The following is a 57,671-nucleotide window of genomic DNA, read 5'->3' as shown; positions in this document are numbered from 1 at the left end:
TTGCATGTTACCCCTCTCATCGTGACTGACGCGGGGTTCAAAGTGCCTTGGTACAAAGAGGTTGAGGCGCATGGTTGGTTTTGGCTAAGCCGTATTCGCGGTACAGTTCAATTTGCAGATATTGGCGCTGAAAATTGGCGTGCAGTTCGCAGTACACATGACTTGGCCAACGGTCAAGCGAAGAGCCTGGGTTGTAAGACCTTGACCAAAACTAACCCTATCAATTGCCATCTCACGCTTTATCGTAGCAAACCTAAGGGGCGTACAAATCAGCGTTCAACGAGGACTAATTGCCACCATCCATCGGCAAAAACGTACTCAACATCGGCGAAAGAGCCTTGGGTGTTAGCCAGCAATTTACCACCAGAATCTCGGAGCCCAAAGCAGCTGGTAAACCTGTACGCCAAACGTATGCAAATAGAGGAAACCTTTCGTGACCTCAAAAGCCCGGCATACGGCTTTGGCTTACGCCAAAGTCGTACCAACAGTCCAGAGCGATTCGACATCATCCTACTGATAGCGTTGATGGTTCAATGCCTGTTGTGGCTAGTTGGTTTACACGCACAGCAACAGGGCTGGGATAAGCATTTTCAGGCCAATACCATTGGGCATCGAACGGTACTCTCAACGATTCGCTTGGGATTGGAGGTGCTCAGGCGGCCTGATTATCAAATCACGGAGAAAGAATTGCTGGCGGCCTGGGTATTATTCGCCAATCAGTTGCTCAAATATGGCTATGCTATGGCTGATTTATGAGGGGATCCTTCAGTGCACAGCCTCAACCGCATTGGTCGTGTAAATCACTTTCCTGATATGTTCTGGGTACTTAAAATAATGGGACAAATTATGCCATTTGCGACGCCAAGAGTTGATTACCAGCGGATAAGCATCACCCCATTTGGCCTCCAGTTCGTCCAATGCCATCTCTGCGGCTTCTTTACTCACGGCTCGATACACAGGCTTTAAATCAGCCATAAACGCTTTCTGATTTTTTGAGGCGACATACTTCATTGAGTTGCGGATCTGGTGGATAACACATAGCTGTGTTTCCGTATGAGGGAAGATACTGGCTATGGCCTCAGGGAAACCGGTCAAACCGTCAACACAGGCGATAAGAATATCTTTTACACCACGATTATTAAGATCGGTCAGTACGGATAGCCAGTAATTAGCGCCTTCATTTTCGGACAAGTGAAGCCCTAAAATTTCCTTTTTTCCTTTCATATTAAGCGCTAACAATGTGTAAACGGCTTTACTGACGTAACGCCCATCCTCTTTGACTTTGTAATGTATCGCATCAAGCCAAACGATAGGATAATGGCTATCTAATGGGCGCTGTTGCCACGCTTTAAGTTCGGGGATGAGTTTGTCAGTGATAGCACTGACTGTTGCGTTAGACACATTGAGCCCATACATATCTTCAACATGTTGATTAATATCGCGATAGCTCATACCTATACTGAACATCGATAACACTTTACGTTCGATTTCATCGGTTAGCGTAGTTTGATTTTTCTTAATCAACTGAGGCTCAAAGGTGCCATTGCGGTCTCTAGGCGCGTCTAACTCAAAGTTACCGGACGGATACTTAATGGTCTTAGAGGTTTTGCCATTTTTACGATTAGGCTGAGGATCATGCGCTAAATGCTGCTCAAGCTCAGCCTGGAGAGCCGCTTCAGTGAGTTGCTTGATCAGTGGACCAAGAATGCTGTCTTTACCTGTGAGGCTTTTACCTGATTGCAGATCTTTAAGGGCTTGTTCGAAGTTAAAAGGTTGGGTCATGTGTCATTCCTGTTTTTGAATATTTTACTGAAATGACACAGAATTATGAACACTACCCTATTCAAGCAATAGAAGCTGCAATTCAAGGTGCTGGTATTGCTTATGTGAATCGAATTCTAGTCTCAAAAGAGTTGGCTAATGGACGTTTGATTAAGCCATTTGATATATATATGCCAAAACATAAATCTCCCGCGTATCATCTTGTCAGTACTTATGAGCATATGCAGGATGAATCAACATTTAAGCTATATCAAACCATTTTGGGTTTTGCTAAATCAGTTAAGGCTTAATGAGTTTGATGTCATAATTTTGTAGTTTTTTGAGATTAGAACGCTAAGATATTTTTATACTATTTAATGTAAGCGATGCTCATAGCATTTATGAGCTCGATTGATGTTTTTGTTAACCGAGCTCGCGGTGTTTTTATTTAGCTATTTACAACTTTAAATCCTTTAAAGCTTGATGCAGATAGAGACCCTTTCGAGGCTTCTTCTATATGTCCACTCCACCAGCTCATCATCGGGCGTCTTCTTTCCAAAAAGTCTGTCCTGTTATATGCAGTTCTAACTTGATTGGAGTCTACGTGTGCTAATGCCGATTCAATCAAATCTGGTTCAAAACCCTGTTCATTTAATGTTGTACTGGCTAGAGATCGTAAGCCATGACTGACAAGTCGGTTTGCAAACCCCATACGTTTTAATGCCATATTTGCAGTTTGGCTATTGCAGTGCTCTAGAGGATTGCGATCTGAAGGGAAAACATAAGGCCGATGTCCACTAATAGGCTTCATTGTCTCAAGAAGTGCCAACATTTGCTCTGTCAGTGGGATTGTGTGAACTCGTCTTTTTTTCATTTTCTCAGCTGGAATAGTCCAAGTTTTTTCTTCGAAATTAAACTCATCCCAACGTGTCGAGGCGGCTTCAGAAGGTCTAGTCATAGTGTGTAATTGCCATTCAATTAGGCAACGAGTTGTACGTTTGATGGAGGCATTTGCTAGGGCTAACATTAGCTCAGGTAATTCTTCAGGTTTTAGGGTTGCCATATTTTCTTTTACCGGTTTTTTGAAACCAGCTTTTACTCCAACAAGTGGATTGGCAAAAATTAGGCCGCAGTTAACAGCAAATACCATGACTTCATTTAGGCGTTGAGTGAGCCTTTTCACTGTTTCCAAACTGCCTGAAGCCTCTATAGGGCGAAAAAGCTCAATAATCATCGGTGATGTGATTTTTGATATGGGCATATCTTTGAGTTTGGGGAATACGTGACGCTCAAATGAGCGCCATATATCTGTTGCGTAATCAGTTGTTACACTGTGTTTTTTGGTCTCAATCCACTGAGATGCGACATTAAACAAGGTATGTTCGGTAATACTTTGTTCTTCTAATCGCTTTTGGCTTCGATGCTCTTTGGGATCAATTCCTTGAGCAACCAATGCTCGATTTTCGAGAGTCAATTGCCTTGCTTGAGCTAAAGATATTTCGGGGTAAGTACCCAATCCAATATTGATACGCGCTTTGGTTGTTGGATGACGATAGTTAAAGTTCCAAAGTTTAGACCCATTACATCTGACTCTGAGTTGCAGTCCATCCCCATCCGATAAGACCTTATCCTTGTCATCGGGTTTGATTGATTTGATTTCCTTATCACTAAGACGAGTCGCTCTGGCACACATAGACTATCTCCAAACCGTTTTGGTATTCCAAATAATAGCGACATTTCGCTTGGAATACCATTTGGAATACCAGAGTATATGGCAGTTAATGGACGTCTATGGATAATAATGTATTGTAAGTCATTGATTTTATATTGTTTAAGGCAAGAAAAAAGACGTCCTGAGACGTCTTCGTTCTTATATTTGGTGGAGGCGGCGGGACTTGAACCCGCGTCCAGAAAACCTACATCCAAGGCGCTACATGCTTAGTCTTTCTATTGTTTAACCGTTTGAACTCCGAAAGACAGGATCCCAAACGGTGAGTCCGGTACTGTTTCGCGGTTCACCCCCGGACAGGGTTCCCTCGCTAGCACGATGTGAGATGACCATCAAATCCACTGCCCATGTGCGAAGCGTGTGGTAGATGGCTAGCGGCATTAAGCGGCTAGAGCGTAGTTATCGTCGTTTGCAACTATAACTTTGCGGCTTTTAACGAGGCCAACCGCCCCTCGGCATGCTCCCAGGGTTTCGTGAATCCTGTCGAATCCAGAATCGCCCCCAAGAAAGTTGATTGTAACTCGTAGCGTAAAGATAACCTAGTATCATTTGCTGCAAGTTCAATCGTTTGTTCATTATCCGCGCGTTTTTTCCTTTTTCATTACGCGGGCTTTTTCGACTTCCCATTCGCGCGCTTTAGTATCTTCACGCTTGTCGTGATCTTTTTTACCTTTACCTAGGCCGATTTCCACTTTGACCCAAGCCCCTTTACGCCAGTACATTGAGATAGGGATAATCGAGTAGCCTTGGCGTTCCACTAAACCTGCTAATTTGTCCAACTCTTTACGACTTAACAGTAATTTTTTGAGTCGTATAGGGTCGCACACCACATGGGTAGAGGCGGTATTGAGCGGAATAATGGTACAGCCGTGCATAAAGGCTTCGCCATTTTTCAGGAAGACGTAGCAGTCCGATAGGTTCACTTTACCCATGCGGATAGACTTCACTTCCCATCCCATGAGGGATAGGCCGGCTTCCATTTTTTCTTCGAAACGGTATTCGAAGGTTGCGCGCTTATTACGTGCGATTGTCGCAGGCGCGGCTTTTTTTGAGTTTTTCTTTACCATAGTGGCGCCATTATACGCACGGTGAATCAATTTGAAATGGATATAAGGGTTTATTTGAGCTATTTCAAGCCTTCATTAGTTTGTTGCTGGTTTTTTATACGGTTTTGGCGGTGTCATCATAGGGATATGTGAGGGGTGCGTTTTTTAAGTATCGTGGTAGAATCCAAACCAATTTTTGTTAGCTTCCCTAGAGATTAGGGCGCGCGGAGTTCGCTTGAGACAGCGTGTTTACTTAGATTGAGAGTGCCAAGCTTTATGCCGCAAATTTCTCGAAGTGTGTTAGTTCGTTTTAGTGCGATGCAAATGTATGATTTAGTCAATGATGTTGAGTCGTACAAAGAGTTTTTACCCGGTTGTGTTGGCGGTAAAGTGCTTGAGTTTGATGGTAAAACCATGGTGGCCTCGGTCGATGTGAGTAAGGCGGGGATCCGTAAGACCTTTACCACGCGCAATCAGGTGGTGCCGGGAAAGAGTATCGAGTTAAGACTTGAAAATGGGCCTTTTAAACACTTATTCGGCCAGTGGCGTTTTACCGAGTTGACTGAAGATGCCTGTAAGGTGGAGTTCGATTTAAATTTCGAGTTTTCCAGCTCATTGGTCGATATGGCTTTTGGTAAAGTGTTTAATGATCTTATGGTGTCAATGGTGACGGCATTTACCAGCCGCGCTAAGGTAATTTACAGTGACAAATGAAGCAGATAAGTTCGTCGTCGATGTTATTTATGCGCTGCCGACTCAGCAGAAGGTGATTTCGGTTAGCGTATTGCCCGGCACGAGCGCGATTGACATAGTGCGTCAGAGCAATATGGTGAGTTTTTTCCCTGAGATTGATTTAGAAACGGTAAAGCTTGGGGTGTTTAGCAATGTGATTAAGCATGACCAAGTGATTTTACCTGGGCAGCGAGTAGAGATTTATCGCCCGTTGATTGCCGATCCTAAGGATGTGCGCCGTCGCCGTGCCGATAAGGCCAAGGATGAAGGTCGTGCCAATAAAGTGACCGGTGGACGGGTGTCTTAATCTGTCTGCAACACCAGCACACAAAAAAAGCGCCATGGGCGCTTTTTGTTTTTAAGGTAAGTGTTAAACCAGTGTACTTACTTGATTGGCTTTTGAACTTGCGCTTCGGTTTGATTTTCTTTCACTAATGGCTTTTCATCTGGGCGCTGTGCTGGCACCTGCGGCGCAGATTCTGCGGTGTTTACCATCGGCAACTTACTTTGCTCAAGCGGCGTATTAAACTCTGGGCTTAATTCATAGTCGCCCTTCACTAAGCTTAATTTGTTGCCAGTAAAGTGCAGGATCAGTTCTTTGTGGGTAATGCTCGCATCACGGCCACTCTTATAGTGGTACACATAATACCAAGTGTCATCGGCAAAGCTGTCACGCAGTACTGGGCGACCAAGAATGTATTCGGCCTGCTCTTTGGTCATGTCGATACGCAACTTTTCAACCTGTTGCGGCTCCATGTAGTTGCCTTGCGGAATATCGGGCTTATAGATCAGCCAATCAAACACGCTACAGGCACTGAGCGAAACTGAGAGCGCAATGGCACTCAGCAGGGTAAGACTTTGCTTTTTATTGATCATTGTATGCGCTACTTCTGAAAATCTGGCGGCCATCATACCCAAGCAGTCCCCCCTATGACAAGGGTAATTGGGCGTTGCGGCGCTTATCGTTGCAATTGTGTGAGTTTTCGACCTAAGCGGCTGGCTTTAGTTCGCTGTGTGTGAAGATTTTTATCATGGACACTGATTTACGGCGATTGTTACCTGTATCGCTTTTTGTTTTATATGTACCGTGTAGGGCGGTAATTAGGTCAGAAAATTTTACCAAATGCAGTATTGTGCTGTGGCATTGTTAGCTGAATGTGGGTAGAGTTGTGAAAGTTTTTTGTTTTGATGATCTTAGTGATGGTATTGGTTTTAGAGAGCGTTATTTCAGCGCTTGAATTTATGTATTAATCCGCCGAGATCGCCTTTTTAGGAGAGACCATTGGGATCACTCGTTTGTGTGGGGACGGGGTTACAGCTCGCGGGGCAAATTAGCGTATTAAGCCGCAGCTATATTGAACATGCCGATATTGTATTTTCACTCTTACCCGACGGTTTCTCGCAGCGTTGGTTGACGAAGCTCAACCCCAATGTCATCAATTTGCAGCAGTTTTATGCGCAAAATGGTGAAGTTAAAAATCGCCGAGACACCTACGAGCAAATGGTCAATGCCATTCTAGATGCGGTGAGAGCGGGTAAAAAAACTGTGTGTGCACTCTATGGTCATCCGGGCGTGTTTGCCTGTGTATCCCATATGGCGATAACTCGCGCCAAGGCCGAAGGGTTTTCGGCCAAGATGGAGCCGGGGATTTCGGCCGAAGCTTGCCTGTGGGCCGACTTAGGGATTGACCCTGGCAACTCCGGGCATCAAAGCTTTGAAGCCAGCCAGTTTATGTTTTTCAACCATGTGCCCGATCCCACCACCCACTTATTACTCTGGCAAATCGCGATTGCGGGTGAACATACTCTAACCCAATTTCATACCTCGAGTGATAGATTGCAGATCCTCGTGGAGCAGTTAAATCAATGGTACCCGCTCGAGCATGAGGTGGTCATATACGAAGCGGCCAATTTGCCAATCCAAGCCCCGCGTATCGAGCGTTTACCTTTAGCGAATTTACCCCAAGCACACTTAACACTGAAGAATCCCCTGATGATTTACAAATAAATCATCAAATTAGAGTGGAAGCGCATCTTGTTGCATGATCAAATGGTTTCGCTAAAAACTACACTTGGACAACAAGATGCGCGAAGCCAATATCCTACAACATTCTTTACACCAATACTGCCCAGAACTTCACCTAAAACGATTAAACAGCTTGATGCTGGCCTCTAAGGCGCTGATTGAATGTAAGACACTGACCTTGACTGAGTTAGGTCGAAATTTACCAACCACGGCCCGAACCAAGCACAACATCAAGCGCATTGATCGTTTGCTCGGCAACACGCATCTGCATCAAGAACGGTTAGCTGTCTACCAATGGCATGCCAGCCTCATCTGTTCTGGTAACCCTATGCCGATTGTGCTCGTCGATTGGTCAGACATCCGAGAGCATAAACGCATCATGGCTCTGCGCGCCTCAATAGCCTTCAATGGCCGCTCTATTACCCTGTATGAGAAGTCCTATCCCCTATCAGAACAATGCTCTAAGGCCTCCCACAACGGTTTTTTAGCGGACTTAGCCAAGATTTTACCTTTGCATGTTACCCCTCTCATCGTGACTGACGCGGGGTTCAAAGTGCCTTGGTACAAAGAGGTTGAGGCGCATGGTTGGTTTTGGCTAAGCCGTATTCGCGGTACAGTTCAATTTGCAGATATTGGCGCTGAAAATTGGCGTGCAGTTCGCAGTACACATGACTTGGCCAACGGTCAAGCGAAGAGCCTGGGTTGTAAGACCTTGACCAAAACTAACCCTATCAATTGCCATCTCACGCTTTATCGTAGCAAACCTAAGGGGCGTACAAATCAGCGTTCAACGAGGACTAATTGCCACCATCCATCGGCAAAAACGTACTCAACATCGGCGAAAGAGCCTTGGGTGTTAGCCAGCAATTTACCACCAGAATCTCGGAGCCCAAAGCAGCTGGTAAACCTGTACGCCAAACGTATGCAAATAGAGGAAACCTTTCGTGACCTCAAAAGCCCGGCATACGGCTTTGGCTTACGCCAAAGTCGTACCAACAGTCCAGAGCGATTCGACATCATCCTACTGATAGCGTTGATGGTTCAATGCCTGTTGTGGCTAGTTGGTTTACACGCACAGCAACAGGGCTGGGATAAGCATTTTCAGGCCAATACCATTGGGCATCGAACGGTACTCTCAACGATTCGCTTGGGATTGGAGGTACTCAGGCGGCCTGATTATCAAATCACGGAGAAAGAATTGCTGGCGGCCTGGGTATTATTCGCCAATCAGTTGCTCAAATATGGCTATGCTATGGCTGATTTATGAGGGGATCCTTCAGCACTTAACACCGATTAGTACGTTGTTAATTCCGCCAGCAAAAAAGCTGGAGTACAACTATGCTATTTTGGCTAAGTTAGGGATCGGTCCCGAAGATTTGGGCTAAATTGAAGTGTGATATTGAGTCATTATTAACAATAAGGAGAAAACATGTTTGCATTATCGGATTTTTTTACCCAGTTAGGCCAAGATGCGCAGTTAATGGAAGACTATAAGCAGAATCCCGAGGCGGTGATGCGTGCCCACGGATTAACTGATGAAGAAATTAACGCTGTAATGACTGGGGATATGGAAAAGCTCAAAACGTTAAGTGGCGACCAAGACTATCAAGCCTTCTTATTAGTGAATCATGGTAATAATTAACTTATCTTGAAACGGTTGCGTTGTGCCCTATTAGCCATCTTTGCTTTGTGTTCGACAGCGTTGATGGCTAAATCTATCGATTTTGATCAGGCACTCAATGAGCTTGATGTATTACTGCAATCTGATCTTAGCACTGCGCAGAAAAAACTGGCCGAATATGAGACCGCATTTAGCAGCTTAACCCCGACACAAAAAGGCAGACTAAGAATTGACAGAGCCATTAGCTATATTTTTGTCAGTGAATATGCCAAAGCGTTAGACGATCTGCATCAGGCCGAAACCTTAATCACAAATTCTGAGTTATTAGCATCGGTTTATAGTTATAAAGCCACGGTTTATATAGGGATGCGCGACTATGATAAAGCCTTATCGGCTGTCGCCAAAGCATTAGCCCTAGTGGTGAATATCGATGATGTTACGATTAAACGTCACTCCTATCTAAGAATTGCCAATATTTATTCCGAAATGGATGCTTATAGCGATATGGGCCTCTATGCCAATAAGGTGTTACAACTCGCTCAGGAAACCGATGTTCGCGATATTTGCCATGCCAAATTGCTGCGGGCGATTTACTTGCTCGGTGTGAAAAATCCCGACGCCTTCGATGCCTTCGAAGATAGCCGTCAATATTGTGATGCGAAGCAATTTCCACTTCTGGCGATTATTTCGATGAAAGGCAAAGGGATGGTTTTGCAGGAGCGAGGTGACTATTTAGGCGCGAGAGCGATTTTGCTATTAGCGTTAAAAGGGTATGAAGCTTTTCAATTTCAATTAGAAATCAGCCATGTGCATGCACTACTTGCAGAAAATTACTTTGCAACGGGTGAACTGGTGCAAGCAAAAAGTCACGCAGTTAAGGTGCTCACATTTCCCGATGATAATAGTTATATCGAACATAAGCATATTGCCTACAAAGTGTTTGCCGAGTTGATGGCGGCGGATAAACAATTTGAACAAGCCTATGAATACTCCAGAAAAGAGCAACATTATAATCAACTGATTTTTGATGAGTCGAGGATGAAAACCCTTGCTTATCAGGCGGCTAAGTTTAATGCCGATGAGCAGGCGCGTGAAATCAACTTGCTGAATAAAGAGCGCGAACTTTACATCGCTCAGCAAACGGTAAAAGAGCGCGAGTACACTAATATGCTGATGTTTATCACGATATTAGTGGGCGGGCTGTTTTTCCTCGCGATTTTGTTAGTCGTGGGCAATTTGCAAAAACGGCGTTTTATGCGCATGGCCAGAATGGATGCATTGACGGGCGTGCTTAACCGTGGAGCAGGGCAAGATCTGGGCGAAAATCTATTTGTGCAAGCCGCTGCCCGAGGGGGCGATTTTTGCGTGATTTTATTCGACTTAGACCATTTTAAACGGATTAATGATTCCTACGGCCATGGAACGGGTGACTGGGCGCTGAAAAAAGTCGTGGAAGTATTAAAACCCCATGTGCGCAATGGTGATGTGTTTGCCCGGATTGGCGGTGAGGAATTTGCGCTATTCTTGCCTTACGCCAGTGAATCTAAGGGGATGGAAGTTGCCGAACAATGCCGAAGCCGAATTGAAGCCATTGATACGCATCTGTCGGGGCATAAATTTACTATCACCGCGAGCTTTGGGGTCAGCGGCATGACAACAGAAGACTTAAGCCTAGACCCTCTACTACACCGTGCCGATATGGCACTGTATGCCGCAAAATCCAATGGTCGTAACAGTGTATTCTGTTATGAGGACGCTTTAGCCTCCGATAAACGCGCCACCAATATTACCAGCCAGTTGGTAAGGCCGTAGGGGGTAGAGTTGTATTGTCTGTGTAACTGACTGTTTAGGTTAATGTAACGCGTTTTTTTTCTTTCGCTGTTTCGGTTATTTCTTGCGTTTTCTCGATGATTTTTAGGTCAATTTTTCACACTTTTTCCTGCATAACTAGAGTATGATTGCCAGCGGTAGCCGAAGCTTTTTCGCTTAAGGTCATACCCCTATTTTTGCCTTTCGCTAACATTGTGGAGCCCTAATGGAAGAGTCGAGTCTGCTCACTTCTGTACTGTTATTTTTATTGGCCGCGGTGATTTTTGTACCCTTGGGCAAACGTTTTGGCGCAGGACCTATTCTGTCTTACCTCGCTGCTGGGGTGATTTTAGGGCCTGGCGGCATGGCGCTGGTGTCTGATCCCGCCGCCGTGCTGCATTTTGCCGAGCTGGGTGTGGTACTGATGCTGTTTGTGCTCGGGCTTGAACTCAATCCGAGCAAGTTATGGGAGCTGCGCAGCGCCATCTTTGGTCTCGGTAGTGGTCAGTTACTCCTTTCTTGGGCGGCAATTGGCGGTTTAGCTTGGGGATTTGGCTTATCCATTGAGGCAGCATTAGTGGTTGGCGCGGCGTTATCCTTGTCATCGACGGCTTTTGCGGTGCAGTTGATGAGCGAACATAGACTACTGACCACCCCGCTGGGCCGCGATGCCTTTGGTGTGTTGTTAATGCAAGATCTCGCCGTGATCCCCATGTTGTTATTAACCGCTTATCTTGCACCTAATTCGGCCCAGATTGAGCACCATGCGGTGCCTTGGTATTGGACCTGTGTGGCCTTAGTGGGCTTTGTGTTGGTGGGCAAATATCTGTTGCCGCGGGTACTTAAACTTGTTGCCAGTAGCGGCGTTCGTGAGGTGTTAACCGCCTTTGCATTATTGCTGGTGATGGGCAGCGCCGAATTGATGGAGTGGCTGGGGCTATCGGCGGGTATGGGGGCGTTTTTAGCCGGAATTATGCTGGCGAACTCCAGCTACCGACATCAGCTCGAAACCGATATCGAGCCTTTTAAGGGCTTACTGCTTGGGCTGTTTTTTATGGCGGTCGGCATGAGTATGGATCTCAAGCTGTTTTTAACCGATCCCTTACTTATCCTCGCGATTTTACTGGGCATGCTGCTGATTAAGACCCTAGTGCTAATGCTGCTTGGCCGTTTACGGCACCATACATGGCGCCCGAGTATTGCCCTAGGGCTTATCTTGGCAGAGGGCGGTGAGTTTGCCTTTGTGTTGTTATCGCAGGCGCAATTATCCAGCATAGTGGATGATAAAATCGCCCAAATATTAGTGCTCGCCATTGGTTTATCCATGGCAGTCACGCCGATGATTTTCACGCTTTTTAGAGCCACTAAACCTAAGGTGGTGGATACTCGTTTACCCGATACCATTAATGTGACTGAATCTGAGGTGGTGATCGCCGGATTTGGACGGGTGGGGCAGATCACTGGGCGGATTTTAGCGTCATCGGGTATTCCGTTTGTGGCCTTAGATAAGGATGCCAGCCATGTGGATGTGATCCGCAAATACGGTGGTGAGGTCTATTTTGGCGATGCCAGACGCTTAGATATGTTGATGTCGGCGGGAATTGCGCGCTCGCGCTTGTTGCTGCTGGCCGTTGATAATGTTGAGGATTCGATTGAAATTGCCCAACAGGTGAAAACCCATTTCCCCCATATCAATATTGTTGCTCGGGCGCGGGACCGTAACCATGCCTATCGATTAATGAGCCTTGGGGTGACTGATGTGTTCCGTGAAACCTTTGGTTCGGCTTTATCTGCCAGTGAGAAGATTTTGCAGGGCTTAGGTTTATCACAGGTGCAGGCCAATGAAAGGGTGAAGATTTTTGCCGAGCACGATAAAAAGCTGGTGATCGCCAGTGCTGCCCATCAACATGATTTAGCCAAGCTGATTGATTTATCCAATAAGGGGAAAGCTGAGTTGGAGTCGCTGATGCGTGGCGACCGGGAAAACGTTAGTTAAGTCTGCCAGCTAAAACAACAAGAGAGCCAATGGGCTCTCTTGTTTGTTTATGGGCTTAAGGAAAACGCTTAGAAGCTGTAGCTATATTGCAGCTTCACATTACGCTCTTCGCCCGGCATACCACCGAGGAACATCGCTTTGCTGTAATAGTCTTTATTGAATAGGTTATTGATATTCAATTGTAACTTCCAAGAGTCGGTGGCGTAGCTGATGGCAGAGTCCACTAAGGTGTAGCTCGGCACATATCCATCAGGGATGCCAAAGTCTGTTGAGTGCGTGCTTCTATCATCCACATACTTGGCGCCTAAACTCAGCTCAATAGGGCTGGATAAGGCAAACCAGTCTGCACCATAGGTCACCCAAGCACTGGCGGTCACATAGGGTACCCCTTTTTGGCGGCTGTTGTAGGTTAAACTATTTGGGTTTTGTTTATCCCTTGCATCTTGGTACATGCCATTAAAGTTAACTCGCCACTGATCATTTAGGTGGGCATTAAGATCTAACTCGACCCCTTGGGTATCTTCGCTGCCATCGTAAAAGTACACGGGTACCTCGGCACCAGATACGCCAGCGTTATAGTCTGGGTTGTTGTAAGGCACATTCGTGCGTGAGCTTTTAAAGAACACCAGCGATGCTAGCATCTGATCATCAAAGGCTTTAAAGCGCATACCAAGATCGTTACTGACGGATTCTGAGTCTTCGCGGTCGGTATTTTCCCCAGTGATTGAGCCTAAGATGCTATAGGCGGTGCGGCCCTTTGAGTGATTGACGAAAAATGATAAATCATCAATGGGCATATAGGTTAAGCCCAAGTTGTAGGTGACACCATTATCTTTGCTATCTTCCTCAGGGGTAGGGCTCGCTTGACTCGCGCTGTAGCGCTCATCCACACCTAAGTGCTCATAGCTCTGTTTGATTTCGTTAAAGGCCACGCCAACACGGGAGGTAAAGCCATAACCTAAATAACCCACATGTTGCACGCCTAAGCCCCAAGCGCTGACTTTTTTGTTGTAGTTGGCGGTTTTGAGTGGATCGTAGTCGGCAAATTTACCCGTTCCCCAATTTGGATTGCGAATATCGTAAATGTACGGTAGCGAACCACGGTAAATCACTTCGCCTTGTTTGTTTTTAATGACTTGATCTGCATCGTAAATTGAGAATTGCTCGAGGCGAATATCGCGGTCTTCGTAGTTAGCGTTCACCAGTAATTCGTTGTCGATATTGCCGATTTGGAAGTCGTAACGTAGATCAGCAAAATACTGCCATGAGGTTTCTTCGGCATCGAGTTGGCGGTATTCCTGACGTCTGGCGGCAAAGGGATAGAGCACGCCATTTTCAACCAGTGGCGCGCGGGGATCCTGGTTAATCACATCAGTCGATACGCCACCAATCTTGATGTTTCGCTTCCAGTACACATAGTTGTAAGCCCCTGTTTGACGGGCAAAACCTGTGGTGTAGTCGCGATATTGCAACTGCTGATTGAGGAACAGATTATCGGTAAAGTAGATATTGTGGGTTAGCTTGAATCTTAATTCTTCACCTTCATTATCCTTTGCCATGGGAGAAATTAATCCCGCGTCACCAAAGGAATAGGGAGTTAAGCCATCACCACTTGCGAGTGATGCCGCCAATTGCTGACGCTGCTCGTCGGTTAGTTGTATGCCCAGCCCTTTAGGATCGTTTATCAAATCTTGCCAAGTGACTTCGCCAGCGGTTTTGCCACCGACAGAATCGGCATTGTAGATACGGATTGGATGGCCGATGGAGTCAACGGCAATGGCGTCTTTGATATACGCGCCGGATAGCATCAGATCTTGGCTATCACTTAATACCCATTTGAGTGAGCCGAACACTTCATCACGGTCGGCGCCTAAATCACGGTAGCCTTCACTGCGGGCGGTTTTGGCGACTAAGCGGTACGCAAGATCATCGGTAATTCCACCCGTGCTGTCGATGGCGAGCGAGTAGGTATCCCACTGGCCAACTTCTGTGGTGATTTTGTGTTTGGATTCAAATTGCGGTTTCTTTTCAATCAGGTTGATCACGCCGCCCGCGCTACCCATGCCATAGAGTCCAGTCGCTGGCCCTTTTAAAACCTCAACCGATTCCACATTGGTTAGGGAGCGAGTGGGGTTAAAGGTATTGCCAAGGCCGGCACCGCCATACATGCCGTCATAGGTGTAGTTTGCGCCTAGGCCGCGAATCACTAAGTTATCCCCAATGCCGTAGTTATTGCCCGCTTGAGTCACCCCGCTGATATTGCGAATTAAGTCCTGCAGATTGTCGACTCCTTGGCTGTTAATCAGCTCCTGGTCAACGATAACAACCGCCGCAGGGGTTTCCATCAAGGACATATCTGACTTAGTCGCAAGTCCTGAGTTTTTCACAACGGAGTTTTGTCTGCCGTATACCGTTATACGTTCGATGTTTTCATCGCGAGCAGAAGGTGTGTCATCGGCAAAAGCGGTATGTGGTAAAGCACTGAGGCAGGCGAGTGCAATAAGTGATAAACGAAATATAGGTGGTGATACTGACATATAAATTTCCCCCAAACAGAATGGTCGCGAATGATAATGATTTTCATAACCATTGCAACCTTTGATTGATAGGTCTTGGGAGTTAAATGTTTGTCATCTTTACGTATGATTAACGGTTTGTGGATTAATCCTGTGGTGAGTTTTGCCGCCACTAGGCGCGTAACTTGAAGCAACTCTTAGCCAGATTTCTAATTTGTTTCATTTTTTTTATAAAAAAGTGATTTATTTTTTGGGTTAACCACATCGACTCGGCTTTTTGATCGAGAAACATAACCCGTGATCCCTATCACTCTCACCCTATCCTAATGACTGTTTACGTAAACGTAATATTTAAACGAGTGTTTAAATTTATGTGGTGTTTCAATTTTGTTAACTTGTTATTTTTATTAGTTTTACTCGCTTTCCTTAAGGTGGAGTTCAAAACGCTGTCTGTTTTCTACTTAGGTCGAATAAGGTAAAAGTGGTGTATATATTAATTTTCATTATGTAATTTAATTACGTATAAAATTACAATGCGCTTAAAGTGGTAAAGTTGTCAGACAAATTTCACCACTACCAAAATAGTAATTATCGCTTTAATGTAAAGTAATTTTAAATCATATGTTTATACTTTAAAAGTCACTTTGGTCAGACCAATTTTGTCACGGTTTTTGGTCAAATTTTTTAGCTGTCATGACACTTTTGGATAGTTGCAAATACAAATGTTTGTCTGTAAGTTTTGGTTCTAAACGAACATTTGAATGTTTTGCGGTGAATGTTTGTACATGTTACCCATGTCTTTACTGGTAATGAGTCGTAAACGAGCAAGAGTTTTGCCTCTTGGGAGGGTGAGAAGATGACGGAACAAACTTTAAGTGAGCAGCAATTGAATTCGGCACAGAATAAGACCACTGCGAATGGCACGCTGACCATAGTGGGAAATACTATCCCTGGCCAAGAAGTGATTTTTACCGAAGGTGCGCTGGCGTTGCTTGAGTCACTTTGCCGTGAATTTGCGGCTGAAGTGCCCACCTTACTCGCCAAACGTAAAGACAGACAGATGCGTATCGATAAAGGGGCTTTGCCAGACTTTTTACCTGAGACTCGCGCTATTCGTGACGGCGCATGGAAGATCCGCGGTATTCCGAACGACCTACTTGACCGCCGTGTCGAAATCACCGGTCCCGTCGAACGTAAGATGGTGATCAATGCACTTAATGCCAATGCCAAAGTGTTTATGGCGGATTTTGAAGACTCTTTAGCACCGAGCTGGCAAAAAGTCGTGGAAGGTCAGATTAACCTGCGTGATGCGGTGCGCGGTGAGATTGAATACACAGCGCCTGAAACCGGTAAACACTACAAGTTAGGCCCAAATCCTGCGGTATTAATTTGCCGTGTGCGTGGCCTGCACTTAAAAGAGAAGCACGTTGAATTTAACCAGCAGTCCATTCCCGGCGCGTTATTCGACTTTGCAATGTACTTTTACCATAACTATCGCCAATTGCTGGCGAAAGGCAGTGGTCCTTACTTCTATATTCCTAAACTCGAGAGCCATATCGAAGCGCGTTGGTGGGCAAAAGTGTTTGCTTTTGTTGAGGAAAGATTCTGCCTGCAGCCTGGCACAATCAAATGTACTTGTTTGATTGAGACCTTACCCGCGGTGTTTGAAATGGACGAAATTCTCTATGAATTACGTTCAAACATCGTCGCACTAAACTGTGGTCGTTGGGACTATATCTTTAGTTATATCAAAACATTAAAGCGCCATAGCGACCGCGTGTTACCGGATCGCCAAGCGGTGACCATGGATACGCCTTTCTTAAGTGCCTATTCAAGACTGCTGATCAAAACCTGCCATAAACGTGGCGCACTGGCGATGGGAGGTATGGCGGCCTTTATTCCGGCGAAGGATCCTGTACAGAACGAAGCCGTGTTGCAACGGGTGCGTAAGGACAAAGAGCTTGAGGCTCGCAATGGACACGATGGTACTTGGGTCGCTCACCCTGGTCTTGCGGATACGGCGATGGGGATTTTTAACGAATATATCGGCCAAGATCATCAAAACCAATTGCATATCACCCGTGATGTGGATGCACCGATCCTGGCCGCTGAGTTATTAAAGCCCTGTGATGGGGAGCGCACTGAGCAAGGGATGCGCCTGAATATTCGTATTGCACTGCAATACCTTGAAGCGTGGATCAGTGGCAACGGTTGTGTGCCGATTTATGGATTAATGGAAGATGCGGCAACCGCTGAAATCTCCCGCGCCTCGATTTGGCAATGGATCCAACATGGTAAGTCACTCTCCAACGGCAAACCCGTCACGAAACAATTGTTTAAAGACATGCTGGTGGAAGAGTTAGCAAACGTGAAAAAAGAAGTGGGCAGTGACAGATTCACCCACGGCAAATTTACCCAAGCGGCGGTATTGCTTGAGGATATTACCACTTCGGATGAGTTGGTCGACTTCTTAACCTTACCCGGTTACGAGATGCTAACTGCTTAATTATAAATGCGTTAACACTTAATGCGTCCTATGGAATGCGTTATGGCGGTGAAACCGTCAATTAAATCAATGGGCAGGGTGACGCGGTGGGGCAGCGTCACTTGCTACAACATCATACAGAAAGGAGTGACACTATGACTAAGGCAACACAGACTTCACGTCAGGCGCAGATTGACGCGATCAAAAAAGATTGGGCAGAGAATCCACGTTGGAAAAATGTTCGTCGCCCATACACTGCAGAAGAAGTCGTGGCACTTCGTGGTTCAATTGTTCCAGAAAACACCATTGCCAAGCGTGGTGCAGCTAAATTGTGGGATCTCGTCAACGGTGGCGCAAAAAAAGGTTATGTGAACTCGTTAGGCGCACTGACTGGCGGCCAAGCGGTACAACAGGCTAAAGCGGGTATCGAAGCGATTTATCTGTCTGGTTGGCAAGTGGCTGCCGACGCTAACTTAGCGGGCACTATGTACCCAGATCAATCCTTATACCCAGCTAACTCAGTGCCTGCGGTCGTTTCACGCATTAATAACTCCTTCCGCCGTGCTGACCAAATCCAGTGGAGCAACGGGGTTAATCCGGAAGATGAAAACTTTGTCGATTATTTCCTACCCATTATTGCCGATGCTGAAGCCGGTTTTGGTGGCGTACTGAATGCGTTCGAGTTGATGAAGTCAATGATCGACGCAGGCGCCGCCGGTGTGCACTTTGAAGACCAATTAGCGTCAGTGAAAAAGTGCGGCCACATGGGCGGTAAAGTATTAGTGCCAACCCAAGAAGCTGTACAAAAACTGGTTGCAGCACGTCTGGCTGCCGACGTAAGCGGTGTTGAAACCTTAGTTATCGCTCGTACCGATGCGAACGCGGCGGATTTATTGACCTCTGATTGCGATCCGTACGATCGTGACTTTGTGACTGGCGAGCGTACCAATGAAGGTTTCTACCGCGTAAAAGCGGGTCTGGACCAAGCGATTTCTCGCGGTCTAGCCTACGCACCTTATGCGGATTTAATTTGGTGTGAAACCGCTAAGCCTGACTTAGAAGAAGCACGCCGCTTTGCTGAGGCAATCCATGCTCAGTACCCAGACCAATTGCTGGCCTACAACTGTTCACCTTCGTTCAACTGGAAGAAAAATCTGGACGATGCAACGATTGCCCGTTTCCAACAAGCACTATCAGACATGGGCTACAAGTACCAATTCATCACTTTAGCGGGTATCCACAACATGTGGTACAACATGTTTGACCTAGCTTACGATTACGCTCGTGGTGAAGGTATGAAGCATTATGTTGAGAAAGTTCAAGAAGTTGAGTTTGCGGCAGCGAAGAAAGGTTACACCTTCGTGGCGCATCAACAGGAAGTGGGCACAGGTTATTTCGACCAAGTGACTACGGTTATCCAAGGTGGTCATTCATCGGTGACTGCGTTGACTGGCTCGACTGAAGAAGAGCAGTTTTAAGCGAAGTCTGTTGTATCGCGAATAGGTTCTACCCGTAAGATGTTGTACCCGTAAACCCTGTGTTTAGCTGCATTGCAGCTGTTGTCTCCCGTGCAGTTCGCCTACATGTGCTGCACGGGTTTTTAAGTCAACTCTTGTGACTTAACTTCCCACCCAGTCAATACTTTGCTTGCCTGTGCTTGGCGACTCTCTGAGTCGCTATTTTTTTATCTAATTGATTATTCTGGTGCAACTCTGACTCGAGTTGGTGCAATTTTTTAACCGTTTTACAAAGACTTAATACTATCTCATTGTTATTCAATGGCTATTTATCTTGGCCTAAATAATGCTGTGAATTGGCCGTAAAACTTAGCATTCACAGTGAGGTCACCGTCATGAAATATTACAGTCGTCGTTTAGTCAAACCTGAACATTTAAATCCTGCAAATACCCTATTTGGCGGCCAGTTATTGAGTTGGATTGACGAGGAGGCGGCTATCTTTGCTGCATGCCAGATGAAAAGCACCAGCCATGTGACTAAGCTGATTTCTGAAATCAATTTTATGACGCCGGCGCGCCAAGGGGATGTGTTGGAATTTGGCTTGGAGCTTGTCAGCCTCGGGCACAGTTCCATTACGGTCAGTTGCCAAGTGCGTAATAAGATGACGCAGGCGCCTGTGGTGAGTATCGATAAGATGGTGTTTGTAAATGTGAATGCGCAGGGATTACCGGTTCCCCATGGTATTCGTGCTAATGCGGCCTAAGGATTGAGCCCCGATAAAGCAGAGTGACGCACGGGCGTCACTCTGAGTCTTTAGTAAGATCTTCTTTGACCGATTTCACTGCATCTCTTGAAGCATGACCAATGGCTTTGGTGGTGTCGCGGGTGGCATGACCAATCTCTTTAGTGACATCCTTAGTGGTGGTGCCGATAGCACGCCCCGCATCCTTTAAATCGGCGCAGGCCGTGGTGACAAGTAGCAATGGCAGTATGAGGAGTGTAGCTTTTTTCATGGTTATTCATCCTGAAAACTAACGGTTGCCTCGCAAGATACCAAATAGTTACGCAAAACGCCTTAATAATCTTGCTAATGCAATTTGAGATGGGGATGAATAATGCGACTAATACCTTTAGCAAACATTAAAAGGCTGCCTTTTACCACACCGTGCAGTTCAATTAAATGTCGCCGATAGAGAGAAGTGTAAACAAAGCGAGCGATTTTACCTTCGACCATCACTCCACCGCCGATAAATGACAGCAAGTTGCCCACAGTATGAAACTTCGACAAGTTAACAAGCGACCCAAGATCTTTATAAACATACTGATGACGGGCGTCTTGTCCTGCAAGCAGTAGCATAATATTGTCGGCCGTCATGAGTGCCATTTGTCGTGCAGATTGCCCCCTTGGTGGAACAAAAGTACCGTTGGGTTGTGGGCAAGCAGCACAGTCACCAATTGCAAAAATATGCGGATCGCGGCTGGTTTGCATATTCTGTTTTACCACCAACTGGTTAATATGGTTGGTTTCTAGTCCACCAATTTCCTTCAGAAAATCCGGTGCCTTTACCCCTGTAGACCAGATCACTAAATCGGCGGGGATCATTTGCCCATCTGTTGTGGTCAACCCCGTTTCATCCACCTGATTAATGCGTGTTTCAGTCATGACCTTAACGCCGAGCGCGGCTAATTCTTTGGTCACTGAATCTGAAATTTCGCGCTTTTCTACTTTAGGTAAAATCCGTTTATCAGCTTCAATGAGGGTGACCTCCAAAAGACGTGAATCGATGTTATAGCCAAACCCGCGCAGCTGATCCACGGCATGGTGCATTTCCGCAGACATTTCTACTCCAGTGGCCCCTGCACCTACAACAGCAATTTTAATTTTATCGGCCAGCAGGCTATGGCTGGCATAACGGAGAAACTTATTCAGCAAAATTTTGCGGATTGCCATTGCTTGCTCTGTATTATCAAGAAATTGGCAATGTTCACGTACGCCTGGAATGTTAAAGTCATTAGCGATGCTGCCAATGGCGACCACTAAATAGTCATAATCAATATGACGAGATGGGAGTAGTACATCACCTTTATCATCACAAATCGCAGACAGCACTACTTGTTTGTTTTGTCTATCGATATCCGTCATAGCGCCCTGCTGAAAATGGTAACCATGGGCGGCTGCATGGCTTCGATAGCTTAAAGCGTCGATACCGACATCGAGTGCGCCAGTCGCAACCTCATGCAGTAGTGGCTTCCAAATATGGCTTTCAGCACAATCGATTAACGTTATCTTTGCTTTTCCTTTGCGCCCCAGTTTGTGGCCTAATTTAGTCGCAATCTCCATCCCGCCAGCACCACCACCCACGATAACAATGTTTGCTATAGCCATGCCGCTTATTCCTATTCGTTGTGTCGTTAGATTGTGCAGAGGGTAAGGTTGTGAAACAAAATATTAACCTTAGCTTTATGTCTCAAGCAATGAGGCCATATGTTGGGAAGTGAGTCAGGAATAATGATTATTTATTGATTTTATTAGTCTTATTTTTTTATGGGGGTTGAGTGTATGATTATGCTGATCGCAAATTGTGATGTGTGTCGTGTCACTTTTTGGTGAAATGTGCGCTGGCTCACCTGCTTGTGTCGGGAGAGTTCTTTGAACTGAAACGCTTTATGCCGCTTGTGAGCACCATCGTCATCAGTTAACTAAATCCTAGGGCGCATTGATGTATCGAGATTACATTTCATTCCGACAAGCTAGTGCTCGCGAAACGAAGAATAATGCGTAGTTATTCTACTCAAATGACATGCGGCTCTTAATGACAGAAAGTAAGAGCATGTGCTTGTCTGCTGCGTTATTCTCCGTTTATGTAGGATGACTACAAGCACGGATTTTGCCTTGTATAAACACTGGCCAAATTGCTCCAAAAACTGAAACGTCAACACGCGCTAGGCATGAGATCACAATTGCTTGCTGCAGCTTTGACTAAAGTACTTAACAAAAAGGCCAAACGTTGGTTTGGCCTTTGGGATAATTGGGCATTTGACGCTATATGCCCACGGCGAATGGTGTTCTATGCCTGTTCTAGCTTGGCTAAACGTTGCTGATAGTCTTGGATTAGGTGCTGCATAATTTCTTCTGGTGCGGCCTTGTCGCAACAGGTATCGAGGAAAATTTTAAAGGTGACGAGCGCATGACCATCATTTTTAAGTCTATCGCTTTGCATCGAAAAATAGGCTTCTTCATTTTCGGCTTTGCGGACGACAAACTTACTGGTTTCAAAGGATTTAGTGCCTGAGAGTTCATGCCATTTGGTGATACGGTTTAATGCAATTTCACTCGATTGGTTTAATTCAATGTGGTTTAACCAACTTGCGGTATGTTCGGGATCTTTGTAATGCGGACATCTAACTGTGTAGTTATATACATGAGTAATTGCTGTCATAGCGTACCTACCTGTAGAGGATGTTGCTGCCATCATAGGCATCGTTTTTGAATTCGGTCAATCATTAATTACGCTGATACCGTCCTAGATAAATCACCGTTTTTACAAGTGTTTTTATATAAAAATGAGCGAGTTAATTTATTTGCCATAGCTGTTATTTAGCATGAGTTTTTAACGAATAACTTTGGGCTATCTCTCAGTTTTGCACTCAAATTCGTTTTTGCTTAACTACTGCGCAATAAAGCACCAATTAATGATAGGTATAAAAATGTTTTGATGAGTATGCTATTTAACATTAGCAAAATATGAGGGAAGTGCATGGTTGATGAGGGCTTGAATGGACAGAGGCCCGTTCCTTAAAACGGGCCTCTCAGCTGGCTTCATCTTTTGCAGGGAAAAAGCGAACTGGAACCAGTCTAGCGGATTTGTAACAGCATGTAACCCACCAAGATCACGTTTTTGCGCTATTTGATGGAATTTTCGATCTGCGCGATCTCAATTGCCGAAGATTAAGGCGTTACGGCGGTTTTTGCTGTGATGATGTGGTGTTAAAGGTGTCTTTGATGCATAAAAAGAAAGGCCCAAACAAGGGAACTTGTTTGGGCCGATTCTATGTCGTTAGCTTGCGCTAGCCGAACAACATCCTGTCAATTGGCGCGCTGATAGGCGTTAGAGCTTGTATGACTTATAACGCATTCGTGAAGATCTGGCAGATCTCTTCATGGGTTGCCTGTTTAGGGTTAGTGAAACCACAGGCATCCTTCAAGGCGTTTTCAGCCAGCGTTGGAATATCTTCCGCTTTAACCCCGAGTAACGTCAGGTTTTCTGGAATATTTACCGCAACGGATAGGGCTTTAATCGCGGTGATTGCAGCCGCAGCACCTTGCTCATCCGTCATATTGGCAACATCGACACCCATCGCTTTGGCGATATCTTTTAAGCGATGCGGTACCACTTTAGCGTTGTATTCTTGCACATGGGGTAATAAGAGGGCGTTACACACACCGTGGGGCAGATCGTAGAAACCGCCTAATTGGTGCGCCATGGCATGCACATAACCTAAGCTGGCGTTGTTAAAGGCCATACCCGCTAAGAATTGCGCATAGGCCATCTGCTCACGGGCTTCAATATCTTGGCCTTGTTTTACCGCATTCACTAAGTTGCCTTGGATAAGCTCAATGGCTTTAATGGCGCAAGCATCGGTAATGGGGTTCGCAGCGATAGACACATAGGCTTCAACCGCGTGGGTCAGCGCGTCCATGCCCGTTGCAGCAGTGAGGCTTGCTGGTTTTTTCAGCATCAGCTCTGGGTCATTCACAGACAGTAATGGGGTGGTGTGTTTATCGACAATTGCCATTTTGATATGGCGAGCTTCGTCAGTGATGATACAAAAACGGGTCATCTCGCTGGCGGTGCCGGCGGTGGTGTTAATGGCTACTAATGGCAGTTGTGGCTTAGCGGATTGGTCTAAGCCTTCGTAGTCTTTGATGCTGCCGCCGTTGGTTGCCACAAGAGCGATACCTTTAGCGCAATCGTGTGGTGAGCCGCCACCGAGTGAAATCACAAAATCGCATTGATTGGCTTTTAACAGTGCCAGACCGGCTTCAACGTTCCCGACGGTTGGGTTAGGTTGTACGCCATCAAACACGGTTGAGGTAATACCATTTTGGCCGAGTTTTTCGACCACTTCACCGACTAGACCAATATTGACTAAAGGTTTATCCGTCACAATTAGCGCGTGTTTAAAGCCTAAGGTTTTGATATCACCAATAGCATCATCTACTGCGCCTTTGCCTAATACGTTGACGGAAGGAATAAAAAATTTAGCAGCCATATATCCACCTATTTGCTTGTATATTAAATTTGTTTCTTTCTGGTGACCAAACTACCAATTAAGGGGTGGCCAAGTTGTGATCTAGATCGGTTTAGATAGATTCCTGAGGTGAAATTCGCACTAAAGTTGGAACTAGATAACTAAATAATGAATTTTTATGACAGAGATTAAGGGCTGCATACGCTATGTTTTTTAACGTTTTTTTCAGCTTTTGCTTGTTTAGTTAAACTCAGATTATTACGCGATAAAATTGCCCGCCAAGGTGAGTTGTGGTTGAGTTTCTGGTAAGGTGCGGCCGTTGAGTTGATGAGGAGTATGTGAAGTACGATGGAAAAATATGAACAACTGCTGATTTCACTGCGCCGCGTGATCCGCGCTATCGACATTCATTCGCGGCAACTCAATAAGCATTCCGGCTTGACGGGACCACAGTTGATGGTGATGCAGAAGATTGCCCAACTCGGCGCTCCCTTAGCCAAGCAGGTGGCCGAAGAAATCACCCTCAGCCCAGCCACTGTGACAACGATTATTGATAGGCTCGAAGGGCGGGGATTAGTGATCCGCAAACGCAGCGAGTCCGATAAGCGTAAAGTCCATTTGTATTTAAGTGATGCGGGGCGCGCACTTTTAGAGGCGTCTCCTAAACCACTTCAGGAACACTTTATTAAGCAATATCAAAATCTTGAAGAGTGGGAGCAGAGTCAGCTACTCTCATCGGTGGAGCGAATTGCGGCCATGATGGACGCCGATAAAATCGACGCAGCACCTATGTTGTTAGTGGGTAAAATTCAAGGGGATGAATAATCTCCTTGGGCCGAGAATAATAAAAAGCACTGATAAATCAGTGCTTTTTATTTAACCCCGAGTATTTATCAAGCTTTGGGGCAGTTGGTTTCTGTCACACTATTAATCAAAATCTCAGTCACTGGTGTGTCGTTAAAACCGTTGCTGGTTTTGGTCGGCACAATGCTTATCTGATCGACCACATCCATCCCTTCGATGACTTTACCAAACACAGCATAACCATAGCTGCTCGCCGAAGCATCGAGCTGGGGATTATCCAACACATTGATAAAGAACTGTGATGTTGCTGAGTCTGACACTGTGGTACGCGCCATCGCGATAGTGCCCCGTTTGTTACTGATGCCGACCGCGGCCTCGTTTTTAATCGGAGAGCTCGTTGGCTTGCTCTGTAATCCCGTGGTGAAACCGCCGCCTTGGATCATAAAATTATTAATGGTTCTGTGGAATAAGGTGCCGTTATAGAAGGACTTATCGACATATTGTTTAAAGTTCTTACCCGTGATCGGCATATGGGTGAGGTCGATGGCTAAGGTTACATCCCCCTTTGTGGTGCTCATTAAATAACAGACATCGGCGCTTAAGCTCGGTGGAGTTGGGTCGGGTTTGGGGATATTGGGAGTGAGATCATCTTCGCCACCGCCGCAGGCACTGAGGACCATGCTCAAACTGCTGGCGAGTAAAAGTCCCGTGATTCTTTTCATATCAATTTCCTTATTTTTGCGTTGTTCGCCACGCCTTTGCCTGCTTGGATAATGTAAGCGGGCATGGGTAAATGTTGCGATTAAGTGTTGTTTTTGTTTTGTGCGCGCATAGTGACAGAGCGATGAAGGGGATTTCAAGATGAAAAATGTAATTGATACAAAGTGTTGCAGCTAGTTGCCACTCTAATCTCCCCTGTGCCAGAGAGGCATTCAACCTAAGAGATAAATCTCACTAATGTACTCAAAGATAAGATGTTGTTTTGCTTGCGCCATTTAAGCGCGTTGCACCTTTTTTAATCACTCCCTGCTTCAAACTAGTGCGTTTGCGAGATGGCTCGGTGGGCAAAGGCTTGGGTGATAAAGGCACGTATTTTATTCAAGATGCTGATTTATAAGTTTTCTTTGTTGTCACTTGGCTGACACAAATCTGTCTTCATGCTGTTATTTTGCGCTGGCATGGTTACTGCCTATCTAAGACTATGGATGAGCAGTCGCGGGGGCGACAAATATGGGGCTGGAGAAGTTGCTGTATTTGCGGGGCGTGGGGGCAGACTTTACCGACTGCTTTGGCCAGTACATCCGCATTCCCGAGGCTGACAGGCAAGGGATTTTGACCTGTATGTTGCAGGAAAAAAATACTCAGTCCTGCGAGGCAAAGGATGAACCGTTAACGAGTTTACCCAGTGGCGACGAGCTTGACGCTCAGGTGTATCAACTCGATGCACACCATTGGACACAAGTGTTGCCAGCGTTTCATTGGTGTTATGTCGATGAACCTTGGGTCTGCCTGTATTTACCTCAATCTTACCGTGGCGATCTGCTACTCACCTTTACCTGTGAGCAAGGGGAGAGGGTTATTCTTGAGGTGCCATTTTTGGCGCTAAAACCGATTGGGGATTATCGTATTCAGGCGCAGGAGTTGGCGCAGTTTGGCACCAGCTCCTTTGCCAATGAGTGTCAGTTCCTGCAATACCGCCTCGACCTCTTAGGTCATGAGTTTCATTGCCGTGATGCGGGCGATGCCGCTGAGCAAGATAGCAGCGCTGAGCCGCGCCGTTCATGGGAAAATGTCAGCGCCGCGCCAAACGCATCTAGCAATAAAGACAACTTAAGTGATTTATCTTGCCTCGGGCTGGGCTACCACACTCTGAGCGTCAGTTTGCTTGGGCTGGCAGATGTTCAGCACGGCCTAGCATCGGCAAGCACCTCATCAGCAAGCATTTCTGTAGCATGCAAGGCGACTGAGTTCCATGGCACTTTTATGGTGGCACCGAGAACCGCCTATCAAGGGGTGATGAGCGCTGTGGCGCAAGGAAAGCGCCATAAACCCTGGGGAGTGAGTCTTCAGCTTTATAGTCTGCGCAGCGAAAGCCAATGGGGTATCGGCGACTTTGGCGATTTAGAGCAACTGATTGGTTTAGTGGCCGAATATGGCGCCGATTTTATTCAACTTAATCCATTGCATGCCTTAGATATTGCCGCGCCGGAACATCCGAGTCCCTATAGTCCCTGCGATCGTCGAAGGCTGAATCCGCTGTATATTCATTTACCTAGTGTGCCTGAATTTGAGCCATTAAAGACGGAGTTTGCGGCGAAGGAATGGCAAGAAGCCATTGCCCTACTCAATGCGGAGAACTGGCTCGATTATCCCAAGGTGAGTGAGCTTAAGTACCGCGCCTTTGCACGTTTATACACTGTCTTTTGCGAACACCATTTACAGCCAAACACACCAAGGGCGCAGCGATTTGAGGATTTTGTAGCACAGCAAGGCGCGCCGCTCAGGGAATTTGCCCAAGCCGAATCGCTACGCAGCCCAAGGGCCATAGCGCAGGATGAAGGCTTTTATTTATACCTGCAGTTTGTGGCCGAAGATCAACTGCAACTATGCCAACTCAAAGCCAAAGAAGCGGGAATGGGCATAGGGCTTATCCGCGATTTGGCCGTAGGCGCCGCGTTGCAAGGCGTTGAGGTTCAAGCCAATTCGCAGCAGTTCTGCTTAAACTCCAGCATAGGTGCACCGCCAGATCCCTTCGCGCCGCAGGGACAAAACTGGGGCCTTACGCCCCTCGACCCCGTCAAGCTAAAACAGCATCAATATCGTCATTTTATTGAGCTTATCCGCGCCAACATGACCCACTGCGGTGCGCTGCGAATCGACCATGTGATGGGGCTGCTGCGGCTCTGGTGGTGGCCACTAGATAAGCGCCTCGGCCATGGCGCCTATGTGTATTACCCGGTCGAAACTCTGTTGGCGATTCTCTGCCTTGAGAGTCAACGTGCCCGCTGTGTGGTGATTGGGGAGGATTTGGGCCTAGTGCCGCCCGATATTATTCATCGCCTGTATCAGGCGGGGGTTTACTCCAACGAGTTGTTCTACTTCTGCAAAGACCATCAAGGCTTTAAGCCGCCGAGCCAGTATAAGTTCCAGAGTTTGATGATGCTGGCAAACCACGATGTGCCGACGTTAGTCGCTTGGTGGACGGGCAGCGATTTGCACCTGAGGCGACAACTCGAACTACTCAAGACTGATGATGAACTGTGGGAAGCGCTCGCCGGACGTGAGCAGGAAAAACACCAGCTCGCGCAGTGCTTAATCTCCCAGGGCTTATTAGCCGAGACAGATATTCAACAGATTGATATTGAAGATTTATTAACGGCGTGGATGCCATTTTGCGCCTCGGGCAATAGCGCACTTTACAGCGTGCAGTGGTGCGATCTGCTAGGGGACCGCCATGCGGTGAATATTCCCGGCACTTGGCTCGAGTACCCGAATTGGCAGCGGCGATTGCCCATCAGCCTAAGTGAGGCAGCGGTTAAACCTACGCTGGATGAACGTTTGCAACGCATTGCTGCGGCAAGACATTTGCCAGAAACGGCTGCGCATACAGATACCCTTTGACTAAAAATGGAAGCCAAATGATGACTCAAGCCCAGACTTACTTCTATGACGGTAGCGATGTCGCGCTGTTAAACGGTCAATATACGGATGTGTTTTCCCTGCTCGGTATGCACAGCATCAACGAGGGCAAGGCCCTAGTCGTGCGCTGTTTTTTACGCAACGCCCAAAAGGTTGATGTGATAAGTCTTAAGGATGGCCGTAAGGTGGCGAGCCTTGAGCGCGTCAATGAGGCGGGACTATTTGCGGGCACGCTTGGCAGACGGGTTAAGCCCTTTTTGTATGCGCTACGGGTGACTTATCCCCTCTGTGAGTTGGATATTATCGATCCTTATCAGTTTGGTTCACTCCTCGATAGTCAGGACTTATACCTCTTCGGCGAGGGAAGTTCTGAGCAGGCCTATCGCTTTTTAGGTGCGAACTGGCACCAAGTCGATAGCGTAGAAGGAGTCCATTTTTGCGTATGGGCACCCAATGCTAAACGAGTCTCTGTGGTGGGGGATTTTAACCACTGGGACGATACTCGCCATGTGATGCGCCAGCATCTGGCCAACGGCTTGTGGGAGATTTTCCTGCCTGATGTTGCCGAAGGCGCGCACTATAAGTTTGATCTGATTTATCAAAATGGCGAGCGTCACGCTAAATCTGACCCTATGGCGACCCAAATGGAATGTGCGCCGCACAATGCCTCCATAGTGCCGAAAAAACATCAACACCCTTGGGCAGATACACAATGGATGGACAAACGGGCGAGCACGGCTTGGCATCGCGCCGCTATGTCTATCTACGAAGTGCAGTTAGGCTCTTGGCGCCGAAAAGGCGAGTTTGGTGAGCAATATTTTGATTATCAAGACTTAATCGAGCAGTTGATCCCCTATGTGAAAGAGCAAGGCTTTACCCATATCGAGTTGATGCCGATCAGTGAATATCCCTTCGATGGCTCTTGGGGGTATCAACCCGTTGGCCTGTATGCGCCGACCCATCGTTTTGGTGATGCTAATGGCTTAAAGGCCTTTATCGATGCTTGCCATCAGGCCGACATTGGCGTGTTACTCGATTGGGTCGCGGCGCATTTCCCTAAGGATCCCCACGGCCTTGTGCGTTTCGATGGCACTTGCCTCTATGAACATGAAGATCCGCGCAAAGGCACGCACCCCGATTGGGATACGCTGATCTATAACTACGACCGCGGAGAGGTGCGTAGTTTTCTGCTCAGCAATGCCTGCTATTGGCTGCGGGAGTTTCACCTTGATGGGTTAAGGCTCGATGCGGTGTCATCCATGTTGTACCTCGACTACAGCCGCGAACCCGGACAATGGCTGCCCAATGCCTATGGCGGACGGGAGAATTTAGAGGCGATTCATTTTCTGCAAATGTTGAATCAACGTTTGTATCAAGCCTTCCCCGGCATTTGCATGATAGCCGAAGAGTCAACTGCCTTTGCAGGCGTGACTAAGCCGACGGATAGCGGCGGGTTGGGGTTTGGTTTTAAATGGAATATGGGTTGGATGAACGACAGCTTAAGCTACTTAGGCCGCGATCCTATTTATCGCCAGTATCACCACAACCAGCTGACCTTTAGCCTGATGTATGCCTATTCGGAGCAATTTATGCTGTCGATAAGCCACGATGAAGTAGTGCACGGCAAGGGCTCTTTGCTGCATAAAATCCCCGGCGATGATTGGCAAAAATTCGCTACCCTCAGGGCCTATTACGGCTTTATGTGGGGGCATCCAGGCAAAAAATTACTGTTTATGGGCAGCGAGTTTGCCCAGCGTGACGAATGGAACCATAACCATAGCCTCGATTGGCATTTGCTTGCTTTTGAGCCCCACCAAGGCGTGCAGCGCTGGCTTCGGGATCTGAATCAGCTTTATCGCCAATTCCCCGCCTTATCCGTGCTCGACTATGACTCGCAGGGTTTTCGCTGGCTCGATTGTGACAATGGCCGCGACAGTATTTTTAGCTTTGTTCGCTATGGCGAGGGCAGTGATGTGCCCTTAGTGTTTGTGGTGAATATGACACCAACCCTGCACCAAGGATTTCGTATTGGCTTGCCCCAAGGCGGGGATTTCTGTGAGTACCTCAATAGCGACAGCCATCTCTATGGCGGCAGTAATCAGGGTAATGCGGGCAAGGTGATTGCCGAAGATTTACCTTGGCAGGGTATGGCGTCGAGCGCGTTGATCACTGTGCCGCCCCTGGGTTGCTTAATCCTCGGGCCAGCGATGGATGCGCCCGATAGAGATGTTAGCCTATGACGAATCCTGTGCCTGTAAATGCTGATGGCTCAACCGCCTTTAACCTAAGTGCGGGGCAGCCTTTTCCCTTAGGGGCGACGGTCGATGATGGCGGGGTGAATTTCGCCCTGTTTTCGGCCCATGCCACAGGGGTGGAGTTATGTCTGTTTGATGCCCAAGGCGAGGTGGAAATTCAGCGCATCCCCTTGACGGAGCAGACCCAGCAGATCTGGCATTTGTATGTGCATGGGCTCAGTGCCGGCCAGCTTTATGGTTACCGTGTTTATGGTCCCTACGAGCCGCAATTAGGCCACAGATTTAATCCGCATAAGTTGCTGTTAGACCCTTACGCGCGCCAGCTCGTGGGACGCTATCACCACCATATCGCCAACTTTGGTTATGAGATTGATAACCCTAATGAAGACTTATCTTTCAGCACCTTAGATAACGCGGATTTTGTACCTAAGTGCAAAGTGGTCGATACTCGGCCTCTTTTTAATGCCGCTAAGGCGCATACTATTCGGCCTCTTACAAGTAAGCGTGAGCCACTACCGCTTGAGCAGTGCATTATCTATGAGATGCACTTAAAGGGATTTACCGCGCTGCACCCTGAGATAGATGCGCCGCTGCGTGGTACCTTTGCCGGGCTGGCATCGAATGCTGCGATAGATTACTTAGTTAATCTCGGCGTGAATTGTGTCGAGTTACTGCCGGTACAGGCATTCTTCTCCGAGCCCTTTCTGCTTGAAAAACAGCTATCTAACTATTGGGGTTATAACAGTATAGGCTTTTTTGCGCCTGAGCCGAGTTATCTCTCGAGTGAGGATATTGGCGAGTTTCGCACTATGGTGGATGCGCTACACAGCGCGGGTATCGAAGTCATTCTCGATGTGGTCTATAACCACAGCGCCGAGGGTAGTCGCCTCGGGCCGACCTTTAGCTTTCGCGGTATCGACAATCTGAGTTATTACCGCCTGCATCCAAATGATAAACGCTTTTATATCAATGATACTGGCTGCGGTAATACCTTAAACCTCAATCACACGCGCATGTTGCAGTTGGTGTTAGATTCGCTGCGTTACTGGGTCGAAGTGATGGGCGTCGATGGTTTTCGTTTCGATTTAGCCGCCTGCCTTGGCCGTGAAGCCTATGGATTTGACCCCGGAAGTGGTTTTTTCGATGCGCTGCTGCAAGACCCTGTGTTGTGCCGGGTGAAGCTGATTGCCGAGCCTTGGGATATTGGCCCTGGTGGGTATCAGCTGGGTAATTTCCCTGTGGCTTTTAGCGAGTGGAATGACAGATACCGCGACACCATGCGGCGTTTTTGGCGCGGCGATCACGGCATGTTGCCCGAGTTTGCGCGGCGGTTTCATGGCTCGGGGGATTTCTTTGAGCATAGCGGCCGGCCTCCTGCCGCCAGTATCAACTTTTTAACCAGTCACGATGGTTTTACCCTCAAAGATTTAGTGAGTTATTGCGAGCGGCACAATTGGGCCAACGGTGAAGAAAACCGCGACGGCCACCATGAGAACTTCAGCTATCACTATGGGGTAGAAGGCGAAACTGACGACGCCACCATTCTTGCGCTGCGCGCCCGCCAGCAACGCAATCTATTGACCACATTATTCTTATCCCAAGGGGTGCCTATGTTACTCAGTGGTGATGAGGCGGGCCGCACCCAAGGCGGGAATAATAACGCCTATTGCCAAGATAACCCCTTGAATTGGTTCGATTGGTCAGCGGATGGCATGGATAGCTCATTGCTGAGTTTCACCTCACAGCTGATTGCCTTGCGTAAACGCTTCCCGCTGCTGTGCGCCAAACGTTTTATCCATGAGCAGCTAGTGGCCAATGCCTTCAATTGGTCACCTGAGGCATCTGCAATCCAAGCTGCAAGCCCTGTCTCAACCCGTGCGGGGGTGAGGCTGGATTGGTTTAGCCGTCAAGGTGAACCTATGAGCAAAAGCCTGTGGAGCGAGTCCATTGGGCGCAGTCTTAGTGTGGTGTTATCAGGCAATTTAACTGCCACTCAGCCGCAGACTCAGGGTGACAACCTTCAAGCACTGCTGTTGATGGTTAATGCTGATGAGCACCCTTTGGCCTTTACCCTGCCGGTTTTTGACGGTTTAGGACCGTGGCAATGCCTGCTGCATACCCAAACGGACCCACAATTTTTAACTCCCACTGAGCCGCTGGATGCTCAGTCCTCACCGACGCGGTACTTGCTACAGGATCGCAGTCTTATGCTGTTTCATGCTGATTTTATAAGGAATTAACTATGAGTCATAACAGTGAGCTGAGCCCAAATACCAGCGGCGTTACTCCCAAAAAACGTTCAACAAAGACGGTTGAAAGTAAGAGCAAAACAGCACCCGAACCCTGCGAGCCCTGTGATGCCTTACCCGCTTCTTTTACTCGCCATGTTCGCTATGGATTAAGCCGCGGCGAAGGGGCGCGTGGTGAATTATTTCAAGCGCTGGCTCTCAGCGTAAAAGAGCAAATGCTGGATGATTGGCGTGAGACGCGCATCAAAGATAGCTGTTACGACAACAAACAAGTGGCCTATTTGTCACTCGAGTTTTTAATGGGCAGGACACTGGGTAATGCCTTGTTAAACTTAGAGTTAGAGCAAGATAGCCGCGAGGCGTTAAGCCATTACTCTGTTTCACTCGAGGAGATAGAAGAGGCCGAACATGACGCGGGCTTAGGCAATGGTGGCCTTGGGCGGCTTGCAGCTTGTTTTCTCGATAGTTGCGCCAGCATGGACTTATCCGTGACTGGGTATGGCATTCGTTACGAATACGGCATGTTCGCCCAAAAGATAGTTGATGGTTATCAGGTTGAGCGCCCTGATCGCTGGTTACGTGAGGGCAACCCTTGGGAGGTGCGTGTTCCGCACCATAATGTGACGGTAAAGTTCTTTGGTCACACCGAATCCTATGTCGATAAACAAGGGCGCAGGCACATGATTTGGGTCGATACCCAAGATGTGCTCGCTGTTGCCTACGATATGCCTGTTCCTGGCTATCGCAATGGTCGCGTGAATAGCTTAAGACTTTGGAAGGCTGAAGCCACCGATGATTTTGACTTAGCAGAATTTAACCAAGGCGATTACACAGAGGCCGTGGCGCGTAAAAACCTCGCCGAGCAGATCACTATGGTGCTTTACCCCAACGATGCCAGCGAAAACGGTAAGGAGCTGCGGCTGCGTCAGCAATATTTTTTGTCTTCCGCTAGCTTACAGGCAATTTTAAAACGTTGGGTACATCACCATGGCAATGATTTCACTCATTTTGCTGAAAAAAATGTGATGCAATTGAATGACACTCATCCCAGTATTGCGGTCCCCGAGTTAATGCGGCTGCTGGTGGATGAATATGGTCTCGAATGGGATGCCGCTTGGTCGATCACCAGTCAAACCATTGCTTATACCAATCATACGCTGCTACCCGAGGCATTAGAGCGCTGGCCTGTGCGTATGATGGCATTGATGCTGCCGCGTATTTTAGAAATCATCTATGAAATCAACGCCAGATACCTCGATTTAGTTGCCCACCACTGGCCGGGGGATGGTGCCAAACTGGCCAGCATGTCGATCATTCAAGATGGCCCCGATCCACACGTCCGCATGGCCTATTTAGCCATAGTGGCCAGTTTTTCGGTGAACGGTGTCGCTGGATTACATACCCAATTGTTAAAGTCGGGCCTGTTTAAGGATTTTTATAGCCTGTGGCCGCAGAAGTTTAACAATCGCACTAACGGGGTGACGCCAAGGCGTTGGTTAGCCCACTGCAATCCTTCACTCGCCAAACTGTTAACCAACCATTTAGGCAAAGGTTGGGTGACGGACTTAAGCCAACTGACGGCACTCAATGCCTTAACCCAGGACGCCAGCTTTATTCAAAAGTGGCGTGAAGTGAAACAAGCCAACAAGGCGGTGCTGGCCAAGATGATTGCTAAGGAATGTGGCGTCGAGTTTGACCCTTCAATGCTGTTTGATGTGCAGGTCAAGCGGATCCACGAGTACAAGCGTCAGCTACTCAATATTCTGCATGTTATTCATCTTTACCATCAAATCCAGCAGGGGCATACAGAGCATCTGGTACCACGCTGTGTGCTGATCGGCGGTAAAGCGGCGCCCGGTTACTTTATGGCGAAGCTCATCATCAAACTCGCCAGCAATGTTGCCCATATGGTCAACTGCGATCCTGTGGTGGCGCCTTATCTGCGCTTTGCGTTTCTGCCCAATTACAACGTCAGTGCGATGGAAAAAATCTGCCCCGGCACCGATGTCTCCGAACAAATCTCCACCGCGGGTAAGGAGGCCTCTGGCACGGGCAATATGAAGTTTATGATGAACGGGGCACTCACCATAGGCACCTTAGATGGCGCCAATATCGAGATGCTCGAAGAGGTAGGCGAGGATAACTTCTTCCTCTTTGGCCTCAACGCCGATCAAGTGGCCCAAATGCGCTGTGATTACCAACCTCAGCGCATTATCGCCGAGTCCCACGCCTTATCCGAAGTCATGGCCTTACTGAAGAGCGGCCATTTTAACCTACTGGAACCGGGAATTTTCGACCCGATTATCGCCTCGATTGAAAGCGCGGACGACCAGTGGATGACGGCGGCGGATTTCGATAGTTATCGCCTCGCCCAAGAGGCTGTGGCTAAGGCTTATAAAGATCCGAAAAAGTGGACGCAAATGAGCATTCGCAACACGGCGGCCAGTGGTCGCTTCTCCAGTGATGTGACGATTGCAGGCTATCGGGATGAAATTTGGAAACTGTAAGGGAGTCGTTAATGAGCGAAGGAATACGCAGTTGTATGCAATGCTGCGGCCTTAGGGCGGCAGGGAAGAGTGGTTGTGAAGCAATCGGCACTGATGTGCTATTTGGGGAGTAGAGCCTATGTCTAATGTACGTTATATCAGTAATTTAACTCGTGAAACCTATGCATTGATTCTGGCTGGTGGCCGAGGCTCGCGTTTACATGAACTCACCGACTGGCGCGCTAAACCCGCGCTGTATTTCGGTGGCAAGTTTAGGATCATCGATTTTCCGCTGTCGAATTGCATTAACTCGGGGATCCGCCGCGTTGGGGTGGTGACCCAATATAAGTCGCACTCGTTAATTCGCCACGTGATGCGCGGTTGGGGCCACTTTAAAAAGGAATTAGGTGAGTCGGTGGAAATTCTGCCCGCCTCACAACGTTACTCTGAGAATTGGTATCAAGGCACGGCTGATGCGGTATTCCAAAATATCGACATCATCCGCCATGAGCTGCCCAAGTACGTGATGGTGCTCTCGGGTGACCATGTGTATCGCATGGATTATGCTGGCTTACTGGCCGCCCATGCCGAATCTGGCGCCGATATGACAGTCTCCTGCCTTGAGGTGCCCGTGGCCGAAGCGGCGGGCGCATTTGGGGTGATGGAAGTCGATGACGAGATGCGCATCCTAGGATTTGAAGAAAAACCTAAATACCCTAAACATTCCCCAGGCAATCCAGAGAAGTGCCTCGCCTCGATGGGCAACTATGTGTTTAACACTGAGTTTTTGTTCGAACAGTTGAAGAAAGACGCGCAAAACGCCAATTCCGATAGGGATTTTGGCAAAGATATTATTCCCTCGATCATCGAAAAACATAAAGTGTTTGCCTATCCCTTTAAGAGTGCTTTCCCCAACGAGCAAGCCTACTGGCGCGATGTGGGCACCTTGGATTCCTTCTGGCAGGCCAATATGGAATTGCTATCGCCCACGCCGGCCTTAAACCTCTACGATGCCAAATGGCCGATTTGGACTTATCAGGAGCAATTACCTCCCGCTAAATTTGTGTTTGACGATGACGATAGACGCGGCATGGCGGTGGATTCGATTATTTCTGGCGGCTGTATTATCTCGGGCGCGACCGTGCGCCGCAGCGTGCTGTTTAACGAGGTGCGGGTTTGTTCTTACTCCGTGGTTGAGGATTCAGTCGTGCTGCCCGATGTGGTGGTGCTGCGCCACTGCAAGATTAAAAACGCCATCATCGATAGAGGTTGTATTATCCCCGAAGGCACAGTGATCGGTTATAACCACGACCATGATAGGGCAAAAGGCTTTAGGGTGTCCGAGAAAGGCATTACCTTAGTCACCCGCGATATGTTAGGACTGCCGGTGGGCTACGAGTAAGGCCAACCCATTAATTAGCTTGAAAATTAACCCTGTTGGAGTATGAAGTTAGGTGAAACGCATATTAATGGTCGCGGCCGAAAATGGAGCGCTGAAAGGGGCGAAAGTGGGCGGTATGGCGGATGTGATCCGTGACTTGCCCCAAGCGCTGGCGGGTGTTGAGATCCAAGCTGATGTCATTATGCCCAGCTACGGATTTTTAACAGGCTTTGACGCCAAACTTATCCATGAGTTTGAGGTGAGTTTTGCCGGGCGACAGGAGCCGATTAAGTTGTATTGGCTGGCGCACCCCAAGGTGCAGGGCGCCAATATTTACTTGCTCGAGCATGGGCTGTGGCAATCGAGCCCCGGGCAGATTTATAGCCAAGGCACAAGTGATCGCCCCTTTGCCGATGATGCGACTAAGTTTGCGCTGTTGTGTGCAAGCGTAGCCAAGGCCTTAGTGGCAGGGCTTGTGCCTATGCCTGAGCTTTTACATCTGCATGACTGGCACACGGGATGTTTAGCCATGCTGCGAGCGCTGGCGCCTGAGTATCAAGCGTTAAAAAGCATAGCATGTGTGTTTTCGATTCATAACCTTGCGCTGCAGGGCATTAGGCCGCTGAGCCATGATTCGTCAAGCTTTGCGGCTTGGTTTTCTCACTTATTTGCCCAGTTGGATGAGGGCCAACGCGCCCAGATTATCGACCCCCGTTATCCCCATTGCATTAATCCGATGCGGATGGGGATTACGCTGGCGGATAAGGTGCATCTCGTCTCACCCACCTACGCCAAGGAGGTGTTGCTTCCCTCTCGCCCAGAGTTGGGCTTTTTCGGTGGCGAAGGGCTTGAGGCCGATTTGCAACATAAAGCTGATCAAGGTCGAGTACTGGGGATTTTAAACGGTTGCGAATACCCAGAGGCTTTAGCTCAAACCTCCCTCGAACGTATGGAATTAACGGATTTTACGAAGCTACTGAGTTGCATCGAGTCAGCTTTAGCCCAGTGGCAGGGTGGGCGAACTCAGGTGAGTGGCGTCGATATGATTGCTTTTACGCGGCTGCAAGCCCTGTGGCGCCAAGCCTCTGCGGGAGAGTTCCCGAACTTTCTGTTGACGTCTGTTGGTCGGCTTACCGATCAAAAAGTACTGATCCTTCGCCATATTTTACCTTCTGGCTTATCGGTATTAGAGACGTTACTGCAACAGTTACAGCAGACGCAGCCCAAGGCGCTATTTGTGCTGCTTGGCAGCGGCGACCCAGAGATAGGGCTGTTTTTTCAAACCCTTGCGGCTAAGTATGCCCATTTTGTATTTCTGCAAGGATACCATGAGGAACTCTCCCAGTGTCTTTATCAAGTGGGTGATTTGTTCCTGATGCCGAGTTCTTTTGAGCCCTGTGGTATTAGCCAAATGCTCGCCATGCGTAGCGGTCAGCCTTGTTTAGTGCATGGTGTGGGCGGATTACAAGATACGGTCGAGGACAATGTCGATGGTTTTGTGTTTTATGGCGAAGATATCAAAAGCCAGGGCGAGGCTATGCTGGCAAAGCTGGCTGAAGCACTCGATAAATTTAATACGCGTGATTGGACGCAATTAAAACGCAAGGCGAAAGCGCGGCGCTTTGATTGGCATAGCATCGCCCTTGATTACAAGAAACAACTTTACAACATTTTGTGAATTACCCCATGTAATTAGATCATGATTTGTAAGCAATTCTGCTACACTTTTGGGGGAGAGTTTTCGTAAGATAGACCATTTCCTCATTTTTGGAGTTGCTTCCACATCCATGGATAAAAGCATTTTCTTACCCTTAGTACAAAATGCAGCGTTACTGCTCGCCTTAGTGTTTTTGTACGATGCGATTCCTAAAAAGCATCAGCGGCAGTATTTTTTACTATGGCGGCTGGGGATTGGCTTATTTATCGGTGGCATTGGTGTCGCGATTATGAGCACCCCATGGATGTACGAACCCGGTATTATCTTCGATACCCGCTCTGTACTCTTGTGTGTTTCGGGCCTGTTTTTTGGTGGCTTACCGACGGTGATTGCCGTTGTTATCACTTCGCTGTACCGACTCAGTATTGGCGGTGTCGCCATGTGGGTTGGCGTTGGCGTAATTATCAGTTCCGGTCTTATCGGTGTGATATGGCGGCATTATCGTAAGTCCTATCTTGCCAATATTTCGGGTAAAGAAGTCTTTGGTTTTGCTTTTTTAGTGCATTTAGTGATGTTGTCATGGTTTTTTCTGCTGCCTAACCAGCTTGCATTGCCCGTATTGTCGAAAATCGCCTTACCAATATTATTGATTTATCCCCTTGCTACCTGGCTGCTAAGTCGTTTGCTATCTCGCCGTTTTGAGCTAGAGCGGGACGAGCAAATTCGCCTGCAAGATGATTTTTTATTCCGCAGCCAATTTAACGTCGGCAATATTGGGATTGCCATTACTGGCGTCGATCAAAAGTGGATCAAGGTGAATCCAAGGTTATGCCAGATGCTTAAATACTCAGAGGATGAGTTGCTGCATATGACTTGGAAGCAGCTCACTCACCCCGATGATGTTGAAGCTGATCTATTAAAGTTTGAGCTAATGCTTGAAGGCAAAATCGATAATTACGAATTAGATAAACGCTTTATTGCCAAGGATAACTCGATTGTTTACACCCATATGACAGTGGCCTGTAAGCGCGCAAATCATCAGGTATTATTAGTGATTGCAGGCTTTTTGGATGTCACGGCGCAAACATTAGCTGACATGGAGGTGCTCGCCAGTCGTGAACAACTTGAGTTGGTACTGAGCAGTAGCGATCTTGGGGTATGGGACTGGGATATTCGTAATGACCATATCGAGCGAAACGCCCGCAGTGCCGATATTTTAGGCTGCGATATCGATATGCTCAATGCCAATAGTCGCCAATGGATGGACTCGATAGTGGCTGAGGATAGGCCCAAAGTATTGCATTCTATCGAGGCCCATATTCGTGGCGAAACGCCGCAACATAAGATGGAATATCGCTTAAAAACCCTTAACCGCGACATCCGCTGGATTTTAGATACCGGTAAAGTGGTGAGCCGTGATGCCAATAACAATGCGCTCAGAATGTGCGGTACTTATACCGATATCACCGATGCAAAGTTGATTGAAGAGTCTTTAAAACTCTCTGCGTTAGTTTATAACAATAGCTCCGAAGCCATGAGTGTACTCGATGAAAACGGAGTGATTATTACCGTAAACGCCGCATTTACCGATATCACTGGCTATAGCGAGTCTGAAATTCGTGGACAGCATATTCGTATGATGTATTGCGACCTTAATGGTCACGATTTTTATCAGCGCATGAATAATGACATTCGCGAAAAAGGCGAGTGGCAGGGTGAAATGCGCCAACGGCGTAAGAATAATGAAGAGTATGTCATTTGGCTAACCATTAATACGATTAATAATGCCGAGGGTTTGCCTTATCGTCGTGTTGCGCTTTTTTCTGATATTACCGATAAAAAACAAAGTGAACATTTAATCTGGAAACAAGCCAACTACGATACCTTGACTGGCCTGCCTAATCGACGCATGTTGCTCGAATATTTAAGTGCCGAAATCAAGAATGCTGACCGTAATCGCAATCACTTTGCGCTGATGTTCCTCGATCTCGATTACTTTAAAGAGGTTAACGATACCTTAGGTCACGCCATGGGGGATCAATTACTGATCGAAACCGCCAGTCGCTTAAAATCCTGTGTGCGGGATGCCGATGTGGTGGCGCGACTTGGCGGTGATGAGTTTACCGTAGTATTAAGTGCTATGGCTGATCATAAGGGGATTGAGCGAGTTGCCGAACATATTTTAAGGCGTATTGCCGAGCCCTATCTGCTCGGTGAAGAAACTGCTTATATTAGCGCCAGTATTGGTATCACGCTTTACCCCGATGATTCGACTAGTATTGAAGGTTTACTTAAACATGCGGATCAGGCTATGTATGCGGCAAAAGATCAAGGCCGCAATCGGTTTAACTATTTCACCCCTTCGATGCAGGAATACGCTAAATACCGCATGCGATTAATTCACGATCTCCGTCAAGCCGTGCTGAATAAAGAATTTGAACTGCATTATCAACCGATAGTAGCGATGGAGACAGGGGAAGTGGCTAAGGCAGAAGCCTTATTGCGCTGGTTCCATCCTGAGCGGGGCTCTGTATCGCCAGCAGAATTTATTCCTGTTGCTGAAGATACAGGGCTGATTGTTGAAATCGGTAACTGGGTATTTGAACAAGCAGCACGCCAAAGCGCCCAGTGGCGCAAGACGTTGGGCGTGGAAATTCAGATCAGTGTTAACAAATCGCCTATACAGTTCCGTGATGAGGGCACACTGTTACACAATTGGCTTGAATTACTGCAGCAGTTAGATGTCACTGGTTCTGGCGTTTGTGTGGAAATTACCGAGGGGCTATTGCTTGATGCTAGCATGGGCGTGACTGAAAAATTGTTAGCCTATCGGGATGCGGGCGTGCAAGTTTCCTTAGACGACTTTGGTACTGGTTATTCGTCCTTAGCGTATTTGAAGAAGTTTGATATCGATTACTTAAAAATCGACCAATCCTTTACCCGCAATATCGATACGGATGAAAATGACCACACCTTGTGTGAAGCCATCATTGTGATGGCCCATAAATTGGGCATGAAAGTCATCGCCGAAGGGGTTGAAACCGAGGCGCAGCGGCAGGTGTTGCTCAATGCAGGCTGCGACTATGGCCAAGGTTATTTATTCTCTAAACCCGTCAGTGCCAGTGAGTTTGCCAGCAAGTATTTGCTGACATAAACACCTAGGCGAGAAAGGTTTATCAGGCGTGCGACGTTTTGCCTATAAATCAGCCGCGAATTTTGCTAGACTCCGCGGCCCCATTTAAGGGCATGATGCAGAAAATTAATAATGTTGAAGAGTACAATAAGTCATCTCTTCGATTCGTCTCTTTTTTGCTGCGCATTGAGCAATTCCACCGACTAACACCTAAGAGTTCCTATGAAATTTGACACACTCGGCTTATCTTCACCTATTTTGAATGCGATAACTGAGTGTGGCTATCAGCAACTCACTCAAGTGCAACAACAGGTTATTCCTCTCGCCTTAACGGGGAAGGATATTATGGCCTGTGCTCAGACTGGAACAGGTAAAACCGCTTCCTTCGCCTTGCCCGTGCTTGAGCAACTTGCTGCCCAGCCTGCCGATAAACCCTTGCTGCGCGCCTTAGTGATGACGCCAACCCGTGAGTTGGCAATTCAAGTTTGTGCGAATATTCAAAAATATAGCCAGTTTTTGCCCCTTAAAACCTTAGCGGTTTATGGCGGTGCGAATATGAATCCGCAGCGTAAAGGAGTCGAGCAGGGCGTCGATATCCTCGTCGCAACGCCAGGGCGACTATTCGATATTATTGGCCAGTTCAATTTAGACCTGTCCAGTGTAACGACCTTAGTGATCGACGAAGCGGATCGTATGCTCGATTTAGGCTTTGTACGCGACATTGAAAAGGTGAAGCGCCTTATTGCCCCTGTACATCAAACGATGTTGTTTTCAGCCACCTATAGCGATGCGGTGAAGCAACTCTCCCATAAGATGCTCAATCAACCTGAATGGGTTAATGTTGCCGAAAATACCACGGCATCGACCGTAGAACAGCTAGTGTATCGGGTCGATAAACGTCGCAAAGCAGAGTTATTATCTGAGCTGGTGGGGCGCAATAATTGGCGCCAAGTGCTGGTGTTCGCCAGTACTAAGGAATGCGCTGAGCATTTATTGCAGGAGTTAACACTCGATGGGATCAGCGCGGGCGTTTTTCATGGGGATAAAACCCAAGGGGCGCGTAATCGTGTGCTCGATGATTTTAAAGCCGGAAAACTGCGCGTGTTGGTGGCAACCGATGTGGCGGCCCGCGGGCTTGATATTCAGGCGCTTCCCTTAGTGATAAACCTAGAGTTGCCTTTCCTCGCGGAAGATTATGTCCATCGTATTGGCCGCACTGGCCGTGCGGGCCTGTCAGGTCGAGCTATTTCATTTGTCAGCCCAGCAGATGATGAAATGCTCGCAGAAATAGAAGCTTTAATTGGCCAGCAACTCCCTGTCACTGTGCAGCCTGGTTACGAGGAGGGCACGCCACTGCCTGCACGTTACCGCGATGCTCCCGCGGCAACCACTAAAACTAAATGGAGTTATAAAGCACCAAAAGATCGCACTATTGGCAAAGTCAGTGCTGCCGGGAAGTCGAGTGAGAGCCAAGCTAGATCAAGAAAATCTCCTACCCGCGAGGGTAAGTATTCAAAAGATAAGGCGAAATTTAGCCCATTTCAAACTCAGCGTTCTGGTGGTAAGCCGCAGGGCGGCAATAAAGTAAAATAGTGCAGTACGCAGCGCGCCCAAGGCGCGCTTTTTGTTGAGCTTTAACTAGAATATCCCTACACTCGAATGCCCCTAAACGTTGCCCGTTACCCTGCGAGTGTTGTCCATGATCGTCAAAGCCATTCCCACCAATATCATCACAGGTTTTTTAGGTGTCGGTAAAACAACGCTTATAAAACAACTTTTGAAGACTAAACCTGAGGGCGAAACTTGGGCGATATTAGTCAATGAATTTGGTGAAGTCGGTATCGATGCGGGCCTCTTAGAGGCAAACAACAGTGGGGTGCAGATTCGTGAAGTTGCCGGGGGCTGCATGTGCTGCGCGGCGGGCGTACCCACGCAAGTGGCAATCAATCAACTGATCGCCCGTGCTAAGCCTGATCGCTTGCTGATTGAACCTACGGGACTTGGGCATCCTAATGAAATTATTAAAGTCCTCAGTGCGCCCCATTATCAACATGTTATCCGCCTTCAAAGCACTTTATGCCTAATTGATGCCCGTAAATTAATGGATGAACGCTACCGCGGACATGATAATTTTGTGCAGCAGTTGCAAGTAGCCGATGTGATCGTTGCGACCAAAACCGATTTATATCCTGAGTTTGAGGCATTGCAGGGCAGGCAATTAGCTAAGGAATTAACTCATTATCTCAATGCTTTACAACTTGATGATACGCCAGTGGTGGAGCATAGTTCGCCTCAAGGCTTATCGGCTCAATTACTTGAGCTCCTTAAGCAACCACGCCGTGATTTACCTAAACCGGCCATTAACCTAGCCGCTAGCATTAACGCATTGAGCCAATCTCGCAGTGTGTTGCGTAACACTGCCGACACTTTGGGTTTGCAGGGGCTGTTTACCGAGGAGGCAAGCGAGCAGGTCTACCAGTTTGATGCGCGTGGCATAGTACGTAAGCAAAATCAGGGGGAGGGCTGTTTTAGCTGCGGCTGGGTATTTGAACCTATGCAAGAGTTTGATTTTGATAGATTAATGCAATTTATTACCCTCCAGACCCAAACAAATCCTACTTTACTGCGGTTAAAGGCTGTAATGATTACCAGCGATGGTATTGCGGGGATCAATTGGAGCAGTGGGGATATGACTGTCACTGAACTTGATGATTGTGTTGATTCTCGGCTCGAAATGATTGCAACCCAAGAGCTGGATTGGGACCACATTGAACTGGCCTTAATGGAATGTTTAGCTGGTTAATTGAAGGGGATTAATCGGTGAGCATTGAGGTGGGAATGGTAACGCCACGTTTTTTTGCCAGTGTAGCCAATTCGCCTGTCTCAACCATATGTTGCATAAATAGATCGAAACGTTGTTGAAGTGGTTGAAATTTTACGTCTTTTGGAAAGGCCATAAAGCCATCTTGGATATCAATTCTTGGCATTATAGGGGTGATTGCCTGTGGAATTTTGATTTGCGCGAGCATTGCTTGAGTATTGCGTATGTTGGTGGCAAGCAAATCGAGATCGCCACGGGATAAGCGTTCAATACCACTTTTGAGATCTGCAAATTCATTAATTGTGAGCGTTTTGGTGCGTTCGTTAAACAAATAGCCGTAACTCCAGCCTTGCATTTTGCCAATTCTTAATCCATGGATACTGGCATAACTACCATCCCAAGGCGTGGGGTGATTGACTCTGGCGTAAAAAACGATTTCATCGCGATAAAAGGGTTGGGCCGAGAAGGCTAAGTGCTTTTGCCGTTCTTCCGAAAAATAGGGACCAATTAAAATATCTGCTTGGCCGCGCTCGACCATAGATTGCGCTCGGCGCCAAGGCGCTATTTGATAATGAATGGTCACTTTTTGTTGCTGGGCAAAACGATTGAGTATATCTACCCCTAAACCGATGTATTCGCCGTTCGGTTTTTGTTCAAAAATTTGGCTAAAACGAGTCCCCACCGCAAAGAGCTCCTCTGCTTTTATAGGGGCGACTAAGCAAATGAGGGTGAGCAAAACTAACCTTCGCAAGGTGTTCTTTAATGCCATTTCATTCCTGTGATGGTTGCTTCATTCCAAGTGGAATGTGGTGCAAGTAAGGGGAGTTTGTTAAATAAATCGTTACGTACTTTGAATATCAGCAAATTGTACACTGATTTAGATCCCTATCTGCACGTACCTGTCATCAATGCGGATAACCGTGCCTCAATAACCGGAAGATAACTAAATAAAAAGATTGGTAATTTTATAATATAAATCCTTAATCATATTTGTTTCAAATTGTATCCTTTGTGGTTGGTTTGATGGCGGAAGACTTATATTATTCAGGCAAGCTCAAGCAAACTGGGTTATGCTGCGCCGCCAATGCGTATTTTGATTAAAAGAGAACCCATGAAGTTACAGCAAATTGATAAATCCCTTTATCGTAGCAATATGAACCTGTTTATGGTGGCCTTAGTGTTGGCCTTGATCGTTTGCTCCCTTGGCTTTGGGGCTGGATTAATTGCGCTCTTTGGCGTTGAGGCTTTACCCGGTGAGCCTACAGGAAATTTCCACTGGAATTTACTCGGGGTGATTTTGGCGGTATTACTTTGTAGTGCCATTGTCTATCAGCTAAAAACTCAGCCCTTTTTTAAAGAGATTTATTATGTGTGGCAGTTAAAGCAACTGCAAAATCGCATTTATCGCAAGCTGGCTAAAGTCCAAGCAGCTGCGGCGGACAATGATGTAAATGCGTTGATTACATTGCTATTTTACTTCACCAGTTTACGCCAGGTGTATTTGCTGGATGATAATACCTTGACCTTATCAGCGGTTGATAAGGAGCTTGCACAGTTACAGGCACAATGCGACGTTTTAGGATTAGCGCTATCGGCTGAACAATTTGAGGTCGAACTGTTAGCGGGTTTTTAATTCTAGATTTAATGATTTAGTCGCGTATCAAGACCGTTAAATAAAAAGTGAGTGCATGCACACTCACTTTTTAATTGGAATCGATTAGCGGCTTCGATAACGCGGTTAAGGTATTAGTTCGCTGCCTGCTGCGCACGTTGCAGCGTCAGTAACCACTTACCATAGAAATAAATACCCACCGCCGAAATAGTACCAATCGCCGCAATTATATACCAAGCCATACCAATGTTGTGGCTGTGGTAGAGCAGCTGAGTCAGATCATGGGCGTTTTCGCCGGTAAAGCTGACTAAGGTGGTAAAGGCTTCACCCTGCGGAATGGCACTCACATCCGTTGCGCTCATGCCGCGCTCGAGTAATAAGTCGCGTGAGAACAACTCTTTCGAGGCGAAAATTTCATAGAGTTTTGGGCCAAAATAACCTTCTAAGCCCCAGCCAATCCCTTGAGGTAGCATGACAAAGCCAAGGTACATGGCTTTTTTACCTTCGGGGGCAATGTTACCCATAAATTCGTTTTTCTTTGGGCTAATCATCATTTCGCCAATCGAGAACATCGCGATGGCGAGCACAATAAACCAAGCCGCATGGAAGGCGCCGATAAACACAAAGGCCAAGATACTGAGTAAACAGCCAATCAGCATCGCCGTGGTGATGCGGTATTTGGCGGTCAGCGCGGCAATTAAAAAGCAGCTGGTCATAATCAGGCCGGCGTTGAGATTAAGCATGCCCTCAGGCATCACTTTCGTGCCTTCGTTATTTAACCCGAGCCAGAACTGTAAAATGCCGTTGCTGGTGCCTTCGCTACCAAACAAACTGGTGACAATTACGCTGGTATCGACCCACTCGGAAATATGAATCGGTAGTACATCAAACAGCGCATTAAACAAGAACCAAAAACCTGAAAATACCAGCATGTAATAGATCACAATTGGCTTTTTAAGCTCATGCCAAGCGTCGCGCCATAGGGACTCTTGTTTGACTTCACCTGATTTAATTTGCTGATTACGGATGAGGCGCTCGGCTTTTCCTGGCTCGGTATATGTCAATAAAAACAGGAAGTTTAGTGAGATAATCGCAGCGCATGCATAAAACACATTATCCCAAGAAAGTTGACGCATATGCACGGCAACCAATGGGCCTAAGAAGCCACCGATATTCACGACTTGGTAAAATATCCCCCAAGCCATGGAGGTATTATTACGATTGGTGGAGAGCACTAAGGTGCCTTGAATACCGGGTTTAAAGATACCCGTGCCGATGGCGAGTAGCAGTGCCCCCGATAAAAAGCCCCAAAAGGTAGGGAAGAACGCCATAGTCAGGTAGCCCATGATTTTAATCACGGTCGAGCCGAAAATGGTTTCCTTGTAGCCGACTCGGTCGGAAATCCCACCAGTAAACACGGGTACAAATGTCTGCATAATCGCCCAGAGCGAAATAATAATGCCATAGTCGCTGAGGCTGATCCCCAGACCTCCAGCCGATTCTGGCGCTTTGGCGTATAAGCCAGCACTGGCTTTTACGCCGTAATAGGCGATTCGCTCGACCAACTCCATGCCGCCCACTAACCAAAAAATATAACTTAGGCTAGTGATGGAGGCCCACATACCTAATTGTTTGACTTCGCGCAGATCATTCTCTGCATTTGGACTATTGTGACTCATGTCCTTCCCTTTATTATTGTTATTGACTTTAATTTCACTAATTCATTATTAATTAAATGGTTAGCTAAATTGCAGAGACAAATAATGCCTCGATAATTAACTCATTTCGGGCAATATAAACCTACACTTTACCTAATTAAGGGGTAAATACCAAAAAAGTAGTGAAAAATGATGAGTTTCGCCACATCTGTTATTGAGTAGTGTTTTATTTGTCGTGATGGGTTGGTAAAAGTGTGCCATCAGTAAGATATTGTGTAGATTAGTTTTTGTTATAAATTTATCCTGCTAATCGGGTTTGGTATTAAAGTAAAATTTAGGTACAATCCATTGCCGCATTTTTGTTCATCATTCTATTTATCTAAGTGAATACCGCTAGAACAATCTGAGTGCGCACCCTGCCTTTATTTTGTGAGATTTGGTTATGACTGCTGTTTCCCATAGCGCAACGGATCAACGCCTGCTGCAAGAGCCGATTTCGAAGCTTTTCTGGCGCTATACCATTCCAACAATCGCCTCCATGCTGGTGACTGGGGTATATGTCACCATTGATGGTATCTTCGTCGGACATTATCTCGGTGAAACCGGGCTTGCTGGCATGATGCTGGCTTATCCCGTGGGCGCGATTCTCTACGCCGTCGGTGCCATGATTGGCATGGGCAGCGCCGCGTTAGTCTCGATTAACTTGGGGCAAGGCAATATAGCCAAGGCGCGTAAATTGCTCGGTAATGCCTTTAGTTTATGTTTACTCGCGGGGGCATTTTTTGCCTTAATCGGCGGGATTTTTTCGCGAGATATTTTAATTGCCCTCGGCGCTGAGGGGGAAATACTCGAAAATGCTAATGAATACCTGTTCTGGTATTTTGCCTTATGTCATTTCCCTATTATCTCAATGGCATTTACCACCTTGCTGCGTAACGATGGTCGCCCCTCCATGGTGACCTTTGTGCTGATCTTAGGTGGCGTGCTGAACACCTTTTTAGATTGGCTGTTTATTGTGGTGTTTCCCTTCGGTTTAGCGGGGGCGGCGATTGCCACTATGTTGTCCCAGGCCGTGACTGGTTTACTCTGCCTGCAGCATTTCTTTGGGGCGCGCACACAGCTCAAAATCAATCTTGAGCAGATGAAGCTAAAGCTTGATAACTGCATCAACATCGCCCGTGTTGGTTTGCCAAGCTTTTTAATGAATCTGTATCTGTCGATTGTATTGACTCTGCATAACACCGCATTTTTATGGGTTGGTGGCCCTTTGCATGTGGCAGCATACGGGGTGGTCAGTTATACCGAAGCGTTTTTCTACCTGATTTTTGAGGGGATTGCCCTCGGTACCCAGCCAATTTATAGCTTTAATGCGGGAGCAGGGCGCTTCGATAGGGTTAAACAGGCACGCAATATTGCCTTTGGCATGACCTTACTCACCGCCGCACTTGGCTTACTGTTGATTTATTCCCGCCCTGAATGGTTGGTGTACCTGTTTGCCGGTGATAACCCAAGCCTTACGCCCGTCGCGATTGAAGGCATGCGTTGGTATTTCTGGGGCTTGCCGATGGAAGGCCTCATTTTAGTGGGGGCGAGCTTTTTCCAAGCGATTAATTGTTCGAAACAAGCATCGATTCTAACTGGCGCAAAACTCATACTGATTGCTGCGATTATCTACTGTTTTGCTTGGGCTTTTGGCGTGATCGGTGTGTGGATATCGCTCGCGACCTGTAGCACGCTATTGGTCATTTGGATGTTCATTGCCATGCAGCGGCTTAAGATTAAAGCCTAATTTTTGTTTAGTTATTATCTTAGTCTTGAAACCGACTTAATACTGGCGTGTCGGCATGCGCTCTGATACATTTCGCTGGTTTAAACCCTGCTTAAAATGAGCTCAGTCTGTAGTATGAGTGTTGTCGATAAAATACCGTTACCGACTGACAGTAATGCAGGTGGATAGGATAAATTCTGGGCCACTTTGTCTGGCTTTTCGTTTGTTATTTAAGTTTTATGAGGCTCTTATGCGCACCGCTGCAGTCATCTCTATGCTGTTGTTTGGCGTGTTAACCAGTGTTAACGCCAGCGCCAAGGATAATGAGTTAGTGTTTGCTAGCGATTTTGAGGGTAACCGCTTATCACAACCTTGGTCTTGGATCATGGGGTGCCAATTTGAGGGTGCTGAGCCCCATAGTGGCGAGAGTGCGTTGTTATGTGCAGAAGGCAATAGCAGTATTGTCAGTAAATACCCTGTATCGGAAGCGGGTCTATTAGAGTTTTGGGTAAAAACTCAAAATATCCAAACCCAATATCGGATTAATGTGCTCACATCGCCCGTATTAAAACTGGATGCCCAGTGGCAGCATGTGGCGCTTATCGATGTTACTCCTGGCACAAATGAATATTTAGCCCATCGGGTGTCGATTGACGATCCGAGTCGTCAATATGTTCGCCTCGATATTGAAGCGATTAATGGCCCTATCAGTTTGGATGATTTAACCCTCGATAAAATTCGCTTAGATATTGCCCTGCAAAAAAACGAGCAAAAAATTATCGGCGGCATTTTAGATAAACTTAAAGAAGACAAAAACTACGAGGTTCAGGCCGAATCCTTTAGAACGCTGGGGAAAAACTACGCCGCCCAGCTCGAAAGCCAAAGACAATACCTTGAGTATTCGAACGCGATTTATTCCAGTATCACCTTTGTACTGGCGACCTCTGAGCGCAATAAAATGTCTAACCCTTTGGGTTATAACACCTTTAGGTCGGTGTTAACTGACGCTAAGCGGATTGCGTCGCCGATTCAACAGGCGCGTTTAGGCTCTATGGTTAAGCCCTTTGGCGACTTAGCAACCGCCACCTTAAATGTAGTGAGTGCTGGCGCCTACTCAGCCTTTGCTGAACCTTTTAAATCCTTCCTTGCGGCCACCTTTGACCGCTCAAACTATGACAACAGCGACTTAAGTCGCAGTGATAAAAAGTTTGCCGAGGAAAACGGCCTTAAGATTTACCAGCAGGCCGAGCGCTTTATGTCTGAAATCGAAAAAGAGTTGCAACAGGTGACCGCACTCGATAATGATTTAGTCAGTATGCAGAAGAACTTAGATAATTTCCGCAAGGATTTAGACAAACATCTGCGTAGCTATCTGCAACACGCCAGCATTGCCCGTACGCCCGAAAATTACAGTAAGGTGATGAGTAAAGATGAGCAGACTCGGGCGCAAATCATGGCTGAAGTGAATGCCAATATCAGCGCCAAAGCCGAAGCCTTACTTGCCTCTAATAGTAATGCTGAACTGGTACAGTACATGATTAAAACGACTGAAAAAATGGATGAGTTTCAGGAGTTTAAAGAACGTTTTAATCAAATTACTTCAGCGATGTTAACCTTCTATGACCGCTTTGAGCGCTCGATTGCCGCCGAGCAAAATCCCTTTACCGATCCAAGCGATAGGGCGGTATGGGAACAACATGCTCAAAGTGCACGCAATTATATTCGCCAGTCGAAGGAAGCCTTTACGAAAGCCTTTATGTAGTGATGTGTTGTAGAAAGGTTTACTGGGCTTGTTCATCAAAATGGCAGCGAAGGTTTTGCGCTGCCATTTTATGTTATCCATAGTGTTGTTCGTAAACTCAAAGTGCCTCAAAGCAAGATAGCTTGATCATTAGGTGTACTGAGTGAATTGTCATTGTTTCCCCAGTGACACGCCGTGAATATGTCCTTATAGGCTCGACGGCGACATCCATGTCGCCAACGGTCACTGGTGCAACAATGCCAATCTTCACGACCCCTCTGGCAGTTCGTTCAGCTAAAAGTTATTGCCCCAAAGTGTGTTTCAAAGTTAAAAATTCAAGTAGGGTGAATAAAGCAGTGGCTATAGAAAAGCTAATGTGATGAGGTTACTTTAAACCTAGAAGTCATGCCCGTCCGATATTTTAAAGCCAGCTAGTACTCCAGCTAGGATAGCCACGCCCTCAAGATGAAGCGGAATGGCTGACAGTGAAAAGTAGTCAAACTTATAGGCGCAAGCCTGTGAGGGGGGGGGCGGTACGAGCATCAGCCTGAATGTGAGGTCAGAATGCTGTCAACCAAGGTCAAAAACCAGTCGACAGTGAGCGTAAAAGAATGAGAAAGCTAAAACGATATCAAGTAATTACCCATCAAACTGTATAAAAAACCGCTACCGCAAAAAAGCAAATTCCTATAGCATCATTTATACCAATTGGCACGGATGTAGCAACGGCCATATTTAAGATTGAGTCAACAAGCGATTTATGCCCTGCAAACAGCGCAGCGCATAAATACTAAGACGTTAAATTTCTCAGAGAGATTCGTGCGATGAACGAGAAGAAATTCCCGAATAAAGAAAGTCTAAAAAAATGGTTAATTTCTGCAACTGGCATTGTACTTACATCTGTTTCTATGATGAGCGATGTTCAAGATTTGGAGTTTCAATTTTCAAATCCAAAGGCTCTGGTTACGGTGATGGAAGGAGCTCCTACTTATTTTCCTGATGGGCAATACATCATTACCTATTCCAACAGTTCAGATCTGGATTCTGATGATCTCGATTATTCAAAAATGGCAATGGTAATATCCCTTGAAGCAAAGTTGGCTAAATCGGATACATTAATTGGTGGTTTAAGACCACTACTTACTGCACTAGCCGACTTTGAATATTGCTGTACTATAGATCGAACCAATCCAGCTTACGTGACCGCAGGCATCTGGATAGTAGAGCCGAGTAATCCCGCTGAACTTGAGAATTTGAAACAAGTTTTGCACGAAAATTCTGTATTTTATGCTTTTAATGATGGTTCTGGCTTTGTCACACTCAACAACGCAAGGATGGGTAATGGTGTGCAGAAGCTGGTCAAAATTTAACAAGCAAAGGCAGGGCGACGCCAAAACGCGGCGCGCCTGCTTTGAGCTTTATGAATTATGGATGAATTGTGGAGTATTATTTAAAAAAGTATGGGGATTGGGCGTTTCTTGTATATATCTTAGTTGGAGTCGCTCCAACATTTATGTACGACACAATCCTAAATGAATCATACGATTGGGCATTTAAGTTCTTATCTCTTCCTATCGGCGCGCTTTGTTTTTATGTGTACCTTTTTAAAGTTCCAAAATATCGAAGGAAAGCAGGAAAAGTAAAAGGTTTTCTGTGGACTTCAATGATTGCAGCAATGCTTATTTTTATAAGTGGTGGCTATGTTATGGGACTAAACGCAATGGTTGGGGAACAGCAACAAGTTCAACTAACGGGTGAAATTGTCGAGCTAGACACATATGAAAGTACTAAGGGTGGTATGAGTTACTATGTTTATATTCAAACTACTCATACCAACGAGCCAACTAAACTTGATGTTTCAAAGAGGCATTTTGAATCACTAAAAGTTGGTGACTACTTTTCAGAGAGTTGGTCAAAAGGCTCATTTGGTCTGCTTTATAAGCGGAGATAATGCATAACAAAGCAATTATGAATGGGACGTCTAAAGCTTGGCTGGCGCTCATTCTTCGCTAATTTTAGCCAAGCTTAATACGCCCCATATTGCAGCGTCTATGCAAATACAGGAGGAACAATTGACTATTGCAGATACTGCACGTGATTATTTTCACATCAATAGAGCTGCTCCTTGGTCTCCATTTGAAATGTGGAGAGAAGGACAGGAAATAGATATTGGTGGAGAGAGTAATCCATATTTCAAGTTTTTTGAGACTCAACGAAAAGAGTATTCAGTAAACACCGAATCAGGTTCTATCATGGTACCAGCTGCAAAGTTTGTTGGGAGTGTCGCTAGAGGTGAGATCAATTCTCCTCATGTGGCTGATATTGCTAGTGAGGTTATTAGGCATTTTGTTGCTTATGTTAGAGAGTTGATTTGGGAAGATATAAGAAAGCAAGAGTTTCCTCATTTGCCATCAAGGCAGCGGTGCATCTGGTTAATCCTAGAACGGGAAGGTGTCAGGTTCTGGCTTGAGCGTTTAGGGCTCGAGGGACAAAGTTTTCAAATAGCGCGGGTTAGATTGCAAGGTCGTCTGCACACTGGTAGTGATGAGCACCTTTTAGGTGATAGCGAGCCAATGGAGATGACACTAAAACGTGCAAGACAATATTGGTTAGGAATCCATAATGATTCAGCGACTCAGGAAATCCTTTTTGAAGGACGCCTTCGAGTTATGGAGTTTCTGAGCCCTGAAGAATTTGCATAACAAATAAGGATAGGCCGCGCGTAGCCGCGACCCATTCTCAAAAGGCATGGCAAGTGTTGAACAAGTCCGATGTTGGTTATTGACACTTTATTATGCAAATAGCTGATTGAGAATTTGAAGGTGCTAAGGTCGTATTTTGAAAGAGACTTTTGTGCAGATATGACCTGCCCTTAGAGAACAATTGGTAGAAGAGGATACTGGGCGAATCATTCGCAATGATAAACGTGGCGCCATCAGTGAAACTAGCACTAAGTTACTGACAAGATTAAATATCCTCATGAAAACTGGCTCAAGCCCACTACTGAGTTTGGCAAGTTAAAGGGCCTGAGGAAAGTTAACTCAGACCCTATAAGTACTCGGTTAAAGCGCTGGCCAAATAGAGTTGACCATTGAATGAGTCCATTTAGGAGGAAGAGGGTTACACTGGCTTACAACACACTCCATATCTTAAGCTCGCTCTGCGATGGAGTTCATAGACTTCACAACCTAACAATGGCTCAGTTCTATTCAGTACTGCGCCAAAACGCTCAAAGTAGTCCTCATTAACTTGCTTTGCACTGATAAGCGGCACTTCAATACTGACATCTACACGACCTTTACGTATCAACGCAGGGTCAAGATGATCGAGATGATTTGTGGTCATTATGACAAGGCAGTCATCAAGAGGAATGACGCCGTCTAACGCGTTGAGTACGCCACCTAAAGTGAGTGGTGGGTTGTCTACGTTGCTTTCAGCTGTACGTGATACCGTAGCCTTTACACAATCACAGTCCTCTATTAACAACATCGCTCCGGGCGCTACCTTTCTAATCGCCTTATGAATAGTGGCATCATTGACAGTCGATAGATTCAATATGTATAGATCGCGATGATACTCAACCGCTAAGGCCCTCGCGATACCCGTCTTACCCGTGCCCGTTTTTCCATGTAGCAGTATGGTTAGCTTACTTACAACCGATTTTCCCCGACTTGCAAAGTTATCAACTTCCCTCATCAAGTCCTGCTTAAACCCTTCATCTAGCACTAAGTCACTAAAACCCGATGATTTCAATGTACCGTAGCGACACCATTCGGTTTCTTCGAAAATATTCACTTTCGGCTCAGTAGGAATGTCTCCACGAGTATCTTCTAAAAAACGATATAGTTTATCTTTTGCCCACCATGGTGCTCTTACAGTAATAGAATCGTATGCCATCGAACTATCGACCTTAGTACGGGTTGCCAACATAAAACAACCACCGTATTTAAACAGATGCATACCATAGCCGATAGACTTAACACTGACACGCCCGTCGTAATTCACACCATAGTCAAAGTACACAGCCTCAGAGATAGAACGTGAAAAAAACGGAATGGTAGTATTACTGATCAAAAAGGACAGCTTATTGAATATCTCTGTGCGTGCCTGATGGCTATCGTCTATAGTGAGCCGCACAAATAGCAGGCTACTGAGCCAACTTAACAGTTTCGCGGGGACATCTTTTAGCATGTAGCCTACGAGTCCAATTAACGTAAATGTTAATACTCCAACAATGACAGCCGTCAACAAAGGATCACTATTGGTGAGCGCCTTTATTTGTAGTAATACCTCGTTCATTTACTCACCTTTACTATAAATGCCTAATAGATATAGTCGAGAATACGACCTGCCGCGTCGAGGATACTCGTAAGGTATCTTCAGTATTGCGCTATCGCATCTGGTTAAAGCGACTTGATAAAGATCCTTTACTTATCACTAGTTATTGCTTTAGGCTGCGGCGCTCATCAAAGAGCAGTACGGCGCGGCCTTGCATCCACTGATTGACTTGCACTACATCCGTGTTTAACAGCCCGTTCGCCATCTTATAGGTAGGACGCCTGAATGTCGTGCAATGCAGGGATACGTGAGAACGACCATGGCTCTCGTTCATAAGCTTAGAAATCCTAGATTTCTCTATTCACCGAGTCGGCGGCGAATGCCATGGCAAGCCTGTACCTGTAGGCGAATAACCCTTATAAATCAAATGTTTCAAATATTGTTATGCTAAATTTTAAATAAGAAAGCCGCCAATAAAGGTCGGCTTTCATGTTTCGATTGTCCCGTAACCTTTGCGTTTCTTGGTTACATTAAATCTTGAGGCATTACAGCAAATACACGTTCGAGCTGCAGGCGCCGTGAGCACCGACGACGAGGGCTTGTTCGATATCGGCGGTTTTTGAGGGACCGGCGATAAACACCCCAAACTCACCTGAGGCTAGCGTGATTTCTTTTGCCGCTTGATGCATGTTTGGCACAATCTTATTGGCTGGCAGGGCTAAGATCAGGTTTTCACAGATAAAAGGCGTTACTCTGTGGCCTAAGTTCTTATTGTTTACCCAAATGGCACCATTTTCGGCAACACCAATATCCCCAGGTATCACCGCATAATCGATATCCCTGAGCTCGTGAGCCGTTGGTGGCACATCACGGTTTGCTGTGATGCCCTCAACGAGGGAGATAACCTGTAAGCCTTGGGCGACAAGCTCATCCACTTTGGCTTGCAGTGCCGCGAGGCCGCCTTCACGGTGAAGTGTACCCGCAACGGTTTTCAGATTGGTTTCAAACTGGCCAACCAGATCTTCAACCCTTGGGGCGACATCGATGCTCGGCATAGGATGGTTTGTTAAAGCCGACAGTTTGAGCGCATTGAGAATTTCGTGCTTACTAGACATCTTATAGGCTCCTGTGTTTCTTAAACCAAGCTTCGAAGCTGGAGTTGGGGGCGACTGGCAGTTCACGGTATTTACCCCAGGCACCGCTAAAGGGCTTGAGCAGACTACCCGGCAGAATGCGCAGTGCAGTTCGGGCCGCGCCCATTGAGCAATTGAGCAGAGTCGTGCTTGCCATAAATTTACCCACTAATGGCATATAGCCGTTTTTGCCGTAGGGGAGTTGTCCGGCTTCGGCCTTAAGGCGTCTGTGGTGGTGAATAATCTTATCGAGCGGCACCTTGGTCGGGCAGACATAGGTACAGCTACCACACAGAGTACAAGCCCAAGCGATGGAGTTGGTATCGTCATGCTTGGCACCCACCGCAATCCCAATCGGGCCGGGAATGGTGTAGTTGTAGCTGTAACCACCAGAGCGGCGATACACAGGACAAGTATTTAAACAACCGCCGCAACGAATACATTTCAATGATTCGGCAAGGATTTTATCCTTCATCATCTCGGTACGGCCGTTATCGACGATGATCACATGCATCTCTCCATCGACCTGTGGTCCACGGTAGAAGGCGCTATAAGTAGTGACGGGTTGGCCAGTTGCGTTGCGTGCGAGGGTGCGTAGTAACACGGCGGCGCTGTCGATATCGG

At 46.8% G+C, this 57,671-nt stretch carries 41 protein-coding genes, 1 other RNA gene and 3 pseudogenes (2 of these 45 cut by a window edge); 29 read left to right on the top strand and 16 right to left on the bottom strand.

Annotated features, from left to right (window positions below; translation table 11 throughout):
• Positions 1–756 carry the 3' portion of an IS4-like element IS10A family transposase gene (locus CEQ32_RS08805; protein ID WP_001206290.1) on the top strand. The gene continues 453 nt to the left of window position 1, outside the view, so the window shows 756 of its 1,209 coding nt (coding positions 454–1,209); its start codon lies beyond the left edge, outside the window; the stop codon is at positions 754–756.
• Positions 757–768: 12 nt separating this feature from the next.
• On the opposite strand, the pseudogene CEQ32_RS08800 reads toward CEQ32_RS08805, so the two are convergent.
• Positions 769–1,782: pseudogene (locus tag CEQ32_RS08800) on the bottom strand (IS256-like element ISSod4 family transposase); the annotation flags it as partial.
• Between the two features lie 32 nt (positions 1,783–1,814).
• Here CEQ32_RS08800 and CEQ32_RS08795 point away from each other — a divergent pair.
• A complete protein-coding gene (locus CEQ32_RS08795) occupies positions 1,815–2,072 on the top strand; it encodes a hypothetical protein (RefSeq protein WP_181159895.1) in 258 nt (85 codons plus the stop codon).
• A gap of 137 nt (positions 2,073–2,209) precedes the next feature.
• Here the strand turns inward: CEQ32_RS08795 and CEQ32_RS08790 are convergent, their stop codons facing one another.
• The 3 genes from CEQ32_RS08790 to smpB all read right to left on the bottom strand — a co-directional run bounded on the left by CEQ32_RS08790 (position 2,210) and on the right by smpB (position 4,557).
• Positions 2,210–3,454, bottom strand: coding sequence for an integrase domain-containing protein (locus CEQ32_RS08790; RefSeq protein ID WP_088585866.1), 1,245 nt, complete (start codon positions 3,452–3,454; stop codon positions 2,210–2,212).
• 184 nt (positions 3,455–3,638) lie between these two features.
• Positions 3,639–3,993, bottom strand: a transfer-messenger RNA (tmRNA) gene (gene ssrA, locus CEQ32_RS08785).
• Between the two features lie 72 nt (positions 3,994–4,065).
• The gene (gene smpB / locus CEQ32_RS08780; RefSeq protein WP_011071661.1) at positions 4,066–4,557 is read right to left on the bottom strand and encodes an SsrA-binding protein SmpB; all 492 of its coding nucleotides are present in this window, start codon (positions 4,555–4,557) and stop codon (positions 4,066–4,068) included.
• A 255-nt stretch (positions 4,558–4,812) separates the two neighbouring features.
• Between smpB and CEQ32_RS08775 the strand changes: the two genes are divergently transcribed.
• Positions 4,813–5,250: a type II toxin-antitoxin system RatA family toxin gene (locus CEQ32_RS08775; RefSeq protein ID WP_011623526.1), complete on the top strand. Its 438-nt coding sequence runs from the start codon at positions 4,813–4,815 to the stop codon at positions 5,248–5,250.
• Positions 5,240–5,575, top strand: a complete 336-nt coding sequence (locus tag CEQ32_RS08770) for an RnfH family protein (RefSeq protein ID WP_037415988.1) — start codon at positions 5,240–5,242, stop codon at positions 5,573–5,575. Before CEQ32_RS08775 ends, CEQ32_RS08770 begins: the two co-directional genes overlap by 11 nt.
• Positions 5,576–5,652: 77 nt before the next feature.
• Here the strand turns inward: CEQ32_RS08770 and CEQ32_RS08765 are convergent, their stop codons facing one another.
• Positions 5,653–6,144, bottom strand: coding sequence for an outer membrane protein assembly factor BamE (locus CEQ32_RS08765; RefSeq protein ID WP_037416135.1), 492 nt, complete (start codon positions 6,142–6,144; stop codon positions 5,653–5,655).
• A 406-nt stretch (positions 6,145–6,550) separates the two neighbouring features.
• Between CEQ32_RS08765 and CEQ32_RS08760 the strand changes: the two are divergent.
• The 5 genes and pseudogenes from CEQ32_RS08760 to CEQ32_RS08740 all read left to right on the top strand — a co-directional run.
• Positions 6,551–7,267, top strand: a pseudogene (locus CEQ32_RS08760) (SAM-dependent methyltransferase); the annotation flags it as partial.
• Positions 7,268–7,352: 85 nt separating this feature from the next.
• Entirely contained in the window at positions 7,353–8,561 is a 1,209-nt protein-coding gene (locus tag CEQ32_RS08755) for an IS4-like element IS10A family transposase (protein ID WP_001206290.1), read from the top strand.
• Positions 8,562–8,723: 162 nt separating this feature from the next.
• Positions 8,724–8,936: a hypothetical protein gene (locus CEQ32_RS08750; protein WP_047538087.1), complete on the top strand. Its 213-nt coding sequence runs from the start codon at positions 8,724–8,726 to the stop codon at positions 8,934–8,936.
• 63 nt (positions 8,937–8,999) lie between these two features.
• Complete coding sequence (locus tag CEQ32_RS08745; protein WP_088585865.1) at positions 9,000–10,727, top strand: GGDEF domain-containing protein; 1,728 nt, start codon at positions 9,000–9,002, stop codon at positions 10,725–10,727.
• A gap of 223 nt (positions 10,728–10,950) precedes the next feature.
• Positions 10,951–12,720, top strand: a complete 1,770-nt coding sequence (locus CEQ32_RS08740) for a monovalent cation:proton antiporter-2 (CPA2) family protein (protein ID WP_037425544.1) — start codon at positions 10,951–10,953, stop codon at positions 12,718–12,720.
• 68 nt (positions 12,721–12,788) lie between these two features.
• Here the strand turns inward: CEQ32_RS08740 and CEQ32_RS08735 are convergent, their stop codons facing one another.
• Positions 12,789–15,257 (bottom strand): TonB-dependent receptor, encoded by a 2,469-nt coding sequence (locus CEQ32_RS08735; protein ID WP_088585864.1) that lies wholly within the window; start codon positions 15,255–15,257, stop codon positions 12,789–12,791.
• 835 nt (positions 15,258–16,092) lie between these two features.
• Between CEQ32_RS08735 and aceB the strand changes: the two genes are divergently transcribed.
• The 3 genes from aceB to CEQ32_RS08720 all read left to right on the top strand — a co-directional run bounded on the left by aceB (position 16,093) and on the right by CEQ32_RS08720 (position 19,942).
• A complete protein-coding gene (gene aceB, locus CEQ32_RS08730) occupies positions 16,093–17,742 on the top strand; it encodes a malate synthase A (RefSeq protein ID WP_088585863.1) in 1,650 nt (549 codons plus the stop codon).
• Positions 17,743–17,876: 134 nt separating this feature from the next.
• Entirely contained in the window at positions 17,877–19,199 is a 1,323-nt protein-coding gene (gene aceA, locus CEQ32_RS08725; RefSeq protein ID WP_037425548.1) for an isocitrate lyase, read from the top strand.
• 374 nt (positions 19,200–19,573) lie between these two features.
• The gene (locus CEQ32_RS08720) at positions 19,574–19,942 is read left to right on the top strand and encodes an acyl-CoA thioesterase (protein ID WP_007646510.1); all 369 of its coding nucleotides are present in this window, start codon (positions 19,574–19,576) and stop codon (positions 19,940–19,942) included.
• A 37-nt stretch (positions 19,943–19,979) separates the two neighbouring features.
• Here the strand turns inward: CEQ32_RS08720 and CEQ32_RS08715 are convergent, their stop codons facing one another.
• The 4 genes from CEQ32_RS08715 to yiaY all read right to left on the bottom strand — a co-directional run bounded on the left by CEQ32_RS08715 (position 19,980) and on the right by yiaY (position 24,453).
• Positions 19,980–20,192: a hypothetical protein gene (locus CEQ32_RS08715; RefSeq protein WP_037425550.1), complete on the bottom strand. Its 213-nt coding sequence runs from the start codon at positions 20,190–20,192 to the stop codon at positions 19,980–19,982.
• Between the two features lie 74 nt (positions 20,193–20,266).
• Complete coding sequence (locus CEQ32_RS08710; RefSeq protein ID WP_037416017.1) at positions 20,267–21,565, bottom strand: NAD(P)/FAD-dependent oxidoreductase; 1,299 nt, start codon at positions 21,563–21,565, stop codon at positions 20,267–20,269.
• Positions 21,566–22,247: 682 nt separating this feature from the next.
• On the bottom strand, positions 22,248–22,619 hold the full coding sequence (locus CEQ32_RS08705; protein ID WP_037416019.1) for a hypothetical protein: 372 nt from the start codon (positions 22,617–22,619) through the stop codon (positions 22,248–22,250).
• Between the two features lie 685 nt (positions 22,620–23,304).
• Positions 23,305–24,453 (bottom strand): L-threonine dehydrogenase, encoded by a 1,149-nt coding sequence (gene yiaY, locus CEQ32_RS08700; RefSeq protein ID WP_037416021.1) that lies wholly within the window; start codon positions 24,451–24,453, stop codon positions 23,305–23,307.
• Positions 24,454–24,780: 327 nt separating this feature from the next.
• Here yiaY and CEQ32_RS08695 point away from each other — a divergent pair, with 327 nt between their 5' ends.
• A complete protein-coding gene (locus CEQ32_RS08695; protein ID WP_037416024.1) occupies positions 24,781–25,257 on the top strand; it encodes a MarR family winged helix-turn-helix transcriptional regulator in 477 nt (158 codons plus the stop codon).
• Positions 25,258–25,325: 68 nt separating this feature from the next.
• On the opposite strand, the gene CEQ32_RS08690 is transcribed toward CEQ32_RS08695, so the two are convergent.
• Positions 25,326–25,958, bottom strand: coding sequence for a peptidylprolyl isomerase (locus tag CEQ32_RS08690; protein WP_088585862.1), 633 nt, complete (start codon positions 25,956–25,958; stop codon positions 25,326–25,328).
• 508 nt (positions 25,959–26,466) lie between these two features.
• On the opposite strand from CEQ32_RS08690, the gene malQ reads away from it, so the two are divergent.
• The 9 genes from malQ to CEQ32_RS08645 all read left to right on the top strand — a co-directional run bounded on the left by malQ (position 26,467) and on the right by CEQ32_RS08645 (position 44,839).
• On the top strand, positions 26,467–28,857 hold the full coding sequence (malQ, locus tag CEQ32_RS08685) for a 4-alpha-glucanotransferase (protein ID WP_088585861.1): 2,391 nt from the start codon (positions 26,467–26,469) through the stop codon (positions 28,855–28,857).
• Between the two features lie 17 nt (positions 28,858–28,874).
• On the top strand, positions 28,875–31,115 hold the full coding sequence (gene glgB / locus CEQ32_RS08680; protein WP_181159875.1) for a 1,4-alpha-glucan branching protein GlgB: 2,241 nt from the start codon (positions 28,875–28,877) through the stop codon (positions 31,113–31,115).
• Complete coding sequence (gene glgX, locus CEQ32_RS08675; protein ID WP_088585860.1) at positions 31,112–33,370, top strand: glycogen debranching protein GlgX; 2,259 nt, start codon at positions 31,112–31,114, stop codon at positions 33,368–33,370. Before glgB ends, glgX begins: the two co-directional genes overlap by 4 nt.
• Before the next feature lie 2 nt (positions 33,371–33,372).
• The gene (locus CEQ32_RS08670) at positions 33,373–35,886 is read left to right on the top strand and encodes a glycogen/starch/alpha-glucan phosphorylase (RefSeq protein ID WP_088585859.1); all 2,514 of its coding nucleotides are present in this window, start codon (positions 33,373–33,375) and stop codon (positions 35,884–35,886) included.
• Between the two features lie 118 nt (positions 35,887–36,004).
• A complete protein-coding gene (gene glgC / locus CEQ32_RS08665) occupies positions 36,005–37,267 on the top strand; it encodes a glucose-1-phosphate adenylyltransferase (protein ID WP_047535906.1) in 1,263 nt (420 codons plus the stop codon).
• Positions 37,268–37,334: 67 nt separating this feature from the next.
• Positions 37,335–38,924: a glycogen/starch synthase gene (locus CEQ32_RS08660; protein WP_181159876.1), complete on the top strand. Its 1,590-nt coding sequence runs from the start codon at positions 37,335–37,337 to the stop codon at positions 38,922–38,924.
• 109 nt (positions 38,925–39,033) lie between these two features.
• The gene (locus tag CEQ32_RS08655) at positions 39,034–42,057 is read left to right on the top strand and encodes an EAL domain-containing protein (RefSeq protein ID WP_088585857.1); all 3,024 of its coding nucleotides are present in this window, start codon (positions 39,034–39,036) and stop codon (positions 42,055–42,057) included.
• A 201-nt stretch (positions 42,058–42,258) separates the two neighbouring features.
• The gene (locus CEQ32_RS08650; RefSeq protein WP_088585856.1) at positions 42,259–43,629 is read left to right on the top strand and encodes a DEAD/DEAH box helicase; all 1,371 of its coding nucleotides are present in this window, start codon (positions 42,259–42,261) and stop codon (positions 43,627–43,629) included.
• Between the two features lie 106 nt (positions 43,630–43,735).
• A complete protein-coding gene (locus CEQ32_RS08645) occupies positions 43,736–44,839 on the top strand; it encodes a CobW family GTP-binding protein (RefSeq protein ID WP_088585855.1) in 1,104 nt (367 codons plus the stop codon).
• Positions 44,840–44,849: 10 nt separating this feature from the next.
• Here CEQ32_RS08645 and CEQ32_RS08640 read toward each other — a convergent pair whose 3' ends face one another.
• Complete coding sequence (locus tag CEQ32_RS08640; RefSeq protein WP_037425870.1) at positions 44,850–45,626, bottom strand: substrate-binding periplasmic protein; 777 nt, start codon at positions 45,624–45,626, stop codon at positions 44,850–44,852.
• A 342-nt stretch (positions 45,627–45,968) separates the two neighbouring features.
• On the opposite strand from CEQ32_RS08640, the gene CEQ32_RS08635 reads away from it, so the two are divergent.
• Positions 45,969–46,490, top strand: coding sequence for a DUF3087 domain-containing protein (locus tag CEQ32_RS08635; protein ID WP_069454559.1), 522 nt, complete (start codon positions 45,969–45,971; stop codon positions 46,488–46,490).
• Positions 46,491–46,603: 113 nt separating this feature from the next.
• Here CEQ32_RS08635 and CEQ32_RS08630 read toward each other — a convergent pair whose 3' ends face one another.
• Positions 46,604–48,148 (bottom strand): MFS transporter, encoded by a 1,545-nt coding sequence (locus CEQ32_RS08630; protein WP_037416046.1) that lies wholly within the window; start codon positions 48,146–48,148, stop codon positions 46,604–46,606.
• Positions 48,149–48,569: 421 nt separating this feature from the next.
• Between CEQ32_RS08630 and CEQ32_RS08625 the strand changes: the two genes are divergently transcribed.
• From CEQ32_RS08625 to CEQ32_RS23070, 6 genes and pseudogenes are all read left to right on the top strand, one after another.
• A complete protein-coding gene (locus CEQ32_RS08625) occupies positions 48,570–49,916 on the top strand; it encodes an MATE family efflux transporter (RefSeq protein ID WP_088585854.1) in 1,347 nt (448 codons plus the stop codon).
• 229 nt (positions 49,917–50,145) lie between these two features.
• Positions 50,146–51,657 (top strand): hypothetical protein, encoded by a 1,512-nt coding sequence (locus CEQ32_RS08620; RefSeq protein WP_037416051.1) that lies wholly within the window; start codon positions 50,146–50,148, stop codon positions 51,655–51,657.
• An 803-nt stretch (positions 51,658–52,460) separates the two neighbouring features.
• The gene (locus CEQ32_RS08610; protein WP_197278440.1) at positions 52,461–53,006 is read left to right on the top strand and encodes a hypothetical protein; all 546 of its coding nucleotides are present in this window, start codon (positions 52,461–52,463) and stop codon (positions 53,004–53,006) included.
• Positions 53,007–53,074: 68 nt separating this feature from the next.
• Entirely contained in the window at positions 53,075–53,587 is a 513-nt protein-coding gene (locus CEQ32_RS08605) for a hypothetical protein (RefSeq protein WP_037425858.1), read from the top strand.
• 121 nt (positions 53,588–53,708) lie between these two features.
• Positions 53,709–54,338 carry a DUF2441 domain-containing protein gene (locus tag CEQ32_RS08600; protein ID WP_157173863.1) on the top strand — a complete coding sequence of 210 codons (630 nt, stop codon included), beginning with the start codon at positions 53,709–53,711 and terminating at the stop codon, positions 54,336–54,338.
• Positions 54,339–54,528: 190 nt separating this feature from the next.
• Positions 54,529–54,656 (top strand): annotated as a pseudogene (locus CEQ32_RS23070) (transposase); the annotation flags it as partial.
• 100 nt (positions 54,657–54,756) lie between these two features.
• Here CEQ32_RS23070 and CEQ32_RS08590 read toward each other — a convergent pair.
• The 3 genes from CEQ32_RS08590 to CEQ32_RS08580 all read right to left on the bottom strand — a co-directional run.
• A complete protein-coding gene (locus CEQ32_RS08590) occupies positions 54,757–55,935 on the bottom strand; it encodes an AAA family ATPase (protein ID WP_037425855.1) in 1,179 nt (392 codons plus the stop codon).
• Between the two features lie 524 nt (positions 55,936–56,459).
• A complete protein-coding gene (locus tag CEQ32_RS08585; RefSeq protein ID WP_037425853.1) occupies positions 56,460–57,029 on the bottom strand; it encodes a LutC/YkgG family protein in 570 nt (189 codons plus the stop codon).
• A 1-nt stretch (position 57,030) separates the two neighbouring features.
• Positions 57,031–57,671 carry the final stretch of a lactate utilization protein B gene (locus CEQ32_RS08580; RefSeq protein ID WP_055648002.1) on the bottom strand. It continues 754 nt past the right edge of the window, so 641 of the gene's 1,395 nt are visible here — the last part of the coding sequence; its start codon lies beyond the right edge, outside the window; it ends in the stop codon at positions 57,031–57,033.

Source organism: Shewanella sp. FDAARGOS_354, assembly GCF_002209245.2.
Taxonomy (GTDB): Bacteria; Pseudomonadota; Gammaproteobacteria; order Enterobacterales; family Shewanellaceae; genus Shewanella; species Shewanella xiamenensis.
Note: the sequence above shows the minus strand (reverse complement) of the source record. Positions and strands in the feature narration are given on the sequence as shown.

Coding starts and splice junctions, on each gene's coding strand:
- CEQ32_RS08795 (WP_181159895.1), top strand. CDS start 1,815: ATGACACAGAATTATGAACACTACCCTATTCAAGCAATAGAAGCTGCA.
- CEQ32_RS08790 (WP_088585866.1), bottom strand. CDS start 3,454: ATGTGTGCCAGAGCGACTCGTCTTAGTGATAAGGAAATCAAATCAATC.
- smpB (WP_011071661.1), bottom strand. CDS start 4,557: ATGGTAAAGAAAAACTCAAAAAAAGCCGCGCCTGCGACAATCGCACGT.
- CEQ32_RS08775 (WP_011623526.1), top strand. CDS start 4,813: ATGCCGCAAATTTCTCGAAGTGTGTTAGTTCGTTTTAGTGCGATGCAA.
- CEQ32_RS08765 (WP_037416135.1), bottom strand. CDS start 6,144: ATGATCAATAAAAAGCAAAGTCTTACCCTGCTGAGTGCCATTGCGCTC.
- CEQ32_RS08755 (WP_001206290.1), top strand. CDS start 7,353: ATGCGCGAAGCCAATATCCTACAACATTCTTTACACCAATACTGCCCA.
- CEQ32_RS08750 (WP_047538087.1), top strand. CDS start 8,724: ATGTTTGCATTATCGGATTTTTTTACCCAGTTAGGCCAAGATGCGCAG.
- CEQ32_RS08745 (WP_088585865.1), top strand. CDS start 9,000: ATGGCTAAATCTATCGATTTTGATCAGGCACTCAATGAGCTTGATGTA.
- CEQ32_RS08740 (WP_037425544.1), top strand. CDS start 10,951: ATGGAAGAGTCGAGTCTGCTCACTTCTGTACTGTTATTTTTATTGGCC.
- CEQ32_RS08735 (WP_088585864.1), bottom strand. CDS start 15,257: ATGTCAGTATCACCACCTATATTTCGTTTATCACTTATTGCACTCGCC.
- aceB (WP_088585863.1), top strand. CDS start 16,093: ATGACGGAACAAACTTTAAGTGAGCAGCAATTGAATTCGGCACAGAAT.
- aceA (WP_037425548.1), top strand. CDS start 17,877: ATGACTAAGGCAACACAGACTTCACGTCAGGCGCAGATTGACGCGATC.
- CEQ32_RS08720 (WP_007646510.1), top strand. CDS start 19,574: ATGAAATATTACAGTCGTCGTTTAGTCAAACCTGAACATTTAAATCCT.
- CEQ32_RS08715 (WP_037425550.1), bottom strand. CDS start 20,192: ATGAAAAAAGCTACACTCCTCATACTGCCATTGCTACTTGTCACCACG.
- CEQ32_RS08710 (WP_037416017.1), bottom strand. CDS start 21,565: ATGGCTATAGCAAACATTGTTATCGTGGGTGGTGGTGCTGGCGGGATG.
- CEQ32_RS08705 (WP_037416019.1), bottom strand. CDS start 22,619: ATGACAGCAATTACTCATGTATATAACTACACAGTTAGATGTCCGCAT.
- yiaY (WP_037416021.1), bottom strand. CDS start 24,453: ATGGCTGCTAAATTTTTTATTCCTTCCGTCAACGTATTAGGCAAAGGC.
- CEQ32_RS08695 (WP_037416024.1), top strand. CDS start 24,781: ATGGAAAAATATGAACAACTGCTGATTTCACTGCGCCGCGTGATCCGC.
- CEQ32_RS08690 (WP_088585862.1), bottom strand. CDS start 25,958: ATGAAAAGAATCACGGGACTTTTACTCGCCAGCAGTTTGAGCATGGTC.
- malQ (WP_088585861.1), top strand. CDS start 26,467: ATGGGGCTGGAGAAGTTGCTGTATTTGCGGGGCGTGGGGGCAGACTTT.
- glgB (WP_181159875.1), top strand. CDS start 28,875: ATGATGACTCAAGCCCAGACTTACTTCTATGACGGTAGCGATGTCGCG.
- glgX (WP_088585860.1), top strand. CDS start 31,112: ATGACGAATCCTGTGCCTGTAAATGCTGATGGCTCAACCGCCTTTAAC.
- CEQ32_RS08670 (WP_088585859.1), top strand. CDS start 33,373: ATGAGTCATAACAGTGAGCTGAGCCCAAATACCAGCGGCGTTACTCCC.
- glgC (WP_047535906.1), top strand. CDS start 36,005: ATGTCTAATGTACGTTATATCAGTAATTTAACTCGTGAAACCTATGCA.
- CEQ32_RS08660 (WP_181159876.1), top strand. CDS start 37,335: ATGGTCGCGGCCGAAAATGGAGCGCTGAAAGGGGCGAAAGTGGGCGGT.
- CEQ32_RS08655 (WP_088585857.1), top strand. CDS start 39,034: ATGGATAAAAGCATTTTCTTACCCTTAGTACAAAATGCAGCGTTACTG.
- CEQ32_RS08650 (WP_088585856.1), top strand. CDS start 42,259: ATGAAATTTGACACACTCGGCTTATCTTCACCTATTTTGAATGCGATA.
- CEQ32_RS08645 (WP_088585855.1), top strand. CDS start 43,736: ATGATCGTCAAAGCCATTCCCACCAATATCATCACAGGTTTTTTAGGT.
- CEQ32_RS08640 (WP_037425870.1), bottom strand. CDS start 45,626: ATGGCATTAAAGAACACCTTGCGAAGGTTAGTTTTGCTCACCCTCATT.
- CEQ32_RS08635 (WP_069454559.1), top strand. CDS start 45,969: ATGAAGTTACAGCAAATTGATAAATCCCTTTATCGTAGCAATATGAAC.
- CEQ32_RS08630 (WP_037416046.1), bottom strand. CDS start 48,148: ATGAGTCACAATAGTCCAAATGCAGAGAATGATCTGCGCGAAGTCAAA.
- CEQ32_RS08625 (WP_088585854.1), top strand. CDS start 48,570: ATGACTGCTGTTTCCCATAGCGCAACGGATCAACGCCTGCTGCAAGAG.
- CEQ32_RS08620 (WP_037416051.1), top strand. CDS start 50,146: ATGCGCACCGCTGCAGTCATCTCTATGCTGTTGTTTGGCGTGTTAACC.
- CEQ32_RS08610 (WP_197278440.1), top strand. CDS start 52,461: ATGAACGAGAAGAAATTCCCGAATAAAGAAAGTCTAAAAAAATGGTTA.
- CEQ32_RS08590 (WP_037425855.1), bottom strand. CDS start 55,935: ATGAACGAGGTATTACTACAAATAAAGGCGCTCACCAATAGTGATCCT.
- CEQ32_RS08585 (WP_037425853.1), bottom strand. CDS start 57,029: ATGTCTAGTAAGCACGAAATTCTCAATGCGCTCAAACTGTCGGCTTTA.